Consider the following 53,078-nt stretch of genomic DNA (forward strand, 5'->3'; position numbering starts at 1 on the left):
TGGTGCCGACTACCGGAATCGAACTGGTGACCTACTGATTACAAGTCAGTTGCTCTACCTACTGAGCTAAGTCGGCACACTTTATTCTTTGTGCTTTTGTCTGTGTTATAACATTTCGTTAAGACACCAACAAATCAAATTGTGGTGCCCGGAGGCGGAATCGAACCACCGACACGAGGATTTTCAATCCTCTGCTCTACCGACTGAGCTATCCGGGCAACGGAGCGCTATTAAACGGATTTTCCCGCGTTGCGTCAACCACTTTTTTTAAATAATTTCAAAAAAGTGGTTGTTCGAACGCTTTTTATTCAACTGTCACTACAAAGTTTGCTTCGAGTTAAATTCCTTTTTGAAATTTGTAACTTTTTCTAGGTAGCGACGCGCTTCTGCGTTCGGGTGTTTCTTGGTTAACGCCCAATAAACTTGGTTGGGTTGCAATGAATTAAGATCTTGCATTGCGCGTTTGCGATCACTGCGATGAAATGTGTTTAAAACTCCTCCAGTACCGCCATTGTAAGCTGAAATCATGCTGTACTCGAGAGAGGTAGGGTGGCGGACTTCTCTTAAATAACGGTTTTTTAAGATATAGAAATACGCAGTACCAGTATCTATGTTGTTTTCTGGATTAAACAAATATTCAGGGCTTGGTTGGCCCGAGCGCTTTTTCACGAGTTTGAACACATCTCGTCCCGCTGTTTTAGGTACAACTTGCATTAGGCCATATGCATTTGCCCAACTTACCGCGTATGGGTTGAAACTGCTCTCGGTTTTAATAATGGCGTATATCAAGTCTTCTGGAATGTCGTATTTCTTGGAAGCTCGACGCACGATATCGGCGTATTGGTAGCTGCGTGTTGAAAAGTGGTCTTCAACCATGGGAATTTCGACATAATACGCTTTCTTGAAATCTACATTTTTGGTTTTTATTTTATTTGCGATGAGGTATTCCGCAAATCGGTTTGCCCGCCAAGACCATTGAATTGGCTTATTGTCTTGGTCGACAACTTGTTTATACAGGAATGGTTGCCCCTCTAACCTGATACCTTTAGAGGAGAATAAGTCGACATGAGCGGGATCGTCTGGTGTTAATAAGGTGGTGACAATCGCGTCTTTTAGGTGTTTTTGGGGCTCGGTCGGTGATACGGTCTCTATCGTGATCACGCCTTTGCGAAAGTCGACCTCGGCGCGGCTAAGGTAGTTATCGATGTACTTAACGTAATTACTTTTGCCAGCGTACTTGATTTCTTTTTTACCCCAGCGCTTTTGAATATTGCCTGAAAAGCTATTGATTAAGGCATCTAGCGCCGCAGTATCTTTTTCAAATTGTCCTGGTAGCTCAGCTAAGTTATTGGCAAAACGGTTTGTTGGCTCGTAGTTGACGTCATAAATCTTTTCGACGAATTCACGGCTACAGCCTGCCATTAAAAGTGCGGCAGCGATAAAGACAATTTTTTTCATAAGTATCAGAGTTATTGAAGGTAATAGAAAAATGACACCACAAATGGTTGTGATGTCATTGTTTAACTCAAGCGACTTTATTCGCTCGGCGGTGTGTAACCTTCGATATGAACGTCTTTTCCTTCAAAGAGGAAATTTACCATTTCTGTTTCGATCAATTTGCGGTGTTCTGGATCCATCATGTTGAGTTTCTTCTCGTTGATCAACATGGTTTGTTTGTGTTGCCACTGAGCCCACGCTTCTTTCGAGATGTTGTCGAAAATGCGTTTACCTAGTTCACCAGGGTAAAGTTGAAAGTCTAGACCTTCGCCTTCTTTCTTTAGTCGAGCACAAAATACAGTGCGGCTCATAATGACTCCTTGTATTCAATTAACGAAGTTCGTGGGGTAGCGTTTCCAGCAATAGTTTTACTGGCGCGGCTAAACCGACTTCTTCAGGTTTAGATAAGTTATACCAAAGACCTTTGTTGCCTTCCATTATCACGTCCGGTTGCTTTGATAAATCAATCAAAATTGGCGTGATATCTAGGTGGTAATGGCTAAAGGTATGACGAAAGGTAATCAGTGTTTGCTGCTGTTTGATATTGCTGGCTTGAATGCCGCGTTGATCCAGTAGCAATTCAATGTCGCTTTCTGCATCCACATGTTCGGTTTGTGGGAAGCAGAATAAGCCACCCCAAATGCCTGTTTGTGGTCTTTGCTCCAACCACACCTCATGACCATTTTCGGTGTTGTGGTGAAGCATCACGAAACGAGTTTGCTTGATTGGTTTATCTTTCTTCGGTTTTTTGCCCGGGTAGTCGAGCACATTACCTTGTTGTTTTGCCACACACAGGTTAGCAACAGGGCAGAGGCTACATTTGGGTTTGCTGCGAGTGCAGACCATTGCGCCCATGTCCATCATTGCCTGGTTATACTTATCTACATCCGTTTGTGGGGTATGCGTTTCGGCAATTTCCCACAGCTGGTTTTCAACCTTTTTTTGTCCTGGCCATCCTGCAACTGCGAAACAGCGGGATAGGGTGCGCTTCACGTTACCATCAAGAATCGCGTGTGGTTGTTTATACACAGACGATAAAATGGCGGCAGCAGTAGAGCGACCGATCCCCGGTAGGGCGTTCATTTTCTCTATATCAAGAGGAAACTCACCATTGTATGTAGAGGCGACCTCTTGTGCGGCTTTGTGAAGGTTACGGGCTCGGGCGTAATACCCTAAGCCAGTCCAAAGGTGTAGGACTTCATCTTGCTCAGCATTGGCAAGATCGATCACGGTTGGAAAGCGCTCCAAGAAACGTTGGTAATACGGAATAACCGTAGTGACCTGAGTTTGCTGAAGCATAATTTCAGACAACCAGACACTGTATGCGGTCTTATTTTGTTGCCACGGAAGATCTTTTCTTCCATATGCGTCATACCATTCTAGGATGGCACTGGCGAAAGGTGTCACGACTTGCTCTGTATTCTATTATTGGTTAGGTGCAAAATTGCACCACATAATGGGCAAGAAGTACAACAGATAAACAGTAGGGATATAAAGAGGTGTGTCGTTGCTTTTGGGTTGCCATAGACCAAGAGCTCAACAAATACTTGCACCTAAGTAAATTCTTTGGATAATCCCCGCTTTGATTAATCAATGTGCAGGCAAAATCAATGAGTGAAGTAACCACTAACGAATACAACGAAGACGGAAAGCTGATCCGCAAAATCCGCAGCTTTGTACGCCGTGAAGGGCGTTTGACTAAAGGTCAAGAGAGCGCGATGAATGAATGCTGGCCTACGATGGGTATTGACTTCAAAGCTGAACTTCTCGATTGGAAAGAGGTGTTTGGCAACGATAACCCAGTAGTGCTTGAGATCGGTTTTGGTATGGGTGCTTCATTGGTTGAAATGGCAAAGAACGCGCCAGAGAAAAACTTCATCGGTATCGAAGTTCATAGCCCAGGCGTTGGTGCTTGTCTTGCCGATGCTCGCGAAGCGGGAATTATTAACCTGCGTGTAATGTGTCACGATGCGGTAGAAGTATTCGAACACATGATCCCAAATGGCAGCTTATCGACACTGCAATTGTTCTTCCCTGACCCTTGGCATAAGAAGCGTCACCACAAGCGTCGTATTGTTCAATTAGGTTTTGCGGAAATGGTTCGTGAGAAGCTGATCCCTAATGAAGGTGTTTTCCACATGGCGACCGACTGGGAAAACTACGCAGAGCACATGATTGAAGTGATGAACCAAGCGCCAGGTTTCGAAAACATTGCTAAAGATGGTGATTTCGTTCCTCGTCCAGACGATCGCCCGCTAACGAAGTTTGAAGCTCGTGGTCACCGTCTTGGTCACGGTGTTTGGGATATCAAATATAAGCGTATTGCGTAACCAGAGGAGTTCATAGGATGTACCATTACGCGATATTAGCGAATCCGGGTCATAACCGAATTTACTTTGATAGCGCAATGACCATTGCCTGTTCTGAACTAAAAGCAATTTTAGCTTCACAAGGCGTGGATGTGACAGAAATTGGTAGTAAAAACGTTGGCTTACCTGCTGCGTTGGTGTTTTCTTGTCAGGAAGCGCTAACCGATGAGCAGTCGCGAAGAATCGCAGCCTCTTCGATTTACTATGCGCTATTTGAAGTGCGCGAAGATGGTTTACTTCGACCAGTTCAAGTGCCCGTATTTAACACTTTCCCGGAAAGTATGAGCCAGATTTTACGCTACACCGGGAAAACAAACGAGCAGTTTACCCGTTTGATGGTGAATATCGGCATTAGTGCGTCCAATACGGGAAGTGAACAACTGACCTTAATGGATCCAATGTGTGGTAAAGGTACAACCTTATTTGAAGGCTTGATCCACGGTTTGAACGTGGTAGGGGTTGAGATCAACGCCAAGTGGGTGCAAGAGATCCAGACCTTTATTGTTAAGTTCATGAAGAATGGCCGCTTTAAGCACAAAGTGAGCAAAGAAAAGCGCACTGCGGGTGGCAAGAAAGTGGCGGATGGTTTCGTGGTTGAAACTGCAGCAAATAAAGAAGATTACAACCAAGGCAATCTTCAGTTTATGAAGCTGTATTCGGCTGATACTCGTATCGCTGATCAAGTCGTGAAAAAGAACTCAGTTGATGTGATGGTGTCTGACTTGCCTTACGGCGTGCAGCACGGCAGCAAAAATGCCAAGGACAGCAAACTGAACCGTAGTCCACTAGAGCTTTTAAAAGAGGCTCTGCCTGCATGGAAAGTGGTATTGAAAAAGCAAGGTTCAGTGGTGTTGTCTTTCAATGAATTCACATTGAAATGGAAAGATGTCGCGGCATTATTTGAAGAGCAAGGTTGGAAGGTACTTTCAGAAGAGCCTTACATCGGTTATCTTCACCGTGTTGATCAATCTATCAACCGCAATATTATTGTGGCAGTAAAACCATAATCGACTTGAGTCGAACGAACCCTATGGAAAAGCCAACGACACGTTGGCTTTTTTTACCTCTGAGCTCAACGAGTTCTCTTGTAAATAGAAGGTAGAGAATGAAACCGACAGTGGAAATTTTGACAGATATTTTGGCGGAAGTACGCCCTTTAATCGGCCAAGGTAAAGTGGCTGATTACATTCCTGCTCTGGCAAAAGTACCCAGCAACAAGTTAGGTATTGCGGTATACACCAACGAAGGTGAGGTTATTAAGGCGGGTGATGCCGATGAACCTTTCTCTATCCAATCTATTTCAAAAGCATTGAGCTTGACGTTAGCGATGTGCTTGTACAAGCAAGAAGAAATTTGGTCTCGAGTGGGAAAAGAGCCTTCGGGGCAGGCATTTAATTCGCTAATCCAGCTAGAAATGGAGCAAGGTATTCCTCGTAATCCATTTATAAATGCTGGAGCGATAGTAGTGGCGGATTTGTTACAAACTCGCTTATCTGCGCCTCGTCAGCGCCTGTTGGAGTTTGTGCGTCAGCTTTCTGGTGATACCCATATTGTGTATGACAAAGTCGTTGCGGCATCCGAAATGATGCATGGTGATCGTAATGCGGCGATTGCATATCTCATGCGTTCGTTTGGCAACTTCGAAAATGAAGTGATTCCAGTACTACAAAATTACTTCCACGCTTGTGCGCTGAAGATGAGTTGCGTCGATTTGGCTAAAACGTTTAGCTATTTAGCAAACAAGGGCACATCGGTACAAACGGGTAAGCCTGTAGTTTCTCCTGTGCAAACCAAACAACTTAATGCACTGTTAGCAACGTGTGGCTTGTATGATGGCGCGGGCGAGTTTGCTTATCGCGTTGGAATGCCTGGTAAGTCTGGTGTTGGTGGTGGCATTATCGCGGTAGTACCTGGTGAAATGACCATTTCAGTATGGTCTCCAGAGCTTGATCCTTCAGGTAACTCGCTTGCTGGTACTAAGGCGCTTGAGCTGCTCTCAGAGCGAATTGGCCGTTCAATTTTCTAAGGTTGGAAATGTGTCAACCTTATTTAGGACGGCACACAGTTTCTAAATAAAAAGCCTCTCAATTGAGAGGCTTTTTTTGTTTTGGGGTTGCGTTACTCTTCGCTTTCTTCGGCCATAAAGGCTTCGAGCAAATCATTAAGGAAGAGCTTCCCTTTTTCAGTAATTTGCCAGTGGGTAGGCGTTTCACTCAGGTAGCCCATTTCTATCGCCCAGTTGATGGTTTCTTGAATCGTACTAAGCGGTAAGCCCGTGGTGTCCACGTAATCTTGCTTCGGACAGGCTTCAATTAAGCGGAATCGGTTCATAAAGAACTCGAATGGACGATCTTCATCCGCGACGACATGTTCCGTATGCAGATAAGGTTTGACCATATTTTGATAAGCCGCTAAATAGCCTCGCGGGTGTTTTACCTTTGTCGTTCGAATAATACGTCCGTCGGTAAAACTGAGTTTGCCATGAGAGCCACAACCGATACCAAGGTAATCACCAAAGCGCCAGTAGTTGAGGTTGTGCTGACACTGATAGCCCGGCTTACTGTAACCGGAGATTTCATATTGCACATAACCCGCGGCTGCAAGTTTTTGGTGTCCGAGCTCGAAAATATCCCACAAGTCATCATCGTCAGGTAGCGTTGGTGGCTTGTAGTAGAACATGGTGTTTGGTTCGATGGTCAGCTGATACCAAGACAAGTGCGGCGGTGCCAACTCAATCGCTTTGTCCAAATCTGCCAAGGCTTGTTCGATGCTTTGATCAGGTAAGCCGTGCATGAGATCGAGGTTAAAGCTGTTCAAACCGATTTGGTGCGCCAGCTGAGCAGCGTTGACGGCTTCGTCTTGGCCGTGAATACGCCCCAAACGCTCAAGCTTTTGTTGCTCAAAGCTTTGCACGCCGATAGAGATACGCGTTACCCCGGCTTTACGGTAGCCAACAAAACGCTCTGCTTCGATGGTGCCTGGGTTCGCTTCCATGGTTATTTCGATTTCAGGCTTGAACGGAATACGCGCTTCAATGCCCTTAAGTAGACGCTCGATGCCTTCTGCCGAAATCAAACTCGGCGTACCACCACCAATGAAGATTGAATGCAGTGGACGTGGCGCTTCGTTAAGTCGGTATTTCTCAATGTCGGTATCCAAATCTTCTAAAAGGGCATTGATGTACTCTTCTTCTGGAATCTCGGTTTTGAGCGCGTGAGAGTTAAAGTCGCAATACGGGCACTTTTGCACACACCAAGGGATGTGTACATACAAGCTGAGTGCTGGGGGCGTTAACATGGTCTAATTCGCTCGTGATTACTGAGACACTTGCTCAGACAGTTGAGCAAACAACGACTTGAGCGCTTTACCGCGGTGAGACAGTTGTTTCTTACGTGCAGGTTCAAGTTCGGCTGACGCACAGTTGTCTTCAGGAACAAAGAAGATTGGGTCGTAGCCAAAGCCATTTTCACCGTGTGCTTCAGTTAGAATTCGGCCTTCCCATTTACCGTGACAGACGATAGGCGTTGGGTCGTTCTCGTGACGCATGAGGACTAATACGCAGTGGAAACGTGCTGTACGCTCTGCTTCTGGTACGCCTTCCATTGCCGCTAGCAATTTTTCTAGATTCTCTTGATCAGATGCGCTCTCGCCTGCGTAACGTGCAGAGTAAATGCCCGGAGCGCCTTTTAAGAAATCGACTTCTAATCCAGAGTCGTCTGCAATGGCAGGAAGCCCTGTTTCTTGTGCGGCATGGCGAGCTTTAATGATTGCGTTTTCAATGAAAGTTGTACCCGTTTCAGCTACTTCCGATACATTGAATTCACTTTGCGCTAATACTTCAAAGCCGAAGTCAGACAATAAATCTGCCATTTCACGAACTTTGCCTTGGTTACCAGTTGCTAGCACAATTTTTTTCATGGGAATCTCTTTTAATAGTGATAGAGGAGAACAAATCGTTCTCCTCTAGATATTCTTTAACTAATAAGTGGTTTTTAGCCTGCTTAGATCCAAAAGCTTTTGGAACATCACAACCCAATTACTCTTCAACATAAAACTTCTGGGTGAATTTAAGCTTACCTGAGCCTTTGTTTCCAGCTTTTACGTCAATATCGAAAGTAAAAGTTTCTTCGTGGGTAATTGGCAGTTCGGCTAAATAGTATATCGCATTGCCTTCTTTGACTTCACGAAAGGTCAAGGTCTGAGTTTGGCCGATAAGGTTCTTCGCGCGTCCAGCAATTTTTGCTTCTAATGCTGGCTTACCCAATGAAGCTCTATCTAACACGCTAATATTAACCACAGCGAGGTATCCATTACGTTTGATATCGTAGCTACGTGCGACTTTGGGTGTTAGGAATGTTGAGTTAAACGCTACATAGTGTACTTCGATATCTTTCATATTTTTAAACTGATCGGCGAAGCTTGGTAACGACAACAGGCTAATCAGTAATGCGGTAATCCATTTGCTCATTGTTACTTCCTCAAAGCACTTGTTATAAAACAACCATAGCTGCAATTTTACCTTGGTCAGGGGGTAAAAAATGCGTACTCAGTCGTTGGTATTAGTAAGTGTGGTACAAAATCGTAAATAAAAAGCCATCATATGATGGCTTTAATTTCTGTCGGTATCTGGGTAGGCGATTCTATCCGAATTTGTTTGTGCCGTCCTAATTCACCTTTTTCTATGTGAACCAAGCCCTTAGCGATTTTAAACTGCTTGGCTAAGAACTTAGTTAGGTGTGCATTAGCTTTGCCATCGACAGGTGGAGCAGTAATGGCGATTTTTAGCTCTTCACCATGCAAGCCAACGATTTTATCGCGGCTAGCTTTAGGTTGAATATAGAGCTTCAGGATGATGTCCTCACCATCTTGCCAAACTGCAGCTGACATTATAGCTGGAACCAAATTGGACCAATGATATCGCCCATTAAGAAGTTCGCGAACTGCAAGCCGATAAATAACACCAGTACGCTTAAATCAAGACCACCAATAGCCGGAAGAATACGACGGATTGGAGCGCACATTGGCTCGGTCAGTTGATGGAATACGTACTCGATAGGGCTGCGGCCTTGGCTTACCCAGCTCAAAATTGCACGGATCAATAGTACCCAGAACAATAGGCCACCTGCGGCTTTGATTAATGATAATAAGCCCAAGAATAAGAAGTCAGCGCTGAAAGAGACGGAACCGTTCGAAGCTATTAGGATAAGCACGACAAATTTAAGCACACACAACACGTAGGCAAACAACACGGTTGCTAGGTCAATATTCCCCACGGAAGGGATAACGCGGCGCAATGGACCAATGACCGGCTGAGTCGCTTTTACTATGAATTGCGAGAATGGGTTGTAGAAGTCTGCGCGCGCAGCTTGCAACCAAATTCGCAAAATTACGACCATGATGTACAGGTCAAATAGGGTTGAGATGAGAAAACTCATTGAATTCATAAGGTACCCTTAACAAGTGATGGATGATACTAAACGGAGTTCATCCAAATAATTAAAACAGTTTTTCCATTTCTTCCGCGCGAGCCACAGCAGCTTGCATGGCTTTAGCGACAATATCTGAAAGTTGATGTTCGTTGAATGTACGCAGTGCTTCTGCCGTTGTCCCACCTTTCGATGTCACGTTCTCACGCAGGGTCGATAGCTCAGTTTCTGGGTTGCTAACCACCATACTGGCCGCGCCCAATGCAGCTTGTTGAACCAATAGTCGAGCAGTCTCTTTATCAAAGCCTTGCGCAATCGCTTCTGCTTGCATCGCTTCCATAAACAGGAAGAAGTATGCTGGAGCACTGCCCGCTGCGGCAATCACATTATTGATGCCAGACTCTTGCTCAACCCAACATACTTTACCGACCGCTTCCATTAACTCTGCGGCAAAAGCTTTGTCGTGCTCGGTTACATGAGTTGGTGCGAATAACCCACTCATACCCAACCCAAGTTGTGATGGCGTATTTGGCATAACACGAACCAAGTTCAATTTGGTGGCTAGCATATCATCCAATCGTGAACAGTTGATGCCTGCGGCAATAGAAATCACCAGTTTATTAGTGAAATCGATCGATTGCAGTGGTTTACAGACATCAGCCATCATTTGCGGTTTTACAGACAATACCACCACATCCGCCTCGGTCGCAGCTTGGATGTTATCGCTGGTGGTACGGATGCCAAAATCTTGTTCTAGCAGAAGGCGGCGAGCCTCTGAAGGAGCTGTCGCGGTAATGTTTTGCGCTGGGTATCCGTTAGCAACCAAGCCTGAAACAATGGCTCTCACCATGTTGCCAGCACCAATGAAGGCGATTTTTTTATGTTCCATTTGTCTGATTTCCATCATGATATTTAGAATTTGTTGTGCGCCCAGGTGTATAATGGCGCCGCTGTTACTTACTGCTCCTATTGGCGAGTAAGATGATTGCGCATTTACGCTCTAACGATTGACGACATAACTTATGTCGCGAGTGAGCGTTTTGTTGATTTAGCTGTAGTCTCGTGCGCCGAAAATAGCGGTTCCAATACGAACCATTGTACTACCAGCTTCGATTGCAGCGGTCATATCACCACTCATTCCCATTGATAATGTATCGATTTCTGGGAACTGTGCTTCGAGTGTTTGCTTCAACGTAGCCAACTTCTGAAATTCACGGAGTTGTGATTCGTAGTCAGACACGTTGGCAGGAATCGACATCAACCCTCTTAAAGTGAGGTTGGGTAGGCGAGAAATCAACTCCGCCAGCTCGAATACTTCCGCTTCAGTGACACCAGACTTAGATGCCTCACCACTGGTGTTAACCTGAATCAGAACTTGTAGCGGTTTAAGTTCGCTTGGCCGCTGATCATTCAGGCGTTGAGCAATCTTGGTTCGATCGATGGTGTGAACCCAATCGAAATGTTCAGCAACAAGTCGCGATTTATTGGATTGAATCGGACCAATGAAGTGCCATTCGATTCGATTATCTGGATAATGCTCGGCAAAGTGCTGAACTTTACTGACGCCCTCTTGAACGTAGTTTTCACCAAAGGCGGTTTGTCCCGCTTGGTAGGCTTCGAGAATTGCCTCGACAGGTTTAGTTTTGCTTACCGCTAGAAGTTGCACTGACTCTGGAGTTCGACCACATTTTTGCTCGTCATATCGAATTTGAGAGGTGATATGTTCAATATTTTGTTGAATACTACTCATAGCTGTACTTTAGACTTAAGGATTTTAAATGGATATCACTGAGTTACTGGATTTTAGTGTAAAACATAATGCCTCGGATCTACATCTTTCTGCAGGTGTCCCACCAATGGTTCGTATTGATGGGGATGTGAGAAAACTAGGCATTCCAGCGTTTACACACCAAGAAGTGCATCGTTTGGTTTTCGAAATCATGAACGATGCCCAACGCAGTGAGTTCGAAGAAAAACTCGAAGTCGATTTCTCTTTTGAGTTGCATAACGTTGGCCGTTTCCGTGTCAACGCCTTCAACCAATCTCGCGGTTGTGCGGCAGTATTCCGTACCATTCCAAGTAGCATTCCAACTCTGGAAGAGCTAGAAGCGCCAGAGATCTTCAAAAAAATTGCGAACGCTGAAAAAGGCTTAGTTCTGGTCACTGGCCCAACAGGTTCAGGTAAATCGACGACCTTAGCAGCCATTGTTGACTACATTAACCGTAATCACAACAAGCACGTACTCACAATTGAAGATCCGATTGAATTTGTTCACAACAACAATAAATGTTTGATCAACCAGCGTGAAGTTCACCGTGACACCCATAGTTTCCAAAATGCTTTGCGTAGTGCATTGCGCGAAGACCCGGATGTGATTCTAGTCGGTGAGATGCGTGATAAAGAAACCATCAGCCTTGCCTTAACGGCGGCAGAAACGGGTCACTTAGTTTTCGGGACGTTGCATACCAGCTCGGCGGCAAAAACCATTGACCGTATTATCGATGTTTTTCCTGGTAGTGATAAAGATATGGTCCGCTCGATGCTATCTGAGTCCCTTCGTTCGGTTATCGCGCAAAAGCTTCTGAAGCGTAATGGTGGTGGCCGTATTGCATGCCATGAAATTATGATGGCAACGCCTGCGATTCGTAACTTGATCCGCGAAGACAAAGTCGCGCAGATGTATTCGATCATTCAAACAGGTGCGGCTCACGGCATGCAAACCATGGAGCAAAATGCTCGTCAGTTAATGGCGCAAGGCATGGTTGCTCGTGAAGAGGTCGATAGTAAGATCGGATTAGAAGTGCAGCAATTCTCGTAACGTTCATACAGATAATGGTGAATACGGAAGATGGATCTAGATAAATTTCTCGAAGGCATGCTGGCGCTGAAAGCGTCGGATCTTTACATCACGGTTGGAGCGCCAATTCTATTTCGTGTGGATGGCGAATTGCGTCCGCAAGGGGAAAAACTCACCGAGAGCGATGTGGCTGCATTACTCGACAGCGCTATGGAACCAGATCGGCGTCAGGAATTTCGTAAAAGTCGCGAGTCGAATTTTGCCATTGTGAGAGATTGTGGCCGCTTCCGTGTGAGTGCCTTTTTTCAACGCGAGTTACCAGGCGCAGTGATTCGTCGTATTGAAACCAATATTCCTACTTTTGAGCAGTTAAAGTTACCGTTAGTGTTGCAAGATTTGGCAATAGCTAAGCGTGGTTTGGTGCTGGTGGTCGGTGCTACTGGATCGGGTAAATCGACCACCATGGCGGCGATGACAGGCTATCGAAACAGCAATAAAACCGGGCACATTTTGACGGTCGAAGATCCGATCGAGTTCGTGCATGAACACAAGCGCTGTATCGTGACTCAACGTGAAGTTGGGTTAGATACGGAAAGCTATGAAGTTGCGCTTAAAAACTCGCTGCGCCAAGCACCAGATATGATTTTGATTGGTGAGATCCGTAGCCGTGAAACAATGGAATACGCGATGACCTTCGCCGAAACGGGTCACCTGTGTATGGCAACGTTGCACGCCAACAATGCCAACCAAGCTTTAGAGCGCATTCTTCACTTGGTACCGAAAGATCAAAAAGAACAATTCTTGTTCGATTTGTCGATGAACCTAAAAGGCGTGGTTGGTCAGCAGCTGATCCGAGATAAAAATGGGCAGGGACGTCATGGTGTATTTGAGATCTTGCTAAATAGTCCACGTGTGTCGGATTTGATTCGTCGCGGAGATTTACATGAGTTGAAGTCAACCATGGCTCGCTCAAATGAGTTTGGTATGCTGACGTTCGATCAATCTCTCTATAAGTTAGTGATGCAAGGTAAGATCAGCGAAGAGGATGCACTACATAGTGCCGACTCGGCAAATGATCTGCGCTTGATGTTGAAAACGCAGCGTGGTGAAGCATTCTCTACGGGCAGTTTGGCGAACGTTAAGATCGATATGGATTAATCCAATCCAGAAACAAAAAAGGTTGGCAGGAGCCAACCTTTTTTCATTGTGCTTGAAGTGTTTACTCATCCCAAAGGGCTTCAAACCAGCTTTCTAGAATCACCACTGCTGACTGGCAGTCAACATTACCTTTCGATAGGGCTTTATAGCCGCCCATGCTGAACAACTCCGCACGAGCTTCTGCAGTAGATAAACGCTCATCATGCAGTTCAACAGGCAATCCGTATCGGCCTTGCAGACGCTTAGCAAATTTTCGTGCACGAGGGGTTATGGTCTCAAGGTCTTTACCATGCAGATCGGTCGGTAAACCGACCACTAGCAAATCTGGTTGCCACTCTTTGATTTGCTTTTCGATATCGTCCCAGTTTGGAATACCGTCATTGGCTTTAAAGGCTTTTAATGGGGAAGCTGTACCAGTAATTTCTTGGCCAATAGCGCTACCAATGCTTTTGGTTCCAAAGTCAAAAGCCATAATTGTGCGTGACATAAGGTGTCTCTATCTAATGTAACTGTATATTTGGACTAAGCATGTCCAGAGTCTGCTGAAAGGTGACTTGGGTCGATGCCCAGCTTTTCGACCGCTTTCTTCCAACGCTCGTTGATTGGTGTATTAAAGATAATTTCAGGCGTCGCTTCAATGGTGAGCCAAGAGTTTTCGACCAGCTCACTTTCTAATTGGCCTGCACTCCAACCGGAGTAGCCAAGTGCCACTAAGTAATCACTTGGTTCTGCTTCTGTTCCTAACACCGACAGAATATCACGCGAAGTGGTTACCGCGAGGTCATCGGTCATTTGGACGCTGGACTCGTAGTAATCTTTGGGTTTATGCAAAATAAAGCCACGATCTTCCGAGATTGGGCCGCCATTGTAAACTGGTCTATCTAGACTGGCTTCAAATAGGCGCGGGTGTACTGGCTGAACTTCCACCTGCTTGAGCATGTTGCCGACGGTGATATCAACAGGAGCATTGATCATCAGCCCCATAGCGCCGTCTTCGTTGTGCTCACAAACGTAGATCACGCTGTTTTGAAAGTACGGATCTTTCATCCCAGGCATGGCAACCAAAAAGTGATTTGTGAGATTCATACTCATACTGACCCTTAACTCTCGTAAATGCCCTTAAGCAAACATCATACAATTTACATCTAGGTATGTGCATGAGTTTGCTTAAGTTAATGTACTACGCTCTCTATTAACTGTAATACAGTTTGAGTTATTCGCCTTTTACTCGACGCTCAATCGCATCCATCAGCTTGCCTGTGATTGAGATATCAAAAGCTGCTTCAATTTCGCGAATACAGGTTGGGCTGGTGACGTTGATTTCTGTTAGCTTGTCGCCAATTACGTCAAGGCCAACAAAGATAAGGCCTTTTTCTTTCAGTGTCGGAGCAACGGTTTGCGCAATTTTGAGGTCGGTTTCGCTTAGCGGACGAGCTTCACCAGTACCACCAGCGGCTAGGTTGCCGCGCGTTTCGCCTTTAGCAGGAATGCGTGCTAGACAGTAAGGCATAGGTTCGCCATCTACCACTAGGATACGTTTGTCACCGTTGCTGATGTCTGGCACGAAGGTTTGTGCCATTGCGTAGTTTTGACCGTGGTTAGTCAATGTCTCGATGATCACAGAGACGTTTGGATCGTTTTCTTTCACACGGAAGATGGACGCGCCACCCATACCATCAAGCGGTTTCAGGATGACATCACCATGTTTTTCACGAAATTCTTTAATTTTCTCTGCTTTTCGCGTCACGATAGTTGTAGGTGTCAGCTCTGGGAACCATGCTGTAAACAGCTTTTCGTTACAATCACGTAAGCTTTGAGGCTTGTTAACGATCAGTGCACCTTGTTCTTCTGCACGCTCAAGGATGTAAGTCGCGTAGATGTATTCAGTATCAAACGGAGGATCTTTACGCATTAGCACCGCGTCTAGCTCAGACAGTTCGATAGTTTGCTCTGATTTGAACTCGTACCAACCGTTTGGATCTTCTTTTAGTTCCACCACTTTAGTATCTGCAATGGCAACGCCTTGATCGAGATGCAGATCATTCATTTCCATGTAGTGGATTTCATAGCCGCGTCGTTGCGCTTCAAGCATCATGGCAAAGCTAGAGTCTTTTTTGATGTTAATGGACGAGATTGGGTCCATTACGATACCGAGTTTGATCATTATTTTTCTCCGTTTAACCAAGATCGCCGAAACGAACTTGTAAGGCTGTAATTGCTGTCAGAGCCGCTGTTTCGGTGCGCAGAACGCGAGGGCCGAGTAGCGTTTCTTCAAATTGGTATTCTCGAGTCATCTCGATCTCTTCAGACGATAAACCGCCTTCAGGACCGATCAGTAGGCGCACTTTTTCAACCGGGGTTGGCAAAGTGTTGATTGAGTATTTAGCACGAGGGTGAAGGTTAAGCTTTAAACCATCGTACTCTTCTTGACACCACTCTTCCAAGCTCATAATTGGACGAATTTCGGGCACGACATTACGCCCACATTGCTCACAGGCACTGATGGCGATTTTCTGCCATTGCGCGAGTTTTTTCTCAAAACGCTTTTGGTCAAGCTTGACACCACAACGTTCAGAAATCAGAGGAGTGATGGTATTGACGCCAAGTTCAACAGACTTTTGGATGGTGAACTCCATCTTATCGCCACGTGAAATGACTTGACCAAGGTGCAGATCTAAAGGGGATTCAATACTGTTTTCTACGCGCTCGGTGATGTTAACCAAAACTGATTTCTTGCTGACTTCACTGATAACCGCTGGGAACTCTGCGCCACTGCCGTCAAAAAGGAGAACGTCTTGGCCTTCTTTCATGCGCAAAACACGACCGATATGGCCTGCTGCGTCGTCACTTAAAGCAAGTGAGCCAAGTTGATGAATGGTTTCTGGATGATAAATTCGAGGGGTACGCATGAGATTTCCAGCAAGAGAATAAACTTAAACCCTAACATGGATGCTTTGCACCGAAAAAACAAGGGGCAAGAAGCGTTTCAATATCAGTAATTGAAACGCTTCGAGGTCGGAGGTTACAGTGCGCGGCAGGCTTCTTGAACAAATGGGTTGTGATTGCCCTGTACTTTTGCAATGCGCTCGTCACGCTCACATTCCCATTTATCGACAGGATAGGTTTTGTTCCAAGCACTCATTAATTGCGTTTGCTGCTTCGACAGTTTGAAACCGTACTCTTTGCTCATGTATAGATAGGTACGAGCAATTGAGCCACGCGCACGGTCTGGTGGCATGACTTTACGCTGCTTAAAGTTCACTTGCATCTCACAGCGACCATAACTCACGCCATCCATACCGTTCCATTGGCTGAAGTTGTAGTTCGAACGGTCACCGTTTACTTCACCAATAGCAGGAGTTAGGTTGTGCAAGTCTGCTTCCATCAAACGAAAAGTTTTGTCTTTTTTCTTACAGTTTTTACGTCCGCCATCTTGCCAGCATTGACGCTGGTGGCCAAATTGCCACGCAGGAACAACGTGCTCCCATTCGATTCGTGCAGCCCGTTTTTCTTGTTTACGGACTTGGTAACCGCAAGAGGCTAAATCGGGTAAGCCTTTCTTGCCTTGCCATTGAATGTTACAGCCACAGTAGAAGCTTGTTGGGTGGTCTTGATAAATTTTGACCGCCTCACGTTTGGCTGCAGAGAATGAGCTCGGTGGCGCGGCAATCGCAGTGCTAGAAAGCGCGATAAGCAACAGAGAGAATAAGTATTTCATGATAAAAGTCTTTATAAAGTATGACTTTATTCATGATAACACGCATAAAATAGCTTTAGTGATGAGTAAGTTAACAATAAGTGGCGAAGGGAAGGTTTTGATCAACTCGATCTTTATTTTGGGAACGCAAGTAACACTATGAGGTAAGGACTACGGTAATTGAATGCCGGTGAAGTTAAGTGGTTGGCGGCATTTTTGACAAGAGTATGTCGCCTCTTTGCGCAGCACTTTATTATGACGGCGAATCGATAGAGGGTAGGTCATACAACCACAACGATACTCAAAGGTTTTACCTTGAACGGATTTTACTTCAAAGCTGTGAGTGGTTTTGGCTGGTACGTTAAATACGGCTTCCATAACGCCTTTCCATTCTTTACCGTGAGGCCTAACTCGCCCGTAAACCTGATAAGTAATCAGGTGTGCTACTTCATGAGGAATGACTTCATCTAAGAATGCTTGGGTGTTTTCGCGAAATAAAACAGGGTTTAGGCGTACTTGATTTAATTGAAGGTAGGCTTTTCCTGCCGCTTTCCCACGGACGTCGAAGGTGATTGTTGGAATCGGGAAAGAACGTTTGAAAGCTTGTTCCGCCATCGCGATACATCCCGCCATCACTTGCTTGGCTTTATAGCTGAGTTCTATATCCACAATTCACCTCGATAAATCAAATAAAAAAGCCCCCGCATTTGCGAGGGCCAGATCATAGCATCAGTTAATTATGGTGTGTGTTTTTTCTTGATGGTGGCATGGTAAGCGTGCCATGTACCGTAGCCTAGAATTGGCATGGTAAACAACATTCCGATCCCGTAGGTCGCAAAGCCGATAAGAATACCGCCACAGATGATCGCTGCCCAAACAATCATTGCTGGAATGTTGGATTTCACTGCATTAAAGCTGGTAAATACAGCGGTCATCATGTCTACGCGACGCTCCATCATGAGAGGAATAGAAAAGGCTGAAATGCTAAACACCACACAAGCCAAAACAAAGCCAACTAAAGAGCCGATGACAAGGAAGGGTAGGAACTCACTTAAAGGTGCCCCTTGAACAGAAGGGTAGAGTGCATGAAGTAGAGCGGCAATGCGCATCCAAAATATCATACACACTGCGAGTAACACGGCGAACGCCCATTGAGATGTTGAGTTACGACCGATCGCTTTCATTGAATGGAACAAGCTTGCTTTGTGTCCGCGCTCTCTCTCCCAACTGGCATCATACAAGCCGAGCGCGAGAAACGGACCGATTAACATGTAAACAATCAAACTGGGCATGACGACCAAGTGTGTGCCTTGCCACTGTACGAGCAAAACAATGCCTATGGCTGCTGCCATAAAACAGATGCCATAGAAAGCACTAATAAGCGGCATTCGCACGAAATCATGCAGACCTAATGCGAGCCAATGAAAAGGTGCAGAAAGATTGACCGTATTGCACGGTATGGTTCTGGCGTATTCGTTGTCTGGCACTTCCTTTCGCTTGTTGTGGAAGTCCGATGGATTAACAGTTCGAGGCATAACTCCTCCTTGATTTATTCCCACATTATCCGCTTATACCAACTGACAGCGGTTTTTGTTCAGTCAAACTTGAAGCGACTTTTTCAAGTTTATATCTGAGCATTGGCTTAGTTTGGTATCGGCCATAAAGATGCCTGACTCATGTCTTTACTTAAGTGTTGCTTCCACAGTCGCCAGCATCCGACGTCTCTATTTAAATTGGAGTTAACAATATTTTAACTATTGGCGGAGATGGGATAATTTACAAATAATTGCTTAAAATTTATTCGGTATAAAAATGAGGGAGAAACAGGACTGCTTTGTGGGGCAGGGCGGTATGAGCCGAAATGGCTAGATAAAAGTTGCTGAAAATAAAAAGCCCCCACCATAGGCGAGGGCTTGATTGATTCTTGCTTGGCTTGATTATTTGATGCCAGCGAAATCGCGTAGAAGTGCAGCTTTGTCTGTCGCTTCCCACGGGAATTCTTCACGACCGAAGTGACCGTATGCCGCTGTCTTCTTGTAGATAGGTTGAAGAAGGTTAAGCATTTCTTGTAGACCGTATGGACGTAGGTCGAAGAATTGACGAACCGCTTCAATGATGATGTCGTGAGATACTTTCTCAGTACCGAACGTTTCCACCATGATAGACGTTGGATCAGCAACACCGATTGCGTAAGAAAGTTGGATCTCACAACGGTCAGCCATGCCTGCCGCTACGATGTTTTTCGCTACGTAGCGTGCTGCGTATGCTGCACTACGGTCAACTTTTGATGGATCTTTACCAGAAAACGCACCGCCACCGTGACGAGCTGCGCCGCCGTAGGTATCTACGATGATCTTACGACCAGTTAGACCACAGTCACCCATAGGACCACCGATTACGAAGCGACCGGTTGGGTTAATGAAGAAGTTTGTTTCTTTGTTGATCCACTCAGAAGGTAGCACTGGCTTAATGATCTCTTCCATTACCGCTTCACGCAGGTCTGAAGTTGAGATTGAGTCACAGTGTTGAGTTGAAAGAACAACCGCGTCGATACCAACGATGTTACCTTGATCGTATTGGAATGTTACCTGAGATTTTGCATCAGGACGCAACCAAGGTAGTGTGCCGTTTTTACGAACTTCTGCTTGCTTTTGAACAAGACGGTGAGAGTAAGTAATTGGCGCTGGCATTAGTACTTCAGTTTCGTTACAAGCGTAACCAAACATGATGCCTTGGTCGCCTGCACCTTGTTCTTTAGGGTCAGCTTTATCAACACCTTGGTTGATATCTGGCGACTGTTTACCGATTGTGTTTAGTACCGCACAAGAATCTGCGTCAAAGCCCATATCTGAATGTACGTAGCCGATTTCACGAACGGTTTCACGAGTTAACTCTTCGATGTCTACCCATGCTGAAGTCGTGATTTCACCACCCACCATTACCATACCGGTTTTAACGTAAGTCTCACATGCAACACGAGCCTTTGGATCTTGCTCTAGAATCGCGTCAAGAACCGCATCAGAAATCTGGTCTGCAATTTTATCTGGATGACCTTCTGATACTGACTCAGAAGTAAACAGGTGCTTAGCCATGTTAGCTCCACTATATCTGGTTTAAAACTGGGGAATGATAAACTCTCCAGCGCAAATTAATACTAATTTTTGTAGGTGTATCTACATCTAGACGTCTATTCTAAATTTGATTGCTCGAATTACAAGCTCTTTTTTGGTTTTTGTTATAACCAAACGTTTGCCTGATTTATTGATAATTTTAAGAACTTCGAACGATTTGGCGCGAAAGGTGCAATATTTGTGAGGTTTTGGACTGGAAAACGTTTGCACACCCAACAGGGCTTTGAGAGAATTATGACCTACTTTTCGTTTCGCTTAATGTACTCAGGAGCAGACATGTCGTCTCGTAAACATCTTGCCAATGCAATTCGTGCTCTAAGCATGGATGGTGTTCAACAAGCTAACTCAGGCCACCCAGGCGCACCAATGGGTATGGCTGATATCGCTGAAGTTCTTTGGCGCTCTCACCTAAACCATAACCCTTCAAACCCAGAGTGGGCCGACCGCGATCGCTTTGTGCTGTCAAACGGTCATGGGTCAATGCTTATTTACTCTCTACTGCACTTAAGCGGTTACGAGCTATCTATTGACGATCTGAAAAACTTCCGTCAATTGCACTCAAAAACCCCAGGTCACCCAGAGTACGGCTACGCGCCTGGTATCGAGACAACAACGGGTCCTCTAGGTCAAGGCATCACTAACGCTGTTGGTATGGCGATCGCAGAGAAAGCACTAGCGGCACAGTTCAACAAAGAAGGTCACGATATCGTTGACCACTTTACGTATGTGTTCATGGGTGACGGCTGTCTAATGGAAGGCATCTCGCATGAAGCATGCTCTCTTGCTGGGACGTTAGGTCTAGGCAAACTGATCGCGTTTTGGGATGACAACGGCATTTCTATCGACGGTCACGTTGAAGGCTGGTTCTCTGACGATACACCTAAGCGTTTTGAAGCGTACGGCTGGCATGTAATCCCAGCAGTCGATGGTCACGACTCAGACGCGATCAACGCAGCAATTGAAGCAGCAAAAGCGGACCCACGTCCTACGCTTATCTGTACCAAAACAATTATCGGTTTCGGTTCTCCTAACAAGTCTGGTTCGCACGACTGTCACGGTGCACCACTAGGTCACGATGAGATCCAAGCGGCTCGTGAATACCTAGGTTGGGAGTACGGCCCATTTGAGATCCCGGCAGATGTTTACGCTGAGTGGGATGCAAAAGAAGCGGGCGCCGCGAAAGAAGCAGCTTGGAATGAAAAATTCGAGGCATACGCTGCAGCTTACCCTGCTGAAGCGGCAGAGCTTAAACGACGTCTAAACGGCGAACTTCCTGCACAGTGGGAAGAAAAAGCGAACCAAATCATTGCCGATCTTCAAGCAAACCCAGCGAACATTGCATCACGTAAAGCATCGCAAAATGCACTAGAAGCGTTTGGTCAAATGCTTCCTGAGTTTATGGGTGGTTCTGCTGACCTAGCGCCTTCTAACCTGACCATGTGGTCTGGTTCTAAGTCTCTAGAAACGGAGGACTTCTCTGGCAACTACATCCACTACGGTGTACGCGAATTCGGTATGACTGCTATCATCAACGGTATCGCATTGCACGGTGGTTTCGTTCCTTACGGCGCAACATTCCTAATGTTCATGGAATATGCTCGTAACGCAATGCGTATGGCTGCGCTGATGAAAATTCAGAACATCCAAGTTTACACGCATGATTCGATCGGTCTTGGCGAAGATGGCCCAACTCACCAACCTGTTGAGCAAATGGCGTCTCTACGTGTGACTCCAAACATGAGCACATGGCGCCCATGTGACCAAGTTGAGTCTGCAGTTGCATGGAAACTAGCGATTGAACGTAAAGACGCACCAACTGCACTTATCTTCTCTCGTCAAAACCTAGCGCAACAAGAGCGTACTGCTGAACAAGTCGCAGACATCGCGAAAGGTGCTTACATCCTGAAAGATAGCGAAGGTAAGCCTGAGCTAATCCTTATCGCAACAGGTTCTGAGGTTGAGCTTGCAGTGAAAGCCGCTGAGCAACTAACTTCAGAAGGCAAGAAAGTACGCGTTGTTTCAATGCCATCTACAGACGCATTCGACAAACAAGACGCCGCTTACCGTGAAGCTGTACTGCCATCAGACGTAACGGCACGTATCGCTATTGAAGCGGGCATTGCTGATTTCTGGTACAAGTACGTTGGCTTCGACGGTCGCATCATCGGTATGACAACATTCGGTGAATCTGCACCTGCTGGTCAGCTATTCGAGATGTTTGGCTTCACGACTGAAAACGTAGTGAACACTGCAAAAGAATTGCTAGCGTAATTGTAGGACCGTCTAAACAGTCGAACGTAAACGACGATTGTTAAACGCTAAAGTTAGAAAGGCCATCATTATGATGGCCTTTTTATTTTTGTCAGGTTTTCCAACCTTGTGGAATGCTTTGGTGAATGCAGTCTAAAAGTACGGATAAGCGCAGTGGTGGTCGTCCTGCTGGTGTATAGCAGTTAATGGAAATAGGCTCAGAAAGCCAACCTTCTAAGCAAGGTGTGATTCGCCCTGGGTGATGTTTCTCATAGCCGCATGCTGTCCAAGTCGGCAGCAGTCCAATACCATGACCATTCGCGATACTGTCTATTTGCATTGCTATGTTGTCGCTGTATAACCGACTAACAAAGGGTTCTAAAAAGAACTCACCGTGTTGAGGGTGTGCTAGCATCAATCCATTTTCTTGCACTGAACCAAAATCGATCCATGGATGTGCTTCAAGTTCTTTGGGGTGCGGTATAGGCCCATGTTGTTTTAGATAATTTGGAGAGGCAAAAGGCGTATAGCGAAATACCCCCAGCACTTCTTTTCGCCAGTCTAGCTCTTTACGTTCACCGAGCCAGATGAACAAATCTGGGTCATGATGCGCCTCAGAAAAGTCACTGGTAAGTTGAACTCTAACATCGGGATTATCAGCAAGAAAACGATTGAGTACGCCGCCGAGCCAGCTTCTAACTAAGGCGGTGTGACAAACAATATGCAGTGGCCCTGAAACTTGGTTCGTTAAACCTTGCAGTGCATCATAACTCTCTTCACTTAACTCAAGAATCTGGCGGCTGTAGTGGGCAAAGATTTCTCCAGCTCTTGTCAGAACTAATCGATTACCTTGTCTGGCGGTTAGAGCCTGACCGAAGTCTTCTTCTAATTGTGCCAAGCGACGACTTAGCGTTGATTTTGGCTGATTAAGGGCTTTAGCAGCGGCTGTCAAACTTTTATGCTGATTGAGCGCATCAAAGGCTCTAATTGATGCTAAGTCGTGCATATTTATTTTACTCCTTACTGCGTTATGTACGAGTTCCATAAATGGAAAGGACCGTTCCATAACTCTCACTATGCATCTCATTCTATTTGTGAATAATTCACTTTCGAAAATAATAATCATTATCAATTATGGAGATGTAGATGTCTACTCTTAGACTGCCAGTTATTACCGCAACTGGTATTTTAGCCTTCGTCAGTGTCCCTCATGTTTTTGCCAATGATGCAGTTTCTAAAATGGAAACAGTGGTTGTAACTGCATCAAGCTACGAGCAATCTCAAGCGGACGCGCCTGCAAGTATTAGTGTTATTTCACGTGAGGAGTTGGACTCCCGTTATTACCGCGATGTGACTGATGCACTAAAAAGTGTGCCAGGTGTTGTCGTGACAGGTGGTGGTGATACTACCGACATTAGTATCCGTGGTATGGGTTCTAAATACACTTTGATACTGGTCGATGGTAAACGTCAAAGCACGCGTGAAACTCGTCCAAATAGCGACGGCCCCGGTATCGAACAAGGTTGGTTACCTCCTCTTCAAGCGATTGAGCGAATCGAAGTTATTCGCGGCCCAATGTCGACGCTTTACGGTTCTGATGCGATTGGTGGTGTGATTAACGTCATCACACGAAAAGATGCGCTAGAGTGGATGGGTAATGTTCAACTGGGCACGGTACTACAAGAGAATAGTCGCTCAGGGGGAGAGCAGAGCGCGAACTTTTTCGTTAATGGTCCGTTGGCTGAAAATTTATCTCTCCAAGTATATGGTCAGTACACAACCAGAGAAGAAGATGACATCGAATACGGTTATGAAGATAAAGATATGCAGAGTATCTCTTCAAAACTGACTTACCAGATTAATGAGCGCCACTCGGTACAATTAGAAGGTGGCACGTCGGCACAAAGTCGTCGTGGCAATGTGGGCCTTTCAGTGCCGACCACTGGGTGTCGTGGAGGGTGTGAAGATTCACTGAATGAATATCGTCGTAATTACGTAACGGTAAGCCACAACGGTGATTGGGATTCGATTGGCATTTCAGATACTTACTTACAGCGAGAAGAGAGCGAGAACAAATCTCGTGAGATGACGATCACCAACACCACGTTCAAATCGAGCTTGGTGACTGGTATCGGAAACCATACGTTGACGACGGGTGTGGACGCCACTCATGCAGAGCTTGAGGATTTCACCTCCAACAAAGCGTCATCGAAGACTGAAACATCGAATACGCAGTGGGCTGTTTTCATTGAAGATGAATGGAGAATCGCTGATCCGTTTAGCGTTACGCTTGGTGGTCGTCTAGATCATGACGAAAACTATGGCGCGCACTTTAGTCCGCGTGTTTACGGTGTATGGCGAGTTGATCCGTCTTGGACGGTGAAAGGCGGTGTGGCAACAGGTTTCCGTTCTCCACAATTACGTGAAATTACTCCTGGCTGGGCGCAAGTCAGTGGTGGCGGTAATATCTACGGTAACCCAGATCTTGACCCTGAAACGTCGCTAAACAAAGAAATCAGCGTCTTGTATCAAGGTGATTCTGGCTTAGATGTCTCTTTGACAGCGTTCCATAACGAATTCAAAGACAAGATCACACGTGTTGTTTGTCCAGACACTATCTGTACTGATGGTCCAAACCAATGGGGCGCAGATCCAACGTACCGTATTAACGTGGATGAAGCCGTCACACAAGGTATTGAAGCGACCTTAGCATCGCCGTTAACGGAAACCATTTACCTTAGCTCGAGCTACACATTTACCGACTCAGAGCAAAAAACAGGTGAATACAAAGGCATGCCGCTGCAGCAGTTACCAAAGCATCTGTTTAATGTGGATGTGACTTGGCAAACGACAACAGATCTAGAGAGCTGGGCGAAAGTCACGTACCGAGGTAAAGAAATGGATCCGGTTACTGGCCCATCAAGAAACAGTATTGTAGAACCAGCTTATACCTTTGTGGACGCCGGTGTGACATACCAGTTAACCGACAATACTCGTATTAAAGGCGCTATCTATAACTTGCTGGACGAGGAAATCAGTTACGAAGAATACGGATATATTGAAGATGGTCGTCGCTACTGGTTAGGTTTAGACGTCGCATTTTAATTATCTATCGTTGTAATAAGGTCGAGCATAGTCTCGACCTTTTTTAATCCTGCTTTACTTTGATTCAACAGGTGCGTTTGTCAGCCTGATCAGGTAGTATCTGTGACACGAAATTTTTGGTAGGGCGAAGGATAAATGCTAAAGGTTGCGATCAATGGATTTGGACGTATAGGTCGTAATGTTCTGCGAGCGGTGTATGAAAGCGGAAAACACCAGCAGATCAAGGTTGTGGCGGTAAACGAACTAGCACAGCCAGAGGCGATGGCACACCTACTGCAATATGACACCAGTCATGGTCGCTTTGGTAAAAAAATTTCCCATGACCAAGAACATTTGCATGTTCATCATGACAGCGGTGAATATGATTCCATTCGCATTCTCCATCTCTCCGAAATCGAATTACTTCCTTGGCGTGATTTAGAAGTTGATATCGTCTTGGATTGCACTGGCGCATTTGGTTCGCAAGCGGATGGGCAAGCGCATATAGAAGCAGGCGCGAAGAAAGTACTGTTTTCGCACCCGGGCGCAAACGACCTAGATAATACGATTATCTATGGCGTGAACCACGAAACTCTGAAAGACGAGCACCGTGTTGTCTCCAATGGCTCTTGCACCACCAACTGTATCGTTCCCATCATTAAAGTATTAGACGAAGCCTTCGGCATAGAGTCTGGCACCATTACCACAATTCATTCGTCCATGAACGATCAACAAGTAATTGATGCGTATCATAACGACTTACGCCGTACCCGTGCTGCAAGCCAATCTATTATTCCGGTGGACACTAAGTTGCATAAGGGGATTGAAAGGATCTTCCCGAAATTTTCCAACAAATTCGAAGCAATTTCTGTTCGTGTTCCAACGGTTAACGTCACTGCAATGGATTTAAGTGTCACAATTAGTACAAATGTGAAAGTTAATGACGTAAATCAAACCATTGTTAACGCATCTCAGTGTACATTACGTAACATTGTTGACTATACTGAATCGCCACTCGTTTCCATCGACTTTAACCACGACCCCCATAGTGCGATTGTGGATGGAAGCCAGACTAGAGTGAGTAACGGGCAACTCGTAAAAATGCTCGTTTGGTGCGACAACGAATGGGGCTTTGCTAACCGGATGCTGGATACTGCCTTAGCAATGCAAGCTTCTTCGCAAGTGGAACAGTAATGACGAAGAAGTGATGGAGAATTTTTATTTCTAGCCTTGAAATAAATCCATAATATCTCCATATCTATAACCAGTTTGAAGAATTAACAGGCTTGGCAGGGTTGCCGAGTTTTCAAAAACTTTAATTATTAAATATTTGAGAGGACACATCATGTCTGTAATCAAGATGACTGACCTGGATCTTGCAGGTAAACGTGTATTTATCCGTGCTGACCTAAACGTGCCAGTAAAAGACGGTAAAGTAACTTCGGATGCACGTATCATCGCATCTCTTCCAACTATTAAGCACTGCCTAGAAGCAGGCGCTAAAGTAATGGTTACGTCTCACCTAGGTCGCCCAACTGAAGGTGAATACGCTGAAGAGTTCTCTCTACAACCAGTTGTTAACTACCTAAACGACGCACTAGATTGCGAAGTGAAGCTAGCAAAAGACTACCTAGATGGCCTAGAGCTAAATGCGGGTGAACTTGTTGTTCTTGAAAACGTTCGCTTCAACAAAGGCGAAAAGAAAAACGACGAAGAGCTATCTAAGAAATACGCAGCACTATGTGACGTATTCGTAATGGACGCATTCGGTACGGCTCACCGTGCTCAAGCATCTACTCACGGCGTTGGTATGCACGCAGACGTAGCATGTGCTGGTCCTCTACTAGCGAACGAACTAGAAGCGCTAGGCAAAGCAATGGACAAGCCAGCTCGTCCAATGGTTGCTATCGTAGGTGGTTCAAAAGTTTCTACTAAGCTAACGGTTCTTGAGTCTCTATCTAAAATCGCTGACCAACTCGTTGTTGGTGGTGGTATTGCTAACACATTCATCGCAGCTGCTGGCCACAACGTTGGTAAGTCTCTATACGAAGCAGACCTAGTTGAAACAGCTAAGAAGCTAATGGACGAGTGTGCAATTCCAGTAGCAACTGACGTTGCATGTGCGAAAGCATTCGACGAGAACGCAGAAGCTGAAATTAAGCACGTTTCTGAAGTACAAGACGACGACATGATCTTCGACCTTGGTCCAGATTCAACAGCTGAACTAGCTGAAATCCTTAAAAACGCTAAGACTATCCTATGGAATGGTCCAGTAGGCGTATTCGAATTCAAGAACTTCGAAGCAGGTACTAAAGGTATCTCTGAAGCTATCGCAGCTTCTGAAGGCTTCTCTGTTGCAGGCGGTGGTGACACGCTAGCAGCTATCGACAAGTTCGGTATCAAAGCGGATGTATCTTACATCTCTACTGGCGGTGGCGCTTTCCTTGAGTTCGTAGAAGGTAAAGTTCTTCCAGCAGTAGAAATGCTAGAAGCACGCGCTAAGTAATTAAAGCAAAGCGGGGGAGTGATTCTCCCGCTTTCTTGTTTGCTGCAACGTGTGAGGAACTCTGCTAGAATAGCCTCAGTTGTGAGCAAACGTTTGCAAGATTTTCAACTTAACAAGTTTTGTTTAAAAACGACAGATAAATAGGATTACATCCATGTCTAAGATCTTCGACTTCGTAAAACCAGGTGTTATCTCTGGCGATGACGTTCAGAAAGTATTTGAAGTTGCAAAAGAAAACAGCTTTGCACTTCCAGCAGTAAACTGTGTGGGTACTGACTCTGTAAACGCAGTACTTGAAGCAGCTGCAAAAGTTAAAGCTCCAGTTATCGTTCAGTTCTCTAACGGTGGCGCTGCTTTCTTTGCTGGTAAAGGTCTAAAACTTGAAGGTCAAGAAGCTCAAATCCTAGGTGCTGTTGCTGGTGCGAAATACGTTCACGCTGTAGCTGAAGCTTACGGTGTTCCAGTAATCCTACACACTGACCACGCAGCTAAGAAACTACTTCCTTGGATCGACGGTCTACTAGACGCTGGTGAAGAGTACTTCGCGCAAACTGGTAAGCCACTATTCTCTTCTCACATGATCGACCTTTCTGAAGAGTCTCTAGAAGAGAACATCGAAATTTCTGCTAAGTACCTAGAGCGCATGGCTAAAATGAACATGACTCTAGAAATCGAACTAGGTTGTACTGGTGGTGAAGAAGACGGCGTTGACAACTCTGATATGGATGCGTCTGAACTATACACTTCTCCAGAAGACGTTGCATACGCATACGAGAAACTAAGCGCAATCAGCCACCGTTTCACTATCGCAGCATCTTTCGGTAACGTACACGGCGTATATAAGCCAGGTAACGTTGTACTAACTCCAACTATCCTACGTGATTCTCAAGCGCACGTTTCTGAGAAATTCGGTCTTCCAGCGAACTCTCTAAACTTCGTATTCCACGGCGGTTCAGGTTCTTCTCTAGAAGAAATCCGTGAATCTATCGGCTACGGTGTAATCAAAATGAACATCGATACTGATACACAGTGGGCTACTTGGGATGGTATCCGTAAGTTCGAAGCTGAAAACCACGATTACCTACAAGGTCAGATCGGTAACCCAACTGGTGAAGATGCACCAAACAAGAAGTACTACGATCCACGCGTATGGCTACGTGCAGGCCAAGCTTCAATGGTTACTCGTCTAGAGCAAGCATTTGCTGACCTTAACGCAGTTGACGTACTATAATCGTTACTGATTAAGTTACTTAAAAACCCGCTCTTTGAGCGGGTTTTTTTATATCTATCATTTTCTTCCCCTCTGCTTTCTCCCGATATTTTTATGCGTTAGGTTGTATTTGCTAGTGAGATATCTCACCTTTAACGTTTTTTTTAAAGAAAACATGGGAATATCAGTCTTAAGAGTGGCGAAATCAGAGTGCATTGCGTAACCTGTAACAAGTCAGTGTCAGAAAGCTCTGATAAAGTCTTGTTTTGCATATCTTTGCGAAACTCTGACTTTGAAAAAAGTCAGAGTTGGGATATTGTGCCAAAAATCTGACACTGTTCAGTGGAGCAATAGGGACGTTGTTTTAGAAAAGAGCCTTTAAAAAAACAAGGTTCATAAATTAACGGCAATTGGATTTATATCTCTTTATTTTTGAGGATAAGAATTATGGCAGGTGAATCGGTGGGTATCGATACCACTTTAACGGATGGTCTAACTCAGGCTGAAACTTGGCTGACAAACAATTCAGATCTACTGGTTCAGTACGGTGTGAACATTATCTCTGCGGTGCTTATTCTGTTTATCGGTAATCTTATCGTTAAGGCAGTCGCTGGTAGTGTTTCTAAAGTACTAGAAAAGAAAAACATGGATAAGGCCGTCGTTGAATTTATTCACGGTCTTGTTCGTTACTTGCTATTTGTAATCGTGCTAATCGCGGCTCTTGGTCGATTAGGAGTTCAAACCGCTTCTGTTGTTGCTGTGATTGGTGCGGCAGGTCTTGCTGTTGGTCTTGCACTACAAGGTTCACTATCAAACTTTGCAGCAGGCGTACTTATTGTTGCGTTCCGTCCATTCAAATCAGGCGACTACGTAGAAATCGGTGGTGTAGCGGGTAGTGTTGAAGCAATTCAAATCTTCCAAACAGTTCTAAAAACACCAGACAACAAAATGGTTGTTGTGCCTAACTCTTCAGTTATCGGCGGTGCCATTACTAACTACTCTCGCCATGCGACACGACGTGTCGACCTAGTGATTGGTGTTTCATACAAAGCAGACCTTAAACTAACGAAGAAAGTGATTCGTGAGACGCTAGAGAAAGATCCACGTATCTTGAAAGACCCAGATATCACAATTGGTGTACTTACGTTAGCAGACTCTTCAGTTAACTTTGTGGTTCGTCCATGGGTGAAAACTGCAGATTACTGGGGCGTATACTTTGATGCAATGCAAGGTATTAAAGAAGCATTGGATGAAAATGGTATCGAGATTCCATTCCCACAAATGGATGTTCACCTGAACAAAGTCGACGCTTAATCAAAAGCAGTCGATATTCGAAAGCGAGGCCAATAGGCCTCGCTTTTTTATATTTCGTAAAGGGTGTGATGACCAGCAAGTAAGAGGCGTTTTAGATGTTTACCTGCAAATCCAAATGTGAACTCAGGTAAGCCAGGCGTATAGAGCAACTCTTGATGTTGATAGAGATTGGTATCAACAATGATAGTGATGTATTCCGGTAAGCCTATTGGGCAAACCGCGCCGGGCACGCAACCTAACACTTCGACCATTTCATCGTCATTACAAATAGAGGGACGTTTACCTGTAATCGCTTTAATCTGCTTGGCATCGAGGCGCGAGTCCTTATCTGTCAGATAAACCGCGTAACCTTGTCCTTTGAGTGTTAAAAAGAGGCTTTTGGTATGCGTACCCGTCCAACCAAGCTCTCTCGCAATGCGTATATCTGTCTCAAAGTCTAAGATGGCTTCGTGCTGCCATTCCCGAAAAGGAATAGAGAGCGCGTTGAATCGCTCTCTATTGTTGTTATAAATACGTTTTAGTGACTCCATATCTTTGCTGCCTTACTACCTGGTGATTACCAATACTTATCAATAAGCTCACTAGCTAAGATATACGCTATTGTGAACATCATCATTGCGATTGCAATGTCGATGGTTTTTTTCACTTTTGGTTGAGAGAGTGTTGGACCTAGTTTGGCTGCTCCTATCGATAAAGTGTAGAACCAAACAAAGGAAGCCATAATCGTACCTAGTGCAAAAGCAATGCGATCATGGCCTTCAAATTGTCCACCGATCGAACCTAGAATAACGACTGTATCTAAATATAAGTGCGGATTAAGCACAGTGACAGCTAACGCACCTAGAATAACTGTTCGACGACCTCGAGCTACGATCTCCCCTTTTGATTCCGATTCACTCTCTGGCTTAAAAGCACTTTTTAGCGAGAGCAGTCCATAGAAGCTCAAGAAAGCAATACCACCAAGTGTCACCGACGTCAGTAAGATTTCATTTTGAGACAGAATTGCACCACCACCAAAGATACCTAGAGAGATGAAAATCATATCTAGCACGCTACAAATAGTGGCGGTTGTTAGGTGGTGGTTACGCTTTATGCCTTGATTCAAAACATACGCATTTTGCGCGCCGATCGGAATGATCATTGATGCTCCTAAACCAAAACCTTGCAATAGAACCCACAAGCTCACACTTCACCTCACTTCAAAATAACAAATACATTTACATAGAGGGGAAAGATAAAGCGTTTATCTAAATAAGTATAATTAATGATTTTAATCTTACATTAGATAGACTAATTTAACGGGAGGCGTTTGATCTGGAGTGAGAGGGAAGGTATGCGAGGGTTAGATTACAAATGGATTGAGGCATTAGACGCTATAGTTTATCAGGGTAGCTTTGAGCGTGCTGCCGAGCATTTATTTGTTTCTCAATCCGCCATTTCTCAACGTATCAAGCAGTTAGAGAAGTTTCTCGCGCAGCCTGTTTTAATTCGAAGCCAGCCACCTAAGCCAACGCTAATTGGTAAAAAATTGTTGGGTCTTTATCGGCGAGTACGCTTGCTAGAGCATGAAATTCTCCCCGAACTAAAAAATGATACCAGTACGCGACCTGTGCAACTCTCTTTAGCGACTAATGCAGATAGCCTTGCAACATGGCTACTGCCAGCGCTGCAAAATGTTATGAAGCAGCGTCAAGTTGAACTAAAACTGACTATCTATGGTGAATACCGCTCTATTGAAAAACTCAAAAGTGGCGAAGTGACAGGAGCGATCAGCTTGGAGTCCCAGCCAATCCCCGGATGCAGAGCAGACTATTTAGGTCGCATCGATTATGTTTGTGTCGCGAGCCCAGAGTTCTATCAGCGTTATTTTTCTAAAGGCGTAAATAATCAGACATTGGCAAAAGCACCGGCCGTTTCATATGACCAATATGATGATCTACATAAAACATTTCTTACCGAGCACTTTAACGTCAATCCTGACAGCGTTATTCATCACAACATCAGTAGTTCTGAAGCGTTTCTAAAAGTGGCGTTAGCTGGTGTAGCTTATTGCTTGATCCCCCGCTTGCAAATTACCGACGAATTAGACAGAGGTGTGTTGGTTGATGTGACTCCAGGTTTTTTAATGTCCCATCGGATTTATTGGCACCACTGGCAGTTAGAAACTGGGGTACTACAAGAAATCTCACATGCGATAGTGGGGTATGCGCAGCAGCATCTACCTCAATAAGTTCGTCAGAGCTGCATATCGTTAACTTAAGTGTGTTTTGTTTAAAAATTACGCCAATGTTACATAGTCAAAGTTGTGTTAGAAGTCACTATGGGTGCTTGGATAATCGGCGGAAGTTTCTATTATGAAACCACACGCTTTCTCAGCCATGATAGTGATGTTGGAATCTGAGATTAAGTACTTAATTTTGTATGGATGGATTTATTGAATGAAATTGTATTCATTTTTGCTGGCTTCAGCACTCAGCCTTACCAGTGCTTCAGTTTTGGCGAATACGCCAGAGTTTGCTCATGTTACGACAACGGGGTATGGCGAAGTGACGGCCACACCTGATATGGCTACGTTTTCTGTAAAAGTAGTCGATACGACAATGACGGCCGAACAAGCGAAATTGTCCGTAGATAAAACCGTTGAAGAGTTTCTAAAAAGCTTATCGGATGCCGGCTTGTCAAAAGACAATATTACTAGCTCGAATTTATACCTTGCTCCTCAGTACCATTACCCTAAATCAGGAAAAGCAGAACTTGTTGGGTATCGAGCATCTCGCAGTATTGATGTCACGGTGACGGATCTGAAAAACCTTAACCAATACCTAGATATGGCGTTAGAAGCGGGAATTAATCAGGTTGATAATATTCAACTTAAGGTAAGCAACCAAGCCGAGTATCAGCAAAAGGCACGAATGGCTGCGATTAAGGACGCAAGAGAAAAAGCAGGGTCATTAGCGACTGGTTTTGAGAAAAAGTTGGGCGATGTATGGCAGATCAATTACAGACAGATGCACGTTCAGCCTGTGTTAATGCGTTCAATGGCGATGGATAGTAAAGAAGGAGCGAATAGCTACCAAGATTCAACCATGATCATTCGCGATCAAGTCGATGTCATTTATAAGCTAAAGTAAGGCTTAGCAAACAGTAAAAAGCAAAAGGCAGGGAGTTACAACCCCTGCCTTTGTCATTTCTATTTCACAGTTTAATGCAGGATACGAGCACGGATTGTGCCTTCAATGTTTTTGAGCTTTGTTAGAGCTTCTTCTGCTCGTTCAGTTTCAACGTCGATCACTACGTAGCCTATTTCAGCGGCTGTTTGTAGGTACTGCGCGGCAATGTTAATACCTTCTTCAGCAAAGATGGTGTTGATCTGAGTTAGAATACCAGGACGGTTCTTATGGATATGAAGCAGACGAGAGCACTCACCACTGTGTTCTGGCAATGACACTTCAGGGAAGTTTACGCTTGAAAGTGTCGAGCCGTTATCAGAGTACTTAGCCAGTTTGCCCGCCACTTCTAAGCCGATATTCTCTTGTGCTTCTTGCGTTGAACCACCAACGTGTGGAGTGAGAATGACGTTATCGAATTTTTGTAAAGGAGACTCGAACGGGTCAGCATTTGTTTTTGGTTCAGTTGGGAATACATCAATTGCAGCGCCGGCAAGGTGACCAGCTTCTAAGCTATGGCAAAGTGCAGGAATATCCACAACGGTGCCACGTGCCGCGTTGATAAAGATGGAACCTGGTTTCATTCGAGCAAATTCAGCTTCACCCATCATGTTTTTCGTTTCCGGTGTTTCGGGAACGTGCAAAGAAATCACATCACATTTGTTCAATAGTTCACTCATGGTATGTACTTGCGTCGCATTACCAAGGGACAGTTTGTTCTCAATATCGTAGTAGTAAACGCGCATACCTAAGTTTTCGGCAATAATACCAAGCTGCGTACCAATGTGACCGTATCCGATAATGCCAAGGCACTTACCACGAGCTTCGTAAGAGTTGTCTGCACTTTTCTTCCAAATACCGCGATGTGCAAGAGCATTCTTTTCAGGAATACCACGCACTAGTAAAAGGATTTGCCCAAGTACAAGCTCTGCCACGCTTCGAGTGTTAGAGAATGGTGCATTAAAGACAGGAATACCGCGTTTTGCTGCTGCGTCTAGGTTTACTTGGTTAGTGCCAATACAAAAACAGCCAATTGCAACCAGCTTGTTCGCTGCATTGATTACCTCTTCGGATAGGTTCGTACGGGAGCGGATACCAATGAAGTGCACGTCTTTTACCGCTTCAATTAGTTCTTCTTCCGGAAGGGAACCTTTATGGTATTCAATGTTGGTATAACCAGCTGCTTGAAGAACTTCAACTGAAGAAGGGTGGAGTCCCTCTAACAAGAGGATCTTAATCTTTTCTTTTTCCAGTGAAACTTTGGCCATTTTTTCTCGTCCTTAAAATGGAAAGGTGGGCTAATGTGGCGCACATTGGGCAAAACTATTAAAAAGGGGATAATTAACAGTTTTGTAGGAAGACAAACGTTTCCCTGTGCGTCTTCTGTTCAATAAAGTAACAAAAAAAAATTGCTTTGGGTAAGAAAATTACGGAATAAGAGATAATTTTCTTATAGAAAGGAATAAAAAACGGTGCCTTTCAGCACCGTATGTAATGAAATAACATAAAAGTGAACCAGATAGGTTCATTTTTGGCTGTTATTTACTCTTCAATTTTTGCACCTTCTGGTGTGCCAGTGATCACTACGTCTGCACCACGATGAGCGAAAAGACCCACAGTCACCACACCAGCGATGCCGTTTATTTTGTCTTCCATTTCTTTCGGGTTGGTAATTTGCATATTGTGCACATCCAGAATCACGTTGCCGTTGTCAGTCACAACGCCTTCACGGTAAGCTGGATCACCACCTAGTTTTACCAATTCACGAGCCACGTAAGAGCGTGCCATTGGGATTACTTCAACAGGCAATGGGAACTGGCCAAGTACGTCAACTGCTTTAGTGCCGTCAACGATACATACGAACTTATCAGAGATTGCTGCGACAATTTTCTCACGAGTCAGAGCCGCGCCGCCGCCTTTGATCATTTCACGTGCTGGGTTGATCTCATCTGCGCCATCAACATACACATCCAGCTTCATTACATCGTTGCACTCGTATACTTCAATACCAAGCTCTTTAAGGCGCTCAGTTGAAGCGACAGAGCTAGACACTGCACCTTTAATATCATCTTTGATAGTGCCTAGTGCATCGATGAAGTGATTCACGGTAGAGCCAGTACCAACACCGACAATGCTGCCTTTCTCAACATATTTTAGTGCTGCCCAACCAGCCGCTTTTTTCATTTCATCTTGAGTCATGCCAATCTCCTGAATAGATGTTCGTTAACGTTTGCGGGCGTGATTATAGCGGCTTACTTGTCACTTTCCCATTGCCATATTTGGCTTGGGGTCACGATCTTAGGTAATGGAATATCCCAGCTTTCAATTGGTAAGCGTTCTACATGTTGGCAGTCATGAGCGATACCGACAGGTTTAGCACCCTCTCCAGTTATAAACCAACGTGACAGAGTACGATCGTAGTACCCTCCGCCCATGCCTAAGCGGTGTCCGATACTGTCGAACCCAACTAAAGGCGTGCAGATTAAATCAAGCTGGCGAACGGGTTTGAGGTGTCTGATATCGAGCTTGGGCTCTAAGATGCCGTACTTGTTGTAGACGAGCTGTTCATCACTTATATACTGAAGAAACAGTAACTGACCTTTAGAAAAGGGATGGATGACGGGCAGATAAACCGATTTTCCCTGTTGCCATAACCATTCAATGAGCGGTTTAGTATCAAGCTCACCGTCTGCAGAAAGGTAGATGGCAATATGTTGCGCCTGATCGATTTCAGGAAGTTGGGAAAATTGAGTAATAAGGTCGATTCCCGCTTGGTATTGCGTATCACTGCACAGAGCGTTGCGCTTTTCACGAATCAGTTTGCGGAAGTCTTGTCGAGAGAGGTCTGACATAGAGAGAATACCCCAGGGTGCCGTTGAGGATTGTGGCCCTTGAACCAGCTGGTTCAAGGCGGATCAGCAATGACAACCGTAGGCTTCTCGGTGCATGCCGAGCTTGCTCAATAGTTACCAAATACTAACCCTTAGGTATTGCTTATCGGCTCAGGGACTTAAATCCTGCTGACGCACACCCCAGGGTAAATTTTGTATTTACTGCTGTCCTTGCGTAACTTTGCTTAGTGCGTTCTCTAAAGACGCGGTGAGCTTTTCCATTCGCTCAGTAATTTCTTGCTGTTGACCATTGGATTCGTATGACTTGGTGTGCAACTCATAGCAAATATTCAATGCAGCAAAGGTCAGCAGTTGGATTTCATTGGTTACCTTAGTACGTTCGCTCATTTCTTTCAATCGGCGATCCAGATCTTTTGCCGCTGCAACAAGAGACTCTTCTTGTCCTGTCGGACAATTCACACGTGTAAGTTTGCCTAATATTTCAACGTCGATCGCTTGATTGCTCATGATGAATAAACTCTATATTCGCGCTATCTAAGGTGTTGCTTCATACAACTACCGAGGAGCAAACTATAGGAAAACCGCTATTAAGATTCAAGCATTTCCCATCACAGAAAGAGAAATGATGACGAGATCACACAGGAATTGGGCAAATTGAACAAATGCTGTCCAAAATTGAATTTGATAGCCGTTTCAGACCACTAACCTTGATGGTAGGATATACCAATACATTATTACGCAAGAATGAGCCAAGTTATGAGTGAAATCACCCTTCCTGAATACCAATCTATTGCTGCTGAACTGCAATCGGCAAGCCTGGCTGTGACACCGGCGGAGTTACATGGCTTATTTGTTGGCATGTTAAGTGGTGGATTGGCGATCAATGATCAAACTTGGCAGCCGATTCTTTTTGACTACACCAATGATGGGATGGGGTGGCCCTCGACAGCACTCACTTTTGCTCAGAGCATATTCAACGTTACTGTTAATGAGCTTACTGGCACATCAATGGAGCTGTCTTTACTATTGCCAGATGAGCCGGGCGAAGAAGGCTTATTCGCATTAGCCGACAGTGTGTCCGACTTTGTAAACCACTTTATTTCTGGGCTAGGTCTAGCAGGCGTTGCGCTTAACAAAGCATCTGATGACGCTAAAGAAGCACTGGCTGATCTAGAAGAGATTGCCAAATTAGGCATTGATGAAGATGACGATCTTGGTGAACAAGCGCAATTGCTAGAGCAAGTGATTGAGCACATCAAAGCTTGCGTACTAACGATTCATGCTGAATTTGGTGTTCGTCCTGAAAGCAGCGACAAAAAACCTACTATTCACTAATCGTAGACCGTCCAGAGGTTAGTATGAAGCAATATGATGTAGTCATTGCTGGTGGTGCCATGGCTGGTGCAACGTTAGCATTGGCGATTGACCATTTGTCTCAGGGAAAGCTCCGCATTGCCGTCGTTGAGCCTTTTAAAGCACAATCAGATATGCACCCTGGTTTTGACTCTCGCTCAATCGCATTGTCTTACGGTACTGTCAATCTGTTGCGTCAACTACAGCTCTGGACTTCATTAGAACCGTTTGTCACACCTATTGAACATATCCACGTTTCTGACCGCTTTCATGCTGGGATGACGGAAATTACCAAGCAAGAGATTGGCGTTGAAGCACTAGGGTATGTTGTCGAATTAGCCGATGTTGGTCGCGTATATCAAGAATTATTAGACAGCAGCGCATCCATTACGCTGTTTTGTCCTGACTCGGTTACTGATATCGAGCGCGAGCAAAACTGTACCCATGTGACGTTGAAAAGTGGTGAGCAACTTGAAGCAAAACTGTTGGTGGCTGCAGATGGTGCTGTTTCGACCTGTTGTCAGAAAATTGGTCTAGAACTTTCTGAGCAAGATTTTGAACAAGTGGCTGTCATTGCCAATATTGTGACTCAAGAACCTCATCAAGGTAGAGCCTTTGAACGTTTTACTGAAAATGGCCCTGTTGCTTTATTGCCAATGAGTGACAATCGAATGTCCTTAGTTTGGTGTTTGCACCCTGAAGAAGCCCAAGCCGTTCTTGAGTTATCTGATCAAGCATTTCTCCAGCATTTACAGAACGATTTTGGTTGGCGTTTAGGCGCGATGAAAAAAGTGGGGCGTCGTGCAAGTTACCCATTACTTCTTCGTCATCGAAAGCAAAATATTTCACATCGCTTTGCGATTGTTGGAAATGCGGCACAAACGCTGCACCCGATAGCTGGACAAGGCTTTAATCTCGGTATTCGCGATGTAGTCTCACTAGCAGAAGAAATTGTACAGCAAAGTGAGGATGTGGGTCTTTATAAAGGCCTGATGCGCTTTAGTCAACGTAGAGAAGCAGATCGAAGCGAAACTATTTGGCTAACCAGTGCCTTGGTGCATGTTTTTTCAAATGATTTACCCGCGATGCGAATTGGCCGAAATACTGCCTTAGCAGCGATGGATAACCTTTCTATTTTTAAGCAGCCGCTAATACGCCATACACTTGGTTTGGTAAAACGATGAACGGCCGCACTGAATTAGGTAATAAAAAGCAATGATGCAAAGTGTAGATATCGCCATCATCGGCGGAGGGATGGTTGGGTTGGCACTTGCTGCCGCGTTCAAAGACAGTAATCTGCGTGTCGCCGTTATTGAAGGTAAAGTGCCAGATGATTCGTTGAAAGAATTACCCGATGTTCGTGTGTCTGCGCTGAGCCGCTCTAGTGAGACGATTTTGCGTAAACTTGGTGCTTGGCAGGGCATAGAACAGCGCCGAGCTTCGCCTTACCATGGCATGGAAGTATGGGAACAAGATAGCTTTGCCAGCATTGAATTTAATGCACAAAGTATGGCACAACCTGATTTAGGGCATATTGTTGAGAATCGTGTGATTCAACTTGCGCTGCTTGAACAAGTCCAAAAGCTCGATAACGTCACGATGTTTATGCCCGCACGTTGCGCGACTCTCGCGGTCGGTGAGCAAGAAAGCTGGCTGACGCTCGATAATGGCCAAGCCATGACCGCTAAATTAGTGGTCGGAGCCGATGGGGCGAATTCGTGGCTTCGCCATCAAATGGATATTCCATTAACGCATTGGGACTATGGTCATCATGCTTTGGTCGCGAATGTCAAAACTGCTATGCCACACAACAGCATTGCGCGCCAGATATTTACTCCTCACGGACCGTTGGCATTTTTGCCAATGTCGCAACCAGATATGTGCTCTATTGTTTGGTCCACGGAGCCAAATCGAGCAGATCAGTTAGTGGTGATGAGTGAACATGATTTCAATAAAGCGTTGACGAGTGAGTTTGATGCTCGACTTGGTCTATGTGAAGTAGTGGGAGAGCGTGCTGCGTTTCCTTTGAAAATGCGCTATGCGCGAGATTTTGTTGTCGAGCGAGTCGCGCTGGTTGGTGATGCGGCCCATACCATTCACCCATTAGCGGGGCAGGGTGTGAATTTAGGTTTATTAGATGCGGCCAGTCTTGCTCAAGAAGTATTAGCACTTTGGAAGCAGGGTCAAGATATCGGCAGTAAACGCAACCTAAGAAGCTACGAGCGTTGGCGAAAAGCGGAAGCGGCAAAGATGATCGCTACTATGCAAGGGTTTCGAGATTTGTTCTCTGGCGAGAACCCTGCTAAGAAGCTTGTTCGTGGCATTGGCTTGAGTTTAGCGGGGCAACTGCCGGGAGCGAAAGATGAGATCATGAAGCGCGCGCTTGGTTTAAAGGGACACTTGCCGGATCTGGCGCGTCAGTAAGTGCAAAGCAAACTTCAAATACACAAAAGGCTGGTTAATCCAGCCTTTGTTTTATCAACATTTTGCTAAGCATATGCGCATCGGAGTTTCATTATTTCTTGATTGATCTCTTTGACCGCTCGGAAATGGCGTTGCTCTGCTTTCTCCGGCAGTATTAACTTACCGTTATCAAACTCGAATCTACCGACCCCGTAAATATAAATTCTTCCTTTAAAAAGACGACTTATATGTTTAGCAATCATACTTGGTGTATAGCGCTTAAACAGTCTCATATTTACTTTCCTTTTATCTAACCTAGCCTAGGTATTCTACGTTCTGGACGCGAAAATTATTGTGACAGCAATAGTATTAAATACAGATGTAGGGTGTTGCGTCAGAGAATTGTGTTGTCTTAGACAATTTGACAGTGTCATCTCTTAAATAGCGTGAGGATTACCCCAAAAATAACCTCTCTAAAGGAACCCTTACGCCAATACACTCCTTTTTACGTGACGCATTAAGCAATAGTTTTGTTACAGAATTAAGAATAGAACGAAAACGGTTGTTTGCTAGTTGTTCCTATTAAGGTCGTGCCTCGCGCAACACACTTTACGTTCTAACGATTAGAGGAAATGAAAGAGAAAAAGTTCCACGTAAAAAAAGCCCGCTTCAGCGGGCGAATAGTCACAGATGCATTACACAAAAGTGGATAACTAACTGCATGAATGCTGTCACTCAGCTAGCTGACTCACTTTATATCGGTTAAGTGCTTGTTTGAAACTTAACCAACAAATTCAGCATATACGAGTTTTATCTTTGTGACTATTTATGTTTTATATGTGATTAAAAATTCTCATGTCTATTTTTGTAGATATGAGCGAGATCACGCAGTGATAGAAACACTACATGTCATTACATTGTTTTTAGACGATTAACGACAGATCTCAGCTACGGTCGGCTGACACAATTGGATAAGATCTTTAATAGAAAGCGCCAGTCCAGCCATGCGATCGCCACTGCTGATCGTGACTTCCTGTTCTTCTAGTAAGCTAGGGTCGAACACGATTGGCATATGACGTTTGAGTAGCAGAGGAGTGACAGTACCAATTTTGTAACCAGTGATGGACTCAACATCGGCTTGATCAACACAAGTCATCCGGCGATATTTCAGTAACGAGCGCACTTTTTTGGGATCAACGCTACGATCACCTGGCGCACAGGCGAGTGCATATTGATTACCCATGTCTCGTAGCAAGATTGCTTTCACCATTTGAGAGGGGCGAATGCCGCGTTGGTGCGCGGCATCCTCAATGGTGGTTGCTGGTCTTTGATGCGGTAACAGACGAAACGGAATGTGTTGGTCTGTGAGAAATTGCATCAAAGGAGTATTGCTTGTATTACTCATCATCAAGACTGTAAGGCAGTGATTCGATTGTCCATTCACATTCTGGTTGCGCAACCAAACGAAGACGAGTGTCCTCATCGAGATTATTAGGCAGTACGATCAGGCCAATCGCGTGATTGTCACTGAACTGGTAGTGATTTAATAAAGCACCTACTGAACGCCAGTTTTCACCTACGCTGCGTTCGAGCTCAATTGGTTCGTCACTGAATGGAGCAGAAGTTGCACCTTTTACGATATACATCGCACGTTTATTGGTACCGCGATACTTCGCTCGTGCTACCGTTTCTTGTCCCGTGTAGCAGCCCTTTGTGAAGCTTATGCCTCCTAAAGCTTGCACGTTAAGTGCTTGTGGAATGTGAGCATTCTGCGCGGATGCAGAGACAAATGGTAAACCTGCCTCAATATCGAAACGATTCCAAAGCTCATTTGTCGTAAAGACAGCGTCGGTAGTTTCAACGATTTGCTGTGCTTCTGGCGCACTTAATATCAGTAACCAGCGATCTTGTGCAACTTGCACTGCTGTGCCACCGTCAACTGGGCGAACGCTGCCAGTTGTCTTGCTCATTGTTGAAATGAATTCGTCGGCTTTGACGCCAGCAACACCTAAGATAACGTCATCAGAAGCTTCAATCGTTACTTTAGAGAAAATAGCGTATTTCTTTATTTCATTAAGTTCTACGTCAATCGCCGATTTTGGTTGGATCATGCCGTAGCCATCATGATGATGGAAAAGGCGGAACACGCTCCACACTTTTCCTTTCGCATCACAATGTGCGCCCAGTGTTGATTGGTCTTGTTCTAAAGAAACAACATCGCAGGTAACCTGACCTTGTAAGTATGATTTTTTATCATCACCGATCATGGTGATCATGCCGAAGTTATCCAGCAGTGAGATAGATAACTCTGGAAGTACGTCTTGAGTTGAGAGAGGTAATGCTGAAAAACGAGTTTGCCATTCCATAATTACAATGCCTTTTGAAGATATTTTTCCGCTATGTTATACCCAAATAACCTTGAGATACTAGGGGAGCGATTTACGAATCAACATTTGTCTGCTTTCACTATCGTATTGTGACCCGCACACTAGTGACGTAGCACATCCCTTGTTACACTCCGCACTAACAACAAGACATCTATGAAGGAATAGTGAATGTACACTCCGGAAGAAAAAGCGCGTATTAAATGGGCTTGTCGTCGAGGCATGCTTGAGCTTGACGTAGTAATTATGCCGTTTTTTGAAGAGTGCTTTGATACTCTGAGTGAACAAGAGCAGCGTGACTTTGTTTCTTTACTTGAATGCGATGATCCTGATCTGTTTACTTGGGTAATGGGGCATGGCCGTAGCGAAAATTTAGGTCATGCAGCAATGGTTGATAAAATTGTCGCCCATAACCTCAGCAAAGTTCGTTAATTTTACTGCTTCTCCCTCTCTGACTGCCCGAGTCTTCAATGTTGTACTTTTCTTATTGATGACTTGGGCTGTTATCCTCTCTAGCATTCCGCTCGTATTATCGACTTATTTGTTATTACTGATTGTTAAGGCTCTCTCAAGCCAAGGCCTTGTTCAACCTACAAGTCATGGGCATTGGTATGTGCACTGCGATGGCTCGGTTAGGTTTGATGCCCTTGAGTGTGGCGAATGCTCGGAAGATATTGAGTCCGAAAAGGGTCATTTACAGCGAGTCGATACATCGGCATCACCATTCAAGATAACATTCCAATTGCAATCTGGCCGTGTTGTTACGATTTGGCGTGATAGCTGTGACGATGAGCAGTATCGTCAACTATCTTTGGTATTACGCCAATGGGAAATGAAACAGGGAGCTAATGCTCCCTGCTGATGTAATAGTTTACTTGGTAAAGTTAAAGCTGTTTAGCTGGAACCAAAATCGTTGGGCCGCTGTTTTCCAGTTGGTTCGGATAGTCAAGCGTGTAGTGCAAACCTCGACTCTCTTTACGCTGCATCGCACAACGAACCATCAACTCTGCTACTTGTAAAAGGTTACGCAGTTCTAATAAGTTGTTCGACACTCGGAAATTGCTGTAGTACTCGTGTGTTTCTTGTTGCAACAGTTGGATACGGCGTAAGGCGCGCTCTAAACGCTTGTCAGTTCGCACAATGCCCATGTAGTCCCACATAAACAGACGAAGCTCGTGCCAGTTGTGCTGAATGATCACTTCTTCATCACTATTGGTTACTTTACTTTCATCCCAACATGGCACCTGTGAGGGTAGCTCAACGTTAGTGTGATGTTTTAGAATATCTTTTGCCGCAGACCAAGCATAAACCACGCATTCGAGAAGTGAGTTTGATGCCATGCGGTTAGCACCGTGCAGCCCGGTGTAGCTAACTTCACCAATCGCATACAAATTTTTCAGATCGGTGCAGCCATTTCTATCCACCATGACACCGCCACAAGTGTAGTGTGCAGCAGGTACGATTGGGATTGGCTCTTTAGTCATGTCAATGCCCAAGTCCATCAAACGTGAATAAATGGTTGGGAAGTGTTTCGTAATAAAGTCAGCAGGCTTATGGCTGATGTCGAGATACATACAGTCGGCACCTAAACGCTTCATTTCGAAGTCGATAGCACGAGCCACGACGTCACGCGGAGCAAGCTCTTTACGTTCATCGAAATCCGGCATAAAGCGAGAGCCATCTGGACGACGCAGGTAAGCACCTTCGCCACGCAACGCTTCAGTCAGCAAGAAGTTACGTGCTTCTGGGTGATATAAACACGTAGGGTGGAACTGGTTAAATTCCATATTCGCCACACGACACCCTGCACGCCAAGCAATCGCAATACCATCACCAGACGACACATCTGGGTTAGAGGTGTATTGATAAACCTTTGAAGCACCACCTGTAGCGAGAACCACAAATTTGGCTCGCACGGTTTCGACATGCTCTTCGTTGCGGTTCCAAATATAAGCACCGATAACTTTGTTTTTATCACCGCCAATTTTGTCTTCGGTGATTAAGTCCAGAGCATTGTGACGTTCGAGAACATGAATGTTTGGATGGTTATGAGCGTTATCTTGCAGGGAGGTTTGCATCGCCATACCTGTCGCATCTGCCGCGTGAAGAATACGACGACGGCTATGACCACCTTCACGAGTTAAGTGGTAGCGAGGTTCATCGTCAGAGTCATCTTCTTCACGATCAAATGGTACACCACCGTCAATCAACCACTGTACACACTCTTTTGAATGCTCAGCAATGAACCTTACGGTCTCCTCATCGCAAATACCATCCCCGGCGATTTGCGTGTCTTCAACGTGTGAATCAATGGTGTCTGACTCATCAAATACGGCAGCGATACCGCCTTGAGCATAGTAGGTTGCCCCTTCGCTGCGTGGTCCTTTACTCAGCACCATCACCTTACAGTGGTTAGCAACGCGCAAAGCCAACGACAAACCTGCCGCGCCACTCCCTACCACTAATACATCACACTCATGTTCACGATTTGTGTTCATATAACTTTTATAATCCCAAGCTAAGGTAACAAAGTTACCTTGTGTATTATTTGCACACCATGTGCATTCCATTATCGCGACATCTGTCGCTAAGGGCTAAGTTGGGAGACCTATCGACGTCCGTGTTACGGCGGTGACTGAGCCACTCTTCTTTTTCATGCAGAGCATGAGCATGCTTCCTAAGTTATAATTTGTAACGCGGTGTTCAGATAGCCATTAGCCATGCAAATGAAAAGTAATAGTTTGTCAATGCCATTGCTTTTCCATGCCCGACCCAGCACAATCTGGGACAGAGATCATTCATTATACCCATTTCCCTCCAAGATGCTCGCTTGTCAAACTTAGACTAAAGTCAGGCAGCGGTGGTCATTTGGGTACAGACATCACATTGTGAAAAAACAATGACAAAAAACTTGAGAAACCATGGAACTTTCTCATTCACGTTAGGGTCACAATAGTGCTCAAGTAAGCAGTGGTGTCAATACTACGTTTTGCATAATTAGTACCCATATCTGAGAAGAGTAGGGGCATAACAAATAGGAGTATCCGCTCGAATGAACGAGCAGCTGACCGATCAAGTATTGATTGAGCGAGTTCAGAATGGCGATAAGCAAGCATTCAACCTGTTGGTAACAAAGTACCAGAATAAGGTATGTAATCTTATTTCCAGATACGTTAGTAATCCTGGCGATGTACCAGATGTAGCACAAGAAGCGTTTATTAAAGCTTACCGAGCTATCCCTAGCTTTCGTGGGGAAAGTGCGTTTTATACGTGGCTGTATCGCATTGCAGTGAATACTGCGAAAAATCACATTGTTGCTCAAGGGCGTAGACCTCCAGCGACAGATGTCGATGCTGAAGATGCTGAATTTTACGAAACAGGTAGTGCACTTAAAGAAATATCGAACCCTGAGAACTTAACGTTGTCCAAAGAATTGCAACGGGTGGTGTTCAGTGCAATCGAAGCTTTACCTGAAGATTTAAAAACCGCAATGACATTACGAGAGCTCGATGGCTTGAGTTATGAAGAAATTGCAGAAGTGATGGATTGCCCGGTAGGAACGGTACGATCGCGTATCTTCCGTGCTCGTGAGGCGGTGGAAAAGAAAATCAGACCTCTTTTGCAACGCTAGTACAAGTAATAACTATGGTGAAAATAATGGCTGACAAAGAAAAACTTTCAGCTCTCATGGATGGAGAACTGGTCGATAAGGCTTTAATTCAAGAGTTAGAGCAAGACCAAGAGAGCCGTGATGCTTGGCAGAACTATCACCTGATTGGTGATGTGATGCGAGGCGAAGCGCCAGCAAAACCTGAGTGGAATATTGCTGAAAGCGTGGCGTTAGCGTTAGAAGATGAACCTGCACACCGTGCGTTTGATTCGCACAGTGCAAATGTTATCTCAATTGCGGATACGCCAAAAGAGTCGCAACCAGAACCGCAAAAAGCAAAACGTCAGTTGCCAGGTTGGTTGACGCAGTTTGGTCAAGTTGCTGTTGCTGCATGTGTATCGCTTGTTGTTATTTTAGGTGTACAGCAGTACGGTGGTAGCGATTCAATGTCGCCGCAAACAGATCAATTACCTGTATTGCAGACGGTTCCGTTTGCTGGCAGCGCAGAACCAGTGAGTTTGACTCGTGAGTCTGTAGAACGTTCTGTAGGCGAGGCAAATATGCAAGAGCAGCGCAAGCGTGTTCATGCTATGCTGCGAGACTACGACTTGCAGTTACGAATTAACAGTGATGCATCTCAACAAGATGCAAATCTGAATCCGGATATTGAATGAAAAAATTTCTGATCAGCGCTTGCGCTCTGTTCAGTATGATGTTTTCTCAAGCCTTTGCTGGTGATAAGCCAGCGGAGGCTTTATTGCATCAAATGAGCGAGGCGAGTAAGAATTTAAGTTACGAACTCTCTTATATCCTTATCAAAAAGAACAGCATTGAGCCGTTGCTGTATCGTCATGCCACGCATGGTGACGATCAATATGCTCATCTTGTCTACTTAAGTGGCCCTGTGCGTGAAGTGATTCGTCGCGGAACTGAAGTAAGTTATATCGAAACGGGTTTAGAACCATTCACCATCGAGTCAGGTAAAATGGTCGCTCCGACTATGCCTATGCTCAACACCAATATCGATGAGCTAAACTTGTATTACGACTACGTAAAAGTGGGTAGAGCTCGTGAAGCTGGTGTGGCAACACAAGTGCTGCGTATTGTTCCTAAAGACGGTCTGCGCTATTCATACGTACTATGGATCGATGAGAAGAGTAAATTGCCGTTACGTGCCGACCTTGTGGACCGCGATGGTGAGATGCTTGAACAATATCGCACTATTTCTTACACGGTAAACCCAAAAATCGCAGAGTTAATGAGTGGCCTGCAAGATGTTCAATTACCTGCTGTTCTCACCATGCCAAAAGGCGATATTGGGACCAGTAATTGGCAGGTTGGTTGGATCCCTGAGGGTTTCGAGCCGAACGAGCTCAACCGCTATCGTATGGCCGTTACTAACCAAATGGTGGAGAGCCAGCTGTATTCTGATGGTCTGTTTAGCTTCTCTGTTTACGTAGCAAACAAGGATGAGCATTCGTTAAAAGGGCAGTTGGTTCGCCAAGGCAGAAGAACGCTACACAGTTTTGTAAGTGGTCAACATGAAATCTCTGTTGTAGGAGACATTCCACCGACCACAGCACAGCGTATCGCCCAATCTGTCACATTTAATGTAACAAAGAGTAAATAACAATGATGACCGCGTTGGCTACCGTGACAGACGTGCATCGTCGCGGCAAGCAATACGAAATTGATTTAAGTTGCGAACAGCAGACCAGTTGCAGTAGTTGCTCTTCACAGAAAAGCTGTGGAACGGGCGTTGTTACTAAAGCCATTGGTAACAAGAGTTTATCTTGGCACCTGCGCACGGATAAATCGGTGAAAATAGGTCAAGTCGTCGAGATTGGTTTTCCTGAGTCGAGCCTAATAAAATCAGCAATGGCGGTTTATTTACTGCCATTGTTTGGTTTGATTATCGGTGCGATGTTTGGTCACTTCCTATTAGCGCCGCTGACAGCCGGCGGGGAAGGCATCATCATATTGGCATCGGTATTGTTTGCCGCTGGTGGAATGTGGATCGCAAAACGTGTTTCTCGTCCGTTAGAAGATGAATCTAAGCGCCAAGTTACCCTCGTTCGGGTACTTGGAGAGCCAATCCAGTAAGTGTTGTCCCCCTCCACTAAAGGTTATTTGGGTATGTACTTTAAATTACGTGCGCCCGTTAACGAAATTCGGTAGAATCTGCCAACTTGATTGAAATGCCGTCAGTAGATGGCGTTTCTTACTGTCCCTATTTGTAAAGAGTTAGTCACCCTAAATCTATGAAGCACATTCGTAACTTTTCGATTATCGCCCACATCGACCATGGTAAGTCGACCCTATCAGACCGTCTAATCCAAGTTTGTGGCGGGTTAACCGATCGTGAAATGGCCGCACAGGTTCTGGATTCTATGGATCTTGAACGTGAGCGTGGCATCACCATCAAATCTCAGAGTGTGACGCTAAACTACACCGCTAAAGACGGTGAGACGTATCAGCTGAACTTCATCGATACTCCGGGGCACGTTGACTTTGCATATGAAGTATCACGTTCTCTAGCGGCTTGTGAAGGTGCGCTATTGGTTGTGGATGCGGGTCAAGGTGTTGAAGCTCAAACACTGGCTAACTGTTACACCGCGATCGAAATGGATCTAGAGGTTGTGCCAATCTTGAACAAGATTGACCTACCAGCAGCCGATCCTGAGCGTGTAGCGGAAGAAATTGAAGAAATCGTTGGTATCGATGCAATGGAAGCAACCCGCTGTTCTGCGAAGACAGGCATCGGTGTTGATGACGTTCTAGAGAACATTGTGTCAGCGATCCCTGCACCGGAAGGTGATCCAGATGCGCCACTACAAGCGCTGATCATTGACTCATGGTTTGATAACTACCTTGGCGTTGTTTCTCTAGTGCGTATTAAAAACGGCGAACTGAAGAAGAATGATAAGATCAAAGTGATGAGTACGGGCCAAGTTTGGGGTGTGGACCGCCTTGGTATCTTTACGCCAAAACAAGTGGATACCGATACCCTTCGTACTGGTGAAGTAGGTTGGGTTGTTTGTGGTATCAAAGACATTCTTGGTGCCCCTGTTGGTGATACGCTGACTCTAGCGAAGAATGGTTGTGATAAACCGCTACCAGGCTTTAAGAAAGTTAAACCTCAGGTTTACGCAGGTCTGTTCCCAGTATCTTCTGACGATTACGAGAACTTCCGTGACGCACTAGGCAAACTAAGCCTTAACGACGCATCGCTATTCTACGAGCCAGAAAACTCTGCGGCACTTGGCTTTGGTTTCCGTTGTGGTTTCCTTGGCATGTTGCACATGGAAATCATCCAAGAGCGTCTAGAGCGTGAATACGACTTGGATCTTATCACCACAGCACCAACGGTAGTTTACGAAGTTGAGAAGACGGATGGCGATCTGCTGTATGTTGATAGCCCAGCAAAACTACCAGCGATCAATGATATTGAAGAAATTCGTGAACCGATTGCGCGTTGTAATATCCTTGTGCCTTCAGAGTACCTAGGTAATGTAATCACCCTGTGTGTTGAAAAGCGAGGCAGTCAAGTTGATATGGTTTACCACGGTAACCAAGTCGCTGTGACTTACGATATTCCAATGGCTGAAGTGGTACTGGATTTCTTCGATCGTCTGAAATCAACATCACGCGGTTACGCATCTTTGGATTACAACTTCCAGCGCTTTGAAGCTTCGAACATGGTACGTGTAGACGTTCTTCTTAACGGTGACACTGTTGATGCATTGGCGATGATCACACACAAAGATCAGTCTCAGACTCGCGGTCGTCAGTTGGTAGAGAAGATGAAAGAATTCATCCCTCGCCAAATGTTTGATATCGCAATCCAAGCGGCAATTGGTAACCACATTATCGCTCGTTCAACGGTAAAACAGTTGCGTAAGAACGTTATTGCGAAATGTTACGGCGGTGACGTAAGTCGTAAGAAAAAACTTCTGAAGAAACAGAAAGAAGGTAAGAAACGCATGAAGCAGATCGGTAACGTTGAGCTGCCTCAAGAAGCGTTCCTAGCCATCCTTCACGTAGGTAAAGACTAAAGTTGAACTTTGTCTCACACTTGTCGGTCTTAAGACGTTAGATATTAAAATAAGTGAAAGGGTTTCGGCTCTTTCACTTTCGTATTTTTAGATAAGGGAATTTAATGGCGAATACATTCTCACTGATGTTGGTTATTGCGACTTTGGTAACTGGCGTGGTTTGGCTATTGGAAAAGCTGGTTTTCGCGAAAAAGCGTCAGGAAAAACTGGCTGAGATTCAAGCTCAGACGTCTAATGGTTTGGATGCAGTGACCTTGCAAAAAGTTGAGCGTCAGCCTTGGTGGGTTGAAAATAGCGTCTCTATTTTTCCTGTGATCGCGTTCGTTTTAGTATTACGTTCTTTTATCTACGAACCATTTCAAATCCCATCAGGCTCAATGATGCCTACCTTGCTGGTTGGCGATTTCATTTTAGTTGAGAAGTACGCGTACGGTCTAAAAGACCCAGTATGGCGTACTCAGCTAGTGGAAACTGGTAAGCCTGAGCGTGGTGATATCGTGGTATTCAAATACCCACCACAACCAAGTGTGGACTACATTAAGCGTGTAGTTGGTTTACCTGGTGATATCGTGCGTTATTCAAGTGATAAGCAGCTTTGCGTGCAAAGCCAAGGCGAATCGGCATGTAAGCCAGTTAAACTGAGCAATGTTGAAGAAAGTCAGTTTAGCTCGAACGGTATTCCAATGATCCAACTGGATGAAAAATTGGGTAACGTTGAGCACAATATTTTGGTTAACCCTCTTGTGCGTAACCGCGTGGAGCAATATTTCCCACGCAGCGGAACGACAGAGTGGGTTGTACCACAAGGTCAGTATTTTGTGATGGGTGATAACCGTGACAACAGTGCTGACAGCCGTTACTGGGGCTTTGTTCCAGAAGCAAACTTAGTCGGTAAAGCTGTCGCGATCTGGATCAGCTTCGAGTTTGATCGTGGCGCAGATAGTGTTCTACCTTCATGGATTCCAACTGGTGTGCGTTTTAACCGCATCGGTGGCATTCACTAACCATTCAAATATCGAGAGAGTATGAATTCTCCAATTGATAAACTAGAGAGAAAGCTCGGCTACCAGTTTCAAGATGCCGGGCTTATCAATTTGGCGCTGACGCACCGCAGCGCCAACAGTAAGCACAATGAACGTCTTGAGTTTCTGGGCGATTCAATTTTAAGTTTTGTCATCGCTGATGATCTGTACCATCGTTTCCCAAAAGTGAACGAAGGTGACATGAGCCGCATGCGTGCTACTTTGGTTCGCGGACATACATTGGCGGAACTGGGTCGTGAATTCGATCTAGGAGATTATTTAAAATTAGGTCCAGGTGAATTGAAGAGTGGCGGTTTTCGCCGAGACTCTATTTTAGCCGATGCGGTTGAAGCCATTATTGGCGCAATTTACCTAGACAGTGATCTTGAAGTTGTGCGAGGCATTGTACTGAGTTGGTATCAGTCACGCCTTGAAGCCATTAAACCAGGCGTTTCACAGAAAGATCCGAAAACTCGCCTACAAGAGTTCCTACAAGGCAGAAGAAAACCGCTGCCTGTCTACACAGTGACTAATATTAAAGGTGAAGCGCACAACCAAGAGTTCACGGTTGAGTGCGAAGTAGCAGGTGTGGATAAGCCTGTAATCGGTAAAGGCACCAGCCGCCGCAAGGCAGAACAAGCGGCTGCTGAAACAGCACTTGAGCAATTAACAAATGGCTGATAACGAATTCGATATCGATGCGTTTTTCGCATCACAGGGTGAGCCAAGCTCGCCAGAAAACCAACACTGTGGCTTTATTGCTATTGTTGGTCGTCCAAACGTAGGTAAGTCGACACTTTTGAACAAGATTTTGGGTCAGAAGATTTCGATCACCTCTCGTAAGCCGCAAACGACACGCCACCGTATTATGGGTGTGGATACGGACGGCGATTACCAAGCGATTTACGTCGACACGCCTGGACTTCACATTGAAGAAAAGCGTGCGATCAACCGTTTGATGAACCGTGCTGCTAACTCGTCATTGAGTGATGTAAACCTTGTGTTCTTCTTAGTCGATGGTACGCATTGGACTAAAGACGATGAGATGGTGCTGACCAAACTTCAAAAATCGAACTTCCCAGTTGTGCTTTGTGTAAACAAAGTCGACAACGTACAAGATCGTAACGACGTGATGCTACACATGGCGGAGATGTCTAAGAAGATGGACTTCGTGGATGTTGTGCCAATCTCTGCCAAGCAAGGTAAGAACATTGATGTACTGCGTAAGCACGTACGTAACCACTTACCTAAAGCAACGCATCACTTCCCAGAAGAATACGTGACTGACCGTTCTCAGCGTTTTATGGCGTCTGAGATTGTGCGTGAAAAGCTGATGCGCTTTACTGGTGAAGAGCTGCCATACTCAGTAACGGTTGAGATTGAACGTTTTGATTACAACCCCGAAACCGACGGTTTCCACATCAATGCCTTGATTCTTGTTGAGCGTAATGGTCAGAAGAAAATGGTGATTGGCAAAGGCGGCGAGAAGATTAAAACCATTGGTCGCGAAGCGCGTTTGGATATGGAAGAATTGTTCGGTCGTAAAGTTTACCTAGAAACCTGGGTAAAAGTGAAATCTGGCTGGGCAGACGACGAACGAGCGTTGCGATCGTTGGGTTATATAGACGATTTATAATCTTGGCTGCGAAGGTGCTTCGCTCCAACATCGATGAAAAATCAGTATCGATTAAAATAAGGAGCCGCTCGGCTCCTTATTTTTTATTTTCAGCCCTAAACCACCTACTTCAGTAGGTGGTTATCATCCGCTTCGGCTTTGCCTGTAAAACTACTC

General features: G+C 45.1%; 55 protein-coding genes, 2 tRNA genes and 1 other RNA gene. 26 read left to right on the forward strand and 32 right to left on the reverse strand.

The features are described from left to right. The 5 genes from R7E78_RS19085 to mutY form a co-directional block, all read right to left on the reverse strand. Window positions 1-76 (reverse strand) — tRNA-Thr (locus R7E78_RS19085). 66 nt (window positions 77-142) lie between these two features. Next, window positions 143-218, reverse strand: a tRNA-Phe gene (locus R7E78_RS19090). 100 nt (window positions 219-318) lie between these two features. Continuing rightward, window positions 319-1,458 (reverse strand): membrane-bound lytic murein transglycosylase MltC, encoded by a 1,140-nt coding sequence (gene mltC / locus R7E78_RS19095; protein ID WP_136976888.1) that lies wholly within the window; start codon window positions 1,456-1,458, stop codon window positions 319-321. Window positions 1,459-1,535: 77 nt separating this feature from the next. Then, entirely contained in the window at window positions 1,536-1,808 is a 273-nt protein-coding gene (locus R7E78_RS19100; protein WP_005381002.1) for an oxidative damage protection protein, read from the reverse strand. 19 nt (window positions 1,809-1,827) lie between these two features. Then, window positions 1,828-2,904, reverse strand: coding sequence for an A/G-specific adenine glycosylase (gene mutY / locus R7E78_RS19105; RefSeq protein WP_262640768.1), 1,077 nt, complete (start codon window positions 2,902-2,904; stop codon window positions 1,828-1,830). Between the two features lie 203 nt (window positions 2,905-3,107). Here mutY and trmB point away from each other — a divergent pair, with 203 nt between their 5' ends. The 3 genes from trmB to glsB all read left to right on the forward strand — a co-directional run bounded on the left by trmB (window position 3,108) and on the right by glsB (window position 5,892). Continuing rightward, window positions 3,108-3,827: a tRNA (guanosine(46)-N7)-methyltransferase TrmB gene (gene trmB, locus R7E78_RS19110; RefSeq protein WP_206225416.1), complete on the forward strand. Its 720-nt coding sequence runs from the start codon at window positions 3,108-3,110 to the stop codon at window positions 3,825-3,827. Between the two features lie 17 nt (window positions 3,828-3,844). Then, on the forward strand, window positions 3,845-4,873 hold the full coding sequence (locus R7E78_RS19115) for a TRM11 family SAM-dependent methyltransferase (protein WP_262640767.1): 1,029 nt from the start codon (window positions 3,845-3,847) through the stop codon (window positions 4,871-4,873). 98 nt (window positions 4,874-4,971) lie between these two features. After that, entirely contained in the window at window positions 4,972-5,892 is a 921-nt protein-coding gene (glsB, locus tag R7E78_RS19120; RefSeq protein ID WP_005381007.1) for a glutaminase B, read from the forward strand. A gap of 92 nt (window positions 5,893-5,984) precedes the next feature. Here the strand turns inward: glsB and hemW are convergent, their stop codons facing one another. The 7 genes from hemW to R7E78_RS19155 form a co-directional block, all read right to left on the reverse strand. Beyond that, window positions 5,985-7,163: a radical SAM family heme chaperone HemW gene (hemW, locus tag R7E78_RS19125; protein WP_262640678.1), complete on the reverse strand. Its 1,179-nt coding sequence runs from the start codon at window positions 7,161-7,163 to the stop codon at window positions 5,985-5,987. A gap of 18 nt (window positions 7,164-7,181) precedes the next feature. Beyond that, the gene (locus R7E78_RS19130; protein WP_005381009.1) at window positions 7,182-7,784 is read right to left on the reverse strand and encodes an XTP/dITP diphosphatase; all 603 of its coding nucleotides are present in this window, start codon (window positions 7,782-7,784) and stop codon (window positions 7,182-7,184) included. Between the two features lie 118 nt (window positions 7,785-7,902). Next, window positions 7,903-8,334: a DUF4426 domain-containing protein gene (locus R7E78_RS19135; RefSeq protein ID WP_005381010.1), complete on the reverse strand. Its 432-nt coding sequence runs from the start codon at window positions 8,332-8,334 to the stop codon at window positions 7,903-7,905. Window positions 8,335-8,462: 128 nt separating this feature from the next. After that, window positions 8,463-8,753: a DUF167 family protein YggU gene (gene yggU / locus R7E78_RS19140; protein WP_005381011.1), complete on the reverse strand. Its 291-nt coding sequence runs from the start codon at window positions 8,751-8,753 to the stop codon at window positions 8,463-8,465. Then, window positions 8,753-9,310: a YggT family protein gene (locus R7E78_RS19145; RefSeq protein ID WP_005381012.1), complete on the reverse strand. Its 558-nt coding sequence runs from the start codon at window positions 9,308-9,310 to the stop codon at window positions 8,753-8,755. The genes yggU and R7E78_RS19145 overlap by 1 nt, the downstream gene beginning before the upstream one ends. A gap of 52 nt (window positions 9,311-9,362) precedes the next feature. Continuing rightward, window positions 9,363-10,181 carry a pyrroline-5-carboxylate reductase gene (gene proC, locus R7E78_RS19150; RefSeq protein ID WP_005381013.1) on the reverse strand — a complete coding sequence of 273 codons (819 nt, stop codon included), beginning with the start codon at window positions 10,179-10,181 and terminating at the stop codon, window positions 9,363-9,365. Window positions 10,182-10,340: 159 nt separating this feature from the next. Then, window positions 10,341-11,042, reverse strand: a complete 702-nt coding sequence (locus tag R7E78_RS19155; protein ID WP_005384521.1) for a YggS family pyridoxal phosphate-dependent enzyme — start codon at window positions 11,040-11,042, stop codon at window positions 10,341-10,343. A gap of 28 nt (window positions 11,043-11,070) precedes the next feature. On the opposite strand from R7E78_RS19155, the gene R7E78_RS19160 reads away from it, so the two are divergent. Beyond that, the gene (locus R7E78_RS19160) at window positions 11,071-12,111 is read left to right on the forward strand and encodes a type IV pilus twitching motility protein PilT (protein WP_005381015.1); all 1,041 of its coding nucleotides are present in this window, start codon (window positions 11,071-11,073) and stop codon (window positions 12,109-12,111) included. Window positions 12,112-12,141: 30 nt separating this feature from the next. Then, window positions 12,142-13,248, forward strand: a complete 1,107-nt coding sequence (locus R7E78_RS19165) for a PilT/PilU family type 4a pilus ATPase (RefSeq protein ID WP_005381016.1) — start codon at window positions 12,142-12,144, stop codon at window positions 13,246-13,248. Window positions 13,249-13,309: 61 nt separating this feature from the next. On the opposite strand, the gene ruvX is transcribed toward R7E78_RS19165, so the two are convergent. The 8 genes from ruvX to metK all read right to left on the reverse strand — a co-directional run bounded on the left by ruvX (window position 13,310) and on the right by metK (window position 20,037). Further along, window positions 13,310-13,735: a Holliday junction resolvase RuvX gene (ruvX, locus tag R7E78_RS19170; protein WP_053304143.1), complete on the reverse strand. Its 426-nt coding sequence runs from the start codon at window positions 13,733-13,735 to the stop codon at window positions 13,310-13,312. Window positions 13,736-13,770: 35 nt separating this feature from the next. Continuing rightward, window positions 13,771-14,334, reverse strand: a complete 564-nt coding sequence (locus R7E78_RS19175) for a YqgE/AlgH family protein (protein WP_005381020.1) — start codon at window positions 14,332-14,334, stop codon at window positions 13,771-13,773. A gap of 127 nt (window positions 14,335-14,461) precedes the next feature. Next, a complete protein-coding gene (gshB, locus tag R7E78_RS19180) occupies window positions 14,462-15,412 on the reverse strand; it encodes a glutathione synthase (RefSeq protein ID WP_005381021.1) in 951 nt (316 codons plus the stop codon). A 13-nt stretch (window positions 15,413-15,425) separates the two neighbouring features. Next, window positions 15,426-16,157, reverse strand: a complete 732-nt coding sequence (gene rsmE / locus R7E78_RS19185) for a 16S rRNA (uracil(1498)-N(3))-methyltransferase (RefSeq protein WP_053304141.1) — start codon at window positions 16,155-16,157, stop codon at window positions 15,426-15,428. Window positions 16,158-16,270: 113 nt separating this feature from the next. Next, window positions 16,271-16,966, reverse strand: coding sequence for a deoxyribonuclease I (gene endA, locus R7E78_RS19190; protein WP_025768831.1), 696 nt, complete (start codon window positions 16,964-16,966; stop codon window positions 16,271-16,273). A 150-nt stretch (window positions 16,967-17,116) separates the two neighbouring features. Next, complete coding sequence (locus tag R7E78_RS19195; protein WP_262640679.1) at window positions 17,117-17,614, reverse strand: SprT family zinc-dependent metalloprotease; 498 nt, start codon at window positions 17,612-17,614, stop codon at window positions 17,117-17,119. 68 nt (window positions 17,615-17,682) lie between these two features. Continuing rightward, window positions 17,683-18,480, reverse strand: a complete 798-nt coding sequence (locus R7E78_RS19200) for a DUF2189 domain-containing protein (RefSeq protein WP_005381026.1) — start codon at window positions 18,478-18,480, stop codon at window positions 17,683-17,685. A 402-nt stretch (window positions 18,481-18,882) separates the two neighbouring features. Further along, entirely contained in the window at window positions 18,883-20,037 is a 1,155-nt protein-coding gene (gene metK, locus R7E78_RS19205) for a methionine adenosyltransferase (protein WP_005381027.1), read from the reverse strand. 315 nt (window positions 20,038-20,352) lie between these two features. On the opposite strand from metK, the gene tkt reads away from it, so the two are divergent. Further along, a complete protein-coding gene (tkt, locus tag R7E78_RS19210) occupies window positions 20,353-22,347 on the forward strand; it encodes a transketolase (protein ID WP_054866504.1) in 1,995 nt (664 codons plus the stop codon). Between the two features lie 91 nt (window positions 22,348-22,438). Here the strand turns inward: tkt and R7E78_RS19215 are convergent, their stop codons facing one another. Further along, complete coding sequence (locus R7E78_RS19215) at window positions 22,439-23,332, reverse strand: LysR family transcriptional regulator (protein WP_017633561.1); 894 nt, start codon at window positions 23,330-23,332, stop codon at window positions 22,439-22,441. Window positions 23,333-23,472: 140 nt separating this feature from the next. Between R7E78_RS19215 and R7E78_RS19220 the strand changes: the two genes are divergently transcribed. The 5 genes from R7E78_RS19220 to mscS all read left to right on the forward strand — a co-directional run bounded on the left by R7E78_RS19220 (window position 23,473) and on the right by mscS (window position 30,440). Beyond that, on the forward strand, window positions 23,473-25,431 hold the full coding sequence (locus R7E78_RS19220; protein WP_262591881.1) for a ligand-gated channel protein: 1,959 nt from the start codon (window positions 23,473-23,475) through the stop codon (window positions 25,429-25,431). 135 nt (window positions 25,432-25,566) lie between these two features. Beyond that, entirely contained in the window at window positions 25,567-26,604 is a 1,038-nt protein-coding gene (gene epd, locus R7E78_RS19225; protein ID WP_262640680.1) for an erythrose-4-phosphate dehydrogenase, read from the forward strand. Between the two features lie 151 nt (window positions 26,605-26,755). Then, on the forward strand, window positions 26,756-27,916 hold the full coding sequence (locus R7E78_RS19230) for a phosphoglycerate kinase (protein WP_005384547.1): 1,161 nt from the start codon (window positions 26,756-26,758) through the stop codon (window positions 27,914-27,916). A gap of 154 nt (window positions 27,917-28,070) precedes the next feature. Continuing rightward, on the forward strand, window positions 28,071-29,147 hold the full coding sequence (gene fbaA / locus R7E78_RS19235; RefSeq protein ID WP_005380996.1) for a class II fructose-bisphosphate aldolase: 1,077 nt from the start codon (window positions 28,071-28,073) through the stop codon (window positions 29,145-29,147). A 426-nt stretch (window positions 29,148-29,573) separates the two neighbouring features. Next, complete coding sequence (mscS, locus tag R7E78_RS19240) at window positions 29,574-30,440, forward strand: small-conductance mechanosensitive channel MscS (RefSeq protein ID WP_005384548.1); 867 nt, start codon at window positions 29,574-29,576, stop codon at window positions 30,438-30,440. 47 nt (window positions 30,441-30,487) lie between these two features. On the opposite strand, the gene R7E78_RS19245 is transcribed toward mscS, so the two are convergent. Together R7E78_RS19245 and R7E78_RS19250 are read right to left on the reverse strand one after the other, a co-directional pair. Further along, complete coding sequence (locus R7E78_RS19245) at window positions 30,488-30,970, reverse strand: YbaK/EbsC family protein (RefSeq protein ID WP_005380994.1); 483 nt, start codon at window positions 30,968-30,970, stop codon at window positions 30,488-30,490. A 26-nt stretch (window positions 30,971-30,996) separates the two neighbouring features. Next, complete coding sequence (locus R7E78_RS19250) at window positions 30,997-31,626, reverse strand: LysE/ArgO family amino acid transporter (RefSeq protein ID WP_031780897.1); 630 nt, start codon at window positions 31,624-31,626, stop codon at window positions 30,997-30,999. A gap of 147 nt (window positions 31,627-31,773) precedes the next feature. Between R7E78_RS19250 and R7E78_RS19255 the strand changes: the two genes are divergently transcribed. Next, the gene (locus R7E78_RS19255; protein WP_025768836.1) at window positions 31,774-32,670 is read left to right on the forward strand and encodes a LysR family transcriptional regulator ArgP; all 897 of its coding nucleotides are present in this window, start codon (window positions 31,774-31,776) and stop codon (window positions 32,668-32,670) included. 208 nt (window positions 32,671-32,878) lie between these two features. Then, the gene (locus R7E78_RS19260) at window positions 32,879-33,571 is read left to right on the forward strand and encodes an oxidative stress defense protein (RefSeq protein WP_005384550.1); all 693 of its coding nucleotides are present in this window, start codon (window positions 32,879-32,881) and stop codon (window positions 33,569-33,571) included. 71 nt (window positions 33,572-33,642) lie between these two features. Here R7E78_RS19260 and serA read toward each other — a convergent pair whose 3' ends face one another. The 5 genes from serA to R7E78_RS19285 all read right to left on the reverse strand — a co-directional run bounded on the left by serA (window position 33,643) and on the right by R7E78_RS19285 (window position 36,966). Beyond that, window positions 33,643-34,875, reverse strand: coding sequence for a phosphoglycerate dehydrogenase (gene serA / locus R7E78_RS19265; RefSeq protein ID WP_017821632.1), 1,233 nt, complete (start codon window positions 34,873-34,875; stop codon window positions 33,643-33,645). A gap of 274 nt (window positions 34,876-35,149) precedes the next feature. Continuing rightward, on the reverse strand, window positions 35,150-35,806 hold the full coding sequence (rpiA, locus tag R7E78_RS19270) for a ribose-5-phosphate isomerase RpiA (RefSeq protein WP_005380982.1): 657 nt from the start codon (window positions 35,804-35,806) through the stop codon (window positions 35,150-35,152). Between the two features lie 53 nt (window positions 35,807-35,859). Beyond that, window positions 35,860-36,459 (reverse strand): 5-formyltetrahydrofolate cyclo-ligase, encoded by a 600-nt coding sequence (locus tag R7E78_RS19275; RefSeq protein WP_005384552.1) that lies wholly within the window; start codon window positions 36,457-36,459, stop codon window positions 35,860-35,862. 5 nt (window positions 36,460-36,464) lie between these two features. Next, window positions 36,465-36,649, reverse strand: a non-coding RNA gene (gene ssrS, locus R7E78_RS19280) — 6S RNA. 8 nt (window positions 36,650-36,657) lie between these two features. Further along, the gene (locus R7E78_RS19285; protein WP_005384553.1) at window positions 36,658-36,966 is read right to left on the reverse strand and encodes a cell division protein ZapA; all 309 of its coding nucleotides are present in this window, start codon (window positions 36,964-36,966) and stop codon (window positions 36,658-36,660) included. A 249-nt stretch (window positions 36,967-37,215) separates the two neighbouring features. Here R7E78_RS19285 and R7E78_RS19290 point away from each other — a divergent pair, with 249 nt between their 5' ends. The 3 genes from R7E78_RS19290 to R7E78_RS19300 are packed head-to-tail and all read left to right on the forward strand — an operon-like array spanning window position 37,216 to window position 40,236. Beyond that, window positions 37,216-37,794 (forward strand): YecA family protein, encoded by a 579-nt coding sequence (locus R7E78_RS19290; protein ID WP_005380976.1) that lies wholly within the window; start codon window positions 37,216-37,218, stop codon window positions 37,792-37,794. Between the two features lie 23 nt (window positions 37,795-37,817). Next, window positions 37,818-38,996 (forward strand): 2-octaprenyl-6-methoxyphenyl hydroxylase, encoded by a 1,179-nt coding sequence (gene ubiH / locus R7E78_RS19295; RefSeq protein WP_262640682.1) that lies wholly within the window; start codon window positions 37,818-37,820, stop codon window positions 38,994-38,996. A gap of 31 nt (window positions 38,997-39,027) precedes the next feature. Continuing rightward, window positions 39,028-40,236, forward strand: a complete 1,209-nt coding sequence (locus tag R7E78_RS19300; protein WP_262640683.1) for an FAD-dependent 2-octaprenylphenol hydroxylase — start codon at window positions 39,028-39,030, stop codon at window positions 40,234-40,236. A 65-nt stretch (window positions 40,237-40,301) separates the two neighbouring features. On the opposite strand, the gene R7E78_RS19305 is transcribed toward R7E78_RS19300, so the two are convergent. The 3 genes from R7E78_RS19305 to ygfZ form a co-directional block, all read right to left on the reverse strand. Continuing rightward, window positions 40,302-40,508, reverse strand: a complete 207-nt coding sequence (locus R7E78_RS19305) for a DUF1107 domain-containing protein (protein WP_005380970.1) — start codon at window positions 40,506-40,508, stop codon at window positions 40,302-40,304. 638 nt (window positions 40,509-41,146) lie between these two features. Beyond that, the gene (locus R7E78_RS19310; RefSeq protein WP_262640689.1) at window positions 41,147-41,620 is read right to left on the reverse strand and encodes an aminoacyl-tRNA deacylase; all 474 of its coding nucleotides are present in this window, start codon (window positions 41,618-41,620) and stop codon (window positions 41,147-41,149) included. Continuing rightward, a complete protein-coding gene (gene ygfZ, locus R7E78_RS19315; RefSeq protein ID WP_033907444.1) occupies window positions 41,613-42,581 on the reverse strand; it encodes a tRNA-modifying protein YgfZ in 969 nt (322 codons plus the stop codon). The genes R7E78_RS19310 and ygfZ overlap by 8 nt, the downstream gene beginning before the upstream one ends. A 189-nt stretch (window positions 42,582-42,770) precedes the next feature. Between ygfZ and R7E78_RS19320 the strand changes: the two genes are divergently transcribed. After that, a complete protein-coding gene (locus R7E78_RS19320; protein ID WP_005380951.1) occupies window positions 42,771-43,031 on the forward strand; it encodes a succinate dehydrogenase assembly factor 2 in 261 nt (86 codons plus the stop codon). Further along, window positions 43,000-43,461 carry a protein YgfX gene (locus tag R7E78_RS19325; RefSeq protein ID WP_230856650.1) on the forward strand — a complete coding sequence of 154 codons (462 nt, stop codon included), beginning with the start codon at window positions 43,000-43,002 and terminating at the stop codon, window positions 43,459-43,461. The genes R7E78_RS19320 and R7E78_RS19325 overlap by 32 nt, the downstream gene beginning before the upstream one ends. A 22-nt stretch (window positions 43,462-43,483) precedes the next feature. On the opposite strand, the gene nadB is transcribed toward R7E78_RS19325, so the two are convergent. Continuing rightward, entirely contained in the window at window positions 43,484-45,097 is a 1,614-nt protein-coding gene (nadB, locus tag R7E78_RS19330) for an L-aspartate oxidase (protein WP_005380947.1), read from the reverse strand. 554 nt (window positions 45,098-45,651) lie between these two features. On the opposite strand from nadB, the gene rpoE reads away from it, so the two are divergent. The 8 genes from rpoE (at window position 45,652) to era (ending at window position 52,922) form a co-directional block, all read left to right on the forward strand. Then, complete coding sequence (rpoE, locus tag R7E78_RS19335) at window positions 45,652-46,230, forward strand: RNA polymerase sigma factor RpoE (RefSeq protein ID WP_005380946.1); 579 nt, start codon at window positions 45,652-45,654, stop codon at window positions 46,228-46,230. A gap of 26 nt (window positions 46,231-46,256) precedes the next feature. Then, window positions 46,257-46,883: a sigma-E factor negative regulatory protein gene (locus R7E78_RS19340; protein ID WP_262640684.1), complete on the forward strand. Its 627-nt coding sequence runs from the start codon at window positions 46,257-46,259 to the stop codon at window positions 46,881-46,883. Beyond that, window positions 46,880-47,839 carry a sigma-E factor regulatory protein RseB gene (gene rseB / locus R7E78_RS19345; RefSeq protein WP_137282368.1) on the forward strand — a complete coding sequence of 320 codons (960 nt, stop codon included), beginning with the start codon at window positions 46,880-46,882 and terminating at the stop codon, window positions 47,837-47,839. The genes R7E78_RS19340 and rseB overlap by 4 nt, the downstream gene beginning before the upstream one ends. Window positions 47,840-47,841: 2 nt before the next feature. Continuing rightward, window positions 47,842-48,312, forward strand: coding sequence for a SoxR reducing system RseC family protein (locus R7E78_RS19350; protein ID WP_005384575.1), 471 nt, complete (start codon window positions 47,842-47,844; stop codon window positions 48,310-48,312). Window positions 48,313-48,470: 158 nt separating this feature from the next. Then, on the forward strand, window positions 48,471-50,264 hold the full coding sequence (gene lepA, locus R7E78_RS19355; RefSeq protein WP_005380934.1) for a translation elongation factor 4: 1,794 nt from the start codon (window positions 48,471-48,473) through the stop codon (window positions 50,262-50,264). Between the two features lie 104 nt (window positions 50,265-50,368). Beyond that, complete coding sequence (gene lepB, locus R7E78_RS19360; RefSeq protein WP_005380933.1) at window positions 50,369-51,268, forward strand: signal peptidase I; 900 nt, start codon at window positions 50,369-50,371, stop codon at window positions 51,266-51,268. Window positions 51,269-51,289: 21 nt separating this feature from the next. Beyond that, entirely contained in the window at window positions 51,290-51,967 is a 678-nt protein-coding gene (rnc, locus tag R7E78_RS19365; protein ID WP_005380932.1) for a ribonuclease III, read from the forward strand. Beyond that, a complete protein-coding gene (era, locus tag R7E78_RS19370; protein WP_005380931.1) occupies window positions 51,960-52,922 on the forward strand; it encodes a GTPase Era in 963 nt (320 codons plus the stop codon). The genes rnc and era overlap by 8 nt, the downstream gene beginning before the upstream one ends. Window positions 52,923-53,078 lie beyond the last annotated feature (156 nt).

Source organism: Vibrio sp. YT-19(2023), assembly GCF_033337395.1.

Coding starts and splice junctions, on each gene's coding strand:
- mltC (WP_136976888.1), bottom strand. CDS start 1,458: ATGAAAAAAATTGTCTTTATCGCTGCCGCACTTTTAATGGCAGGCTGT.
- R7E78_RS19100 (WP_005381002.1), bottom strand. CDS start 1,808: ATGAGCCGCACTGTATTTTGTGCTCGACTAAAGAAAGAAGGCGAAGGT.
- trmB (WP_206225416.1), top strand. CDS start 3,108: ATGAGTGAAGTAACCACTAACGAATACAACGAAGACGGAAAGCTGATC.
- R7E78_RS19115 (WP_262640767.1), top strand. CDS start 3,845: ATGTACCATTACGCGATATTAGCGAATCCGGGTCATAACCGAATTTAC.
- glsB (WP_005381007.1), top strand. CDS start 4,972: ATGAAACCGACAGTGGAAATTTTGACAGATATTTTGGCGGAAGTACGC.
- hemW (WP_262640678.1), bottom strand. CDS start 7,163: ATGTTAACGCCCCCAGCACTCAGCTTGTATGTACACATCCCTTGGTGT.
- R7E78_RS19130 (WP_005381009.1), bottom strand. CDS start 7,784: ATGAAAAAAATTGTGCTAGCAACTGGTAACCAAGGCAAAGTTCGTGAA.
- R7E78_RS19135 (WP_005381010.1), bottom strand. CDS start 8,334: ATGAGCAAATGGATTACCGCATTACTGATTAGCCTGTTGTCGTTACCA.
- yggU (WP_005381011.1), bottom strand. CDS start 8,753: ATGTCAGCTGCAGTTTGGCAAGATGGTGAGGACATCATCCTGAAGCTC.
- R7E78_RS19145 (WP_005381012.1), bottom strand. CDS start 9,310: ATGAATTCAATGAGTTTTCTCATCTCAACCCTATTTGACCTGTACATC.
- proC (WP_005381013.1), bottom strand. CDS start 10,181: ATGGAACATAAAAAAATCGCCTTCATTGGTGCTGGCAACATGGTGAGA.
- R7E78_RS19155 (WP_005384521.1), bottom strand. CDS start 11,042: ATGAGTAGTATTCAACAAAATATTGAACATATCACCTCTCAAATTCGA.
- R7E78_RS19160 (WP_005381015.1), top strand. CDS start 11,071: ATGGATATCACTGAGTTACTGGATTTTAGTGTAAAACATAATGCCTCG.
- R7E78_RS19165 (WP_005381016.1), top strand. CDS start 12,142: ATGGATCTAGATAAATTTCTCGAAGGCATGCTGGCGCTGAAAGCGTCG.
- ruvX (WP_053304143.1), bottom strand. CDS start 13,735: ATGTCACGCACAATTATGGCTTTTGACTTTGGAACCAAAAGCATTGGT.
- R7E78_RS19175 (WP_005381020.1), bottom strand. CDS start 14,334: ATGAATCTCACAAATCACTTTTTGGTTGCCATGCCTGGGATGAAAGAT.
- gshB (WP_005381021.1), bottom strand. CDS start 15,412: ATGATCAAACTCGGTATCGTAATGGACCCAATCTCGTCCATTAACATC.
- rsmE (WP_053304141.1), bottom strand. CDS start 16,157: ATGCGTACCCCTCGAATTTATCATCCAGAAACCATTCATCAACTTGGC.
- endA (WP_025768831.1), bottom strand. CDS start 16,966: ATGAAATACTTATTCTCTCTGTTGCTTATCGCGCTTTCTAGCACTGCG.
- R7E78_RS19200 (WP_005381026.1), bottom strand. CDS start 18,480: ATGCCTCGAACTGTTAATCCATCGGACTTCCACAACAAGCGAAAGGAA.
- metK (WP_005381027.1), bottom strand. CDS start 20,037: ATGGCTAAGCACCTGTTTACTTCTGAGTCAGTATCAGAAGGTCATCCA.
- tkt (WP_054866504.1), top strand. CDS start 20,353: ATGTCGTCTCGTAAACATCTTGCCAATGCAATTCGTGCTCTAAGCATG.
- R7E78_RS19215 (WP_017633561.1), bottom strand. CDS start 23,332: ATGCACGACTTAGCATCAATTAGAGCCTTTGATGCGCTCAATCAGCAT.
- R7E78_RS19220 (WP_262591881.1), top strand. CDS start 23,473: ATGTCTACTCTTAGACTGCCAGTTATTACCGCAACTGGTATTTTAGCC.
- epd (WP_262640680.1), top strand. CDS start 25,567: ATGCTAAAGGTTGCGATCAATGGATTTGGACGTATAGGTCGTAATGTT.
- R7E78_RS19230 (WP_005384547.1), top strand. CDS start 26,756: ATGTCTGTAATCAAGATGACTGACCTGGATCTTGCAGGTAAACGTGTA.
- fbaA (WP_005380996.1), top strand. CDS start 28,071: ATGTCTAAGATCTTCGACTTCGTAAAACCAGGTGTTATCTCTGGCGAT.
- mscS (WP_005384548.1), top strand. CDS start 29,574: ATGGCAGGTGAATCGGTGGGTATCGATACCACTTTAACGGATGGTCTA.
- R7E78_RS19245 (WP_005380994.1), bottom strand. CDS start 30,970: ATGGAGTCACTAAAACGTATTTATAACAACAATAGAGAGCGATTCAAC.
- R7E78_RS19255 (WP_025768836.1), top strand. CDS start 31,774: ATGCGAGGGTTAGATTACAAATGGATTGAGGCATTAGACGCTATAGTT.
- R7E78_RS19260 (WP_005384550.1), top strand. CDS start 32,879: ATGAAATTGTATTCATTTTTGCTGGCTTCAGCACTCAGCCTTACCAGT.
- serA (WP_017821632.1), bottom strand. CDS start 34,875: ATGGCCAAAGTTTCACTGGAAAAAGAAAAGATTAAGATCCTCTTGTTA.
- rpiA (WP_005380982.1), bottom strand. CDS start 35,806: ATGACTCAAGATGAAATGAAAAAAGCGGCTGGTTGGGCAGCACTAAAA.
- R7E78_RS19275 (WP_005384552.1), bottom strand. CDS start 36,459: ATGTCAGACCTCTCTCGACAAGACTTCCGCAAACTGATTCGTGAAAAG.
- R7E78_RS19285 (WP_005384553.1), bottom strand. CDS start 36,966: ATGAGCAATCAAGCGATCGACGTTGAAATATTAGGCAAACTTACACGT.
- R7E78_RS19290 (WP_005380976.1), top strand. CDS start 37,216: ATGAGTGAAATCACCCTTCCTGAATACCAATCTATTGCTGCTGAACTG.
- ubiH (WP_262640682.1), top strand. CDS start 37,818: ATGAAGCAATATGATGTAGTCATTGCTGGTGGTGCCATGGCTGGTGCA.
- R7E78_RS19300 (WP_262640683.1), top strand. CDS start 39,028: ATGATGCAAAGTGTAGATATCGCCATCATCGGCGGAGGGATGGTTGGG.
- R7E78_RS19305 (WP_005380970.1), bottom strand. CDS start 40,508: ATGAGACTGTTTAAGCGCTATACACCAAGTATGATTGCTAAACATATA.
- R7E78_RS19310 (WP_262640689.1), bottom strand. CDS start 41,620: ATGAGTAATACAAGCAATACTCCTTTGATGCAATTTCTCACAGACCAA.
- ygfZ (WP_033907444.1), bottom strand. CDS start 42,581: ATGGAATGGCAAACTCGTTTTTCAGCATTACCTCTCTCAACTCAAGAC.
- R7E78_RS19320 (WP_005380951.1), top strand. CDS start 42,771: ATGTACACTCCGGAAGAAAAAGCGCGTATTAAATGGGCTTGTCGTCGA.
- nadB (WP_005380947.1), bottom strand. CDS start 45,097: ATGAACACAAATCGTGAACATGAGTGTGATGTATTAGTGGTAGGGAGT.
- rpoE (WP_005380946.1), top strand. CDS start 45,652: ATGAACGAGCAGCTGACCGATCAAGTATTGATTGAGCGAGTTCAGAAT.
- R7E78_RS19340 (WP_262640684.1), top strand. CDS start 46,257: ATGGCTGACAAAGAAAAACTTTCAGCTCTCATGGATGGAGAACTGGTC.
- rseB (WP_137282368.1), top strand. CDS start 46,880: ATGAAAAAATTTCTGATCAGCGCTTGCGCTCTGTTCAGTATGATGTTT.
- R7E78_RS19350 (WP_005384575.1), top strand. CDS start 47,842: ATGATGACCGCGTTGGCTACCGTGACAGACGTGCATCGTCGCGGCAAG.
- lepA (WP_005380934.1), top strand. CDS start 48,471: ATGAAGCACATTCGTAACTTTTCGATTATCGCCCACATCGACCATGGT.
- lepB (WP_005380933.1), top strand. CDS start 50,369: ATGGCGAATACATTCTCACTGATGTTGGTTATTGCGACTTTGGTAACT.
- rnc (WP_005380932.1), top strand. CDS start 51,290: ATGAATTCTCCAATTGATAAACTAGAGAGAAAGCTCGGCTACCAGTTT.
- era (WP_005380931.1), top strand. CDS start 51,960: ATGGCTGATAACGAATTCGATATCGATGCGTTTTTCGCATCACAGGGT.